This is a genomic window from Caulobacter radicis, assembly GCF_003094615.1.
Lineage (GTDB): Bacteria > Pseudomonadota > Alphaproteobacteria > Caulobacterales > Caulobacteraceae > Caulobacter > Caulobacter radicis.
Genome location: NZ_QDKO01000019.1, coordinates 1 through 56,098, shown reverse-complemented (window position 1 = coordinate 56,098; position 56,098 = coordinate 1). Strand labels below are relative to the sequence as shown.

Genomic DNA, 56,098 nt, shown 5'->3' with positions numbered 1-56,098 from the left:
GCCCGCGCCCGCCGGCGCCGAACGCCCGACCTCGAGGAAGGCGAAAGCTACTACGTCTCGATGACCGACATGATGGTGGGGGTGATCTTCATCTTCATCATCATGCTGAGCTATTTCGCCCTGCAATTTCGGCAGTCGACCAAGGCCCTGACCGAGGCCAGGCATCCGGAGACCGCCGCGCTGCTGCAGACGGCCACGGCCCTGACGCCCCGCGACGTCACCGTCGAGATCGACGAGAAGGCCCGCGTGCTGTGCGTGCCCGAGACGGTGATCGGCGGCGCCGGAAGCGATCGCCGCTGCTTCTCCTACGCGCCGCCGACCAAGACCTCGGGCCTGGCCATCGCCGCCTCCGACGCCCAGAAGACGCTGATGGGCTTCCTCGACGCCGATCTGCGCGACGCCGGCGCGCCCCTGGTGGGCGACAGCTCGGGCGGCGCCCTGTCGTTCTCGGCCGATGTGCTGTTCGAGCCCGGCTCGTCGACCCTGTCGGCGGGGGGCCGCAAGATCGCGGGCGAGGTCGCCGCCTCGCTGGCCAGGCGCCTGCCGTGCCTTTCCTATGGCGGCGCGACGTCGACCACCTGCCCCGAAGGCGAGGCCAAGCTGGCCCTGGTCAACGTGATCAGCCAGACCAATCTCGACGCCTTCACCGCCGAGGGCCAGAAGGCCGCGGCCCTGTCATTGGCGCGCTCGGCGGCCTTCCACCAGGCCCTGACCGCCGCCCAGCCGGTGCTCGGCGCCCTGCGCAACGCCCCGGCCGGCCAGCCCGGTTCGCAGCCCCTGCTGCGGGTGGCCAGCGTCGGCCAGTCGCAGGAAGGCGCCTCGCGCGTCGGCGAGGGCCAGACGGTGAGCATCCAGTTCCAGATGGCCCAGTAGGCGAGCCCGCGCGGTTGGCGCGCGGGTCTCGTCGGCCTATATGCCGCGCGTTGCGTTTCGCGCCGGCCGGCGCCTCGCGCGTCCACGGCCGAAGAAAGAGCGCGTCATGCCCAGGGACATCCAGCAGACCACACAGCAGCAGGCCTCGCCGCACGCCGGCATGGGCTTCGCCCAGTTCGTCGCCCTGATCGCGGCGATGATGGCCACCAACGCCCTGGCCATCGACTCCATGCTGCCGGCCCTGCCGCAGATCAGCGCCAGCCTCGGCCTTACCGCCGACAACCAGCGCCAATGGGTGATCACCGCCTATCTGCTGGGCTTCGGCGCGGCCCAGATCGCCTATGGCTCGCTGGCCGACCGCTACGGGCGCAAGCCGGTGCTGCTGGCGGGCCTGGCCCTCTACGTGCTCTTCAGCCTGGCCTGCGCGCTGACCACCTCGTTCGAGATGCTGCTGGTCGCCCGGGCCCTGACCGGGGTCGGCGCGGCGGCGACGCGGGTGCTGGCCGTCTCCATCGTCCGCGACTGCTATTCGGGCCGCCGCATGGCCCAGGTCATGTCGCTGTCGTTCATCGTCTTCCTGGCCGTGCCGATCGTCGCCCCGTCGATCGGCCAGGCCATCGTGCTGGTCGCCCCCTGGCGCTGGATCTTCGGCGTCATGGCCGTGTTCGGCGCCGCCGTGATCGCCTGGACCGCCCTGAAGCTGCCCGAGACCCTGCACCCCGAAGACCGCACCCCGATCTCGCCCGGCGCGATCCTGGGCGCGTTCCGCACGGCCCTGACCGACCGGGTGGCCATGGGCTACACCATCGCCGCCACCCTGGTGCTGGCGGGCCTCTTCGGCTTCATCAACTCGGCCCAGCAGGTGTTCGTCGACGCCCTGGGCGCGGGCGAGTGGTTCACCCTGATCTTCGCCGGCATAGCCGGCGGCATCGCCCTGGCCTCGCTGGTCAACGCCCGCATCGTCGAGCGCCTGGGCATGCGCAAGGTCTCGCACGCCGCCCTGCTGGGCTTCATCGCCTTCGCCGGCGTGCACGCCGTCGTCGCCCACACCCAGCACGAAACGGTGTGGACCTTCGCCCTGCTGCAAGGCGGCATGATGTTCTGCTTTGGCCTCGTCATGTCGAATTTCGGAGCCATCGCCATGGAGCCGCTGGGCCACATCGCCGGCGCGGCCGCTTCGCTGCAGGGCTTCGTGACCACCATCGGCGGGGCCCTGGGCGGCTTCCTGATCGGGCAGCTGTTCGACGGCACCGTCGGCCCGCTGACCCTGGGCTTCTTCGGCTTCGGCCTGGCCGGCCTGATCGCCGTGCTGGTCACCGAGAAGGGCAGGCTGTTCCAGACCGGCCAAGGCGGCGGCGCGCCGGACATGGCCCACTAGGGCCATCCCGGCGCGATCGCTGGATCAATGCTCGCGCCCTGCCCGCCAGAAGGTCTGCAGCAGCGGCTCGACCATGTAGTCCAACGCCGTGCGACGCCGCAGCGGCACGATCACCTCAACGGGCAGACCCGGCTGGATGCCCGCCTGGGCGCCGCGAATGGCCGTGATCTTGGCCATCTCCTGGGCGGGCACTTCCACCTCGGCGCGGAAGTAGCGCGCCTCGGTCTTCTCGTCGGTGAAACTGTCGGCCGACAGCTTGGTCAGCACCCCCTTCAGGATCGGCAGGTTCCGCTCGTGCAGCGAAGTGAAGCGCACCTGCGTCTCTTGCCCGGCGCGCAGGTCGTCGGCGTCGGCCGGCGAAATCTGGGCCTGGATGAGCAGTTCCCGGTCTTGCGGCACGATCTCCATCAGGGTCTGGCCCGGCGCGATCACCCCGCCGACGGTGAAGACCGTCAATCCGACCACCTTGCCGCCCGCCGGAGCGCGGATCACGGTTCGCGCCAGCTGTTCGCGGACGGCGATCCACTTGGGCTGGAGGTCGTCGAGGCGAACCTGGACGTCCCGCAGCTGGCCGGCCACTTCCTCGGCGCGCTGCCTGTTCAGCGAGATGATCTGTAGCCGCGTTTCCCCCACGGCTTCATGCGAGCGGGCGATCTGCGCGCGGTGGGCGCCGTTCTCGCCCTCCAGCGAGGCCTCGGCGCGCTTCAGGGCCAGCAGGCGCGTCTTGGGCGCATAGCCCTTGTCGGCCAGTTCCTTGACGCCCTGATACTCCTCCTGGATCAGCCCCTGCTGGTCGACATTGGCCTTCAACTGCCGTTCGGCCCCGCCGGCCTGCTCGGACAGTTGGAGCACGCGCTGGCCCAAGACCCCGCGCTGGGTGTCCAGCGCCTGTCGACGCGTCCGGAACTGAAGCTGCTGCAACTTCATGGCCTCGCCCGCCAGCAGGCGATCGCCCGCCGATAGCGAAGCGAACTCGGGCGGCGCGGCGAAGGAGGCCCGGTCGTCACGCTCGGCCACGAGGCGCGCGCGCTGGGCCAGCAGGGTCAGGACCTCGCCCGCCAGGCCACGCTCGGCGGCCTTGATCTCGCTGCCGGAAATCTCGACCAGAGGCTGGCCGCGGCCGACCAGCTGGCCTTCCTGCACCTTGAGCGCCGTGATCACGCCGCCCTCGCGGTGTTGCACGGCCTGGCGATTGCCGGCCACGACGATGGATCCCGGCGCGTAGGCGCCGGCGTCGAGCGGCGTCAGCGCGGCCCAGCCCAGGAAGCCGACGAAGAACAGGCCGGCGATCACATAGCCCAGGGTGATCGTCCGCCTCGGATCGTCGGACATGACGCGGGGCGAACGGGCGGGCACGGTCAGCGAGCGGCTCATGGCTTGACCACCTTGGGCTTGGGAGCGGCGGTCGCGGCGTTGAGGGCGGCGATCACCTTGTCGCGCGCGCCCATCCGTTCGATCTGGCCGTCGCGCAGGACCGCCAGCCGGTCGGCGACGCCCAGGATGCCGCTGCGATGGGCGATGATCATGATCGCGCAGCCGCGACGGCGCGCATCGACCAGGGCGTTGGCCAGCGCGGTCTCGCCGTCGGCGTCGAGCGCTGAGTTGGGCTCGTCGAGAACCAGCACCGGCGGCGCGCCGTAGAGCGCGCGGGCCAGGGCGATGCGCTGGGCCTGACCGGCCGAGAGGCCGCGCCCGCCGACACCCAGCTCGGTGTCATAGCCGTGCGGCAGCCGCAGGATGAGTTCGTGCGCCCCGGCGGCCTTGGCCGCATTGACGGTCTCGGCGTCGATCAGGGCCGCATCGTCCCCGATCCAGCCGGCGAAGCGCGAGATGTTGTCGCGCACGGAACCGGCCATCAGCGACGGATCCTGGGGCAGATAGCCGATGAAGCGGCCCAGGCGATCGGGCTCCCAATCGGCATAGTTGGCCTGATCGATGCGCGCGGTCCCCGCATCCGGGGTCAGGGCGCCGGCGGCGACCCTGGCCAAGGTGGTCTTGCCCGCGCCGCTGGGGCCCAGGACGCCAAGAATCTCGCCCGGCACGAGGCGCAGGGAGGCGCCGCGCAGCAGCAGCTGGCCTTCGCGCCCCCGGACGACGATCTGTTCGAGCCGCACGTCGCCGTCGGGAACCGGCAGGGCGGTGCCGGCGGGACGATCGCCGGAAGCATCCAGCAGGGAGATGATGTTCGAGAACGAATTGCGGGCCTGGCTGACGAGGCCCCAGGCGCCGACGATCTGCTCGACGGGCTGCAAGGCCCGGCTGATCAACACCGAGGACGCGATGATCGCGCCGGCCGAGATCTGCCGCTCGACAGCCAGCCAGGCGCCGAGCGCGAGAGCCAGGGACTGCAAGGTCAGGCGCGCGAACTTGATGGCGGCCGAATAGGCGCCGCCCGCCATCTGGGTCCGCGCGGCCATGTCGAGGCCCGCGGCGCGCTGGTCCAGCTGGCGCGCCTCCATGGCCCGCTCCATGCCCAGGGATCGCACGACCTCGGCGTTGCGGGCGGCGGCGTCCTGGGCGGCATAGGCGGCGGCCTGCGCCTCCAGGGAGGCCTTGGAGGAAACCCGCGTGGCGCGCTCGTTCAGGACCGCCAGAAACAACAGGACGACCGCGCCCGCCAGGGCCATGCCGCCGATCGCGGGATGAAGCGCGAAGGCGATGATGAGGTAGATCGGGATCCAAGGCGCATCGAGGACGGCCAGGGCCGTGGGTCCCGACAGCGCCTGGCGCAGAAGGTCAAAGTCCCGCATGCCCTGGGCGGACCCGGCGCGGGTGACGATCAGTCGCCGGAGGATGACCGGCGCCAACAGGCGGTCGAGCCGCAGGCCCGCCAGGGTCATCAGCCGGGCGCGGATCATGTCGAGCCCCGCCAGGGTGGCGAGGGCGAGGATCACCGCTATCGTCAGATAGAACAGGGTCAGCAGGCCGCCGGTGGGCACGACGCGGTCGTAGACCTGCAACATGAACAAGGTGGGCGTCAGGTAGAGCAGGTTGAGCAGGGCGCTGAACACCGCCGTGGCCACGAAATGCGAACGGCAGGCCTTCAGGACCTCGGCGACCGGACCAGACAAGGTTTTCACGATCTGCTCCACATGCGCCCACGCGGGGCGAACCATCGCTCCCATGGCCGAACAACGCCTTAGCGGAGCGTGAGCCACGCACAAGGGGGCATCGCCGCCCGACGTTTTCGAAGGTCGTGCGCCGCAGGGCGCCGCCTTCAGTCCAGCATCCGTTCCAAGGTGATCAAATCGTCGGCCTCGCGCGACGGCTTGTCCCAGCGGATGCGGTTGATCCGCGGAAAGCGCATGGCCACGCCCGACTTGTGCCGCGTCGAGCGCTGCAGGCCCTCGAACGCCACCTCGAAGACAAGACCGAACTCCAGGTCCGCCCGCACCGAGCGCACCGGCCCGAACCGCTCAATGGTGTTGTCGCGGACGAACTTGTCGATCTGCTTCAACTCCTCGTCCGTGAAGCCGAAATAGGCCTTGCCCACCGGGGTCAGCTTGCGATCGCCGGTCTCATCCTCGCGCCAGACGCCGAAGGTGTAGTCGGAATAGAAGCTCGACCGCTTGCCGTGGCCGCGCTGGGCGTACATCAGCACCGCGTCGACCAGATGGGGATCGCGCTTCCACTTGAACCACGGCCCCTTGGGGCGGCCCGGCTCGTAGGCGCTGTCCCAGCGCTTGAGCATCAGCCCTTCGGCGATGGCCGGGTCGCCGGACGGAGGTTCGGCCCGCAGGGCGGCCAGCGCCTCCCAGGTCTCGAACGGCTGGAGCGGCGACAGGTCGATGCGCGTCGTCGACAGTCGCTCCACGAAAGCCTCCAGCCGCTCGCGTCGCCGGACGAAGGGCAACCCCCGCAGATCCTCCTCCCCATCGAGCAACAGGTCGTAGGCGCGAATCCCGGCCGGGTAGGCCCCCATCAGCCTGGCGTCGACGGTCTTGCGGTTCAGCCGCTGTTGCAGATCACCGAAGCTGGCGATCGCGCCATCGCGCATGACCAGCAGTTCGCCGTCCAGCGCGCCCTCGAAATCGAGCGCCTCCAGCACGTCGGGAAAGGTCGCCGAGATGTCGTCGCCGGTGCGGGTGTAGAGCCGCCGCTCGCCGCGCTCGCTGACCGCCTGCACGCGGATGCCGTCCCACTTCCATTCGGCGGCGTAGTCGGCGGGATCGAGCTTTGCGAAATCCACCGCCTCGTCGATGGCCTGGGCCAGCATGACGGGCCGGAAGCGGCCCGGCGCATCCGGCGAAGGCCGATCGGACCGCCCCTCCAGCCAGGCGAAGAGGTCGCCATAGGGCGGCTCGATCGCGTGCCAGACCTCCTCGATCTCGCCGATCGGCGCGCCGCCCAGATTGGCGCAGGCCTGCTTGGCCAGCCGCGAGGACACCCCCACCCGCAGCCCGCCGGTCATCAGCTTCAAGAGCGCCCAGCGGCCGTCGGCGTCCAGGGCGTCGAGCCAGCCCTCGATCAGCGCTTGCGCCTGCGTCCGCGAGGTCGCCTTCAGCGCCTCGACCACTTCCGACAGTTCCGGCTCGCGATTGGCGCCGGGCCTTGCCGGCCAGACCAGGGCGACGGTCTCGGCTAGGTCCCCGACATAGTCGTAGGACCAGGCGAACAACTGGGCGTCCATTCGCGCCTCGACCGCCTTCCTGATGAAGGCCGGCTTGGCGGCGTCGAACGACAGGGCCCCGGTCAGGGCCGCCAGGGCGTAGCCGCGGTCAGGATCGGGCGTGCCCCGCAGGAAGCCCTCGATCAGGGTCAGCTTGGCGTTGCGCGAGGCCGTCAGCGACAGGCGGTCGAGAAGATGGGCGAAGGCGCGCACTACTCGCCGTCCTCTTCGTCATAGCCCACCAGGCGCAGGGCGCGGGCGGGGATGCCTTCCAGCTCGCACCACCGCTCCAGGGCCTCCTCGCGACCGTGGGTGATCCACACCTCGCCGGGGCGCAGCTCGGCCAGGGTGTCGGTCAGCTCGTCCCAGTCGGCGTGGTCGGAGATGATCAGCGGCAGCTCGACCCCACGCTGGCGGGCCCGCGCCCGCACCCGCATCCAGCCGCTGGCGAAGCAGTCGACGGGATCGGGAAACCGGCGGCTCCAGCGATCGGCCAGGGCCGAGGGCGGGGCGACGATGATCGAGCCGGCGAAGTCGCCCGCCTTGCCGCGCTCGGTGGTCGCCGGCTCCAGGGGCCCCAGATCGACGCCATGGGCTTCATAGAGGCGGTTCAGCCGCTCCATCGCCCCGTGCACGTGGATCGTCCGGTCCCAGCCGGCCTCGCGCAGCAGCCTGACCACCCGCTGGGCCTTGCCCAGGGCGTAGGCGCCGACGATGTGGGCGCGCTCGGGGAACTGCGCCACCGACTTCAGGAGGGCGGCGATCTCGCCCTTGTCGTCGGGATGGCGAAACACCGGCAGGCCGAAGGTCGCCTCGGTGACGAAGACGTCGCAGGGTACGGGCTCGAACCGCGCGCAGGTGGGATCGCGGCGGCGCTTGTAGTCGCCGGAGACGACGATGGTCAGGCCCTTCCAGCGCACCACCGCCTGGGCCGAGCCCAGCACGTGGCCGGCCGGGACAAGGCTCACCTCGACGCCGTTGTGGGTGAAGCTCTCGCCGTAGGGAACCGCCTGGCGCTGGCCGGTGAAATCCTCGCCATAGCGTTCGGCCATGATCGCCAGGGTCTGCGGCGTCGCCGCCACCATGCCGTGGCCGGCGCGGGCGTGATCGGAATGGCCATGGGTGATCACCGCCCGGTCCACGGGACGGACCGGGTCGATGTAGAAGTCGCCGGGCGGGCAGTAGAGCCCTCCGGGCTTCGGACAGAGAAGATCCTGGGGCTTGATCACGGCTGGATAAGACAACGCGCGATCCTGTAAGCCTATCCCTCCAAGACTAGAGAGCGGCATGAGCGAGACGGATATCGGCGAACAGCACCGCCTCATCGCCAAGGCGATGAACGAGGGCAGCCCCCAGGCCAAGGCCCTGGGCTTTTCCACCCTGGAGATCGGCGACGGCGTCGCCATCCTCAAGGCGCCCTACCGCACCGAACTGGTCGGCGACCCGGAAACGGGCGTCATCGCCGGCGGCGTGGTCACCACCCTGCTCGACCACGCTTCGGGGCAGGCGGTGCACGCGGCCATGACCAGCTGGACCTCGATCGCCACGCTGGACCTGCGTATCGACTACATGCGGCCGGCCGAGCCGGGAAAGGACATCCTGGCCCGGGCCCACTGCTACAAGCTGACCCGCTCGGTCGCCTTCGTCCGCGCCGTGGCCTACGAGACCGACCCCGAAGACCCGATCGCCGCCGCCCAGGCCGCGTTCATGCTGGATTCCAGCGCCGGCAAGAGGGCGGGCGCCAACCTCAAGCCGCCAGGCTCCAGCAAGCCGGGCGAAAGCAAGAAGGAGGGCGGCCAATGAGCGAAGCCCAGGATCGCCTGGTCGCCGTGCTCGGCGCCATTCCCTACGCCCGCTTCATCGGCATGAAGGCCGAGCTGGCCGGCGACGAGATGACCGCCATCCTGCCGTTCTCGCCCGAGATCGTCGGCAATCCGATGCTGCCGGCCATCCACGGCGGCGTGCTGGGCGCCTTCATGGAGATGACGGCCCTGGCCCAGCTGTCGATCGCCGAGACCCTGAAGCGCCAGCCGCGCACCATCGACGTCTCCATCGAGTACCTGCGCTCGGGCCGACCGCTGACCACCTACGCCCGCGCCCAGATCAAGAAGGTCGGCCGCCGCATCGCCAACGTCCATGTCGAGGCCTGGCAGGAGCAGCGCGCGGCCCCGATCGCGGCCCTGCGCGGCCACTTCCTGCTGACCGGGGCCGAGGATTGATCCTCCCCCGGTTGCGGCGGCGCGGCGCAAGGCGCGCCCGCCGCCCGACCGGCAGACTGGGCAATAATTTTCGCTGATAGTGCGAACATCGCCAACATTAATCCAATGTAATGCGCATTACAGGTCTGATAGTTTCTTAAAATGGCGTCATGACGCAAAGGTAACGGGTGTTCGTCCCTGGCCCCGCCTATACCTCTTTTCACCGGACGCGGACGTCGCGCCGGGCCAACAACTCAGGGACTAGACCAATGACCTTCTCGAACAACGCTTTCGCTTCGCTCGCCAGCCTGGTGCTCGCCGTGCTTCCCCTCGTCGTCATCGCCGGCTTCATCTCGCCGAGCTTCTAAGTGAACGCCGCGTAGCTCCGCCGGCCCGATCCCGGCGGAGCATGGCGCCTGGCGAAATCATTCACCAAAGAATAGATCGGAAAGAATTCGAAACTTACTTGTTTCGGTAGATATCAGAACGTTGCCTTTGCAGCGAACTTGCAGCGATATCGTCGATTTCCGACCCTATAATCGCTCCAATATCGTCATCAAACATTGAATTACGATCTCTAAAAATCCCGCTTCCGCAGGATTTTACTTCGCATATCGGCGGAGTTGTTGCGGACAAGGGGATATTCTTAGAGATGAACAGAACCAAGCTGGCCTGCCTGGCCACGACGGCGCTGTTCGGCGGCCTGCTTTCGGCCGCCGGCGCCTACGCCCAATCGACCGCCACCACCGAACTCGACACCGTCGTCGTCACCGCCGCTTCGAGCCCCAAGACGATGGACGGGACCATGGTCGCCGAGACGGCGCCGAAGGGTAAGTATACGGTCACCAACGAGTTCCTGAACCGTCAGGCCGACGGCCAGACCGTGCTTCAGTCGCTGAACCTGGTGCCGGGCCTGGTGTTCACCAACAGCGACCCCTACGGCTCGTCGGGCGGCAGCATCCGCCTGCACGGCCAGGACGGCGCCCACATCGGCTTCCTGGTCGACGGCGTGCCGCTGAACGACGGCGGCAACTACGCCATCTATTCCAACCAGCAGGTCGACGCCGAGCTGATCCAGCAGGCCAACGTCAACACCGGCTCGACCGACGCCGACTCCGTCACCGCCTCCTCGACCGCCGGCGTGATCAACTACACCACCCTGCGCGCCACCAAGGACTTCGGCGTGGTCGCCAAGGCCGGCGTCGGCACCGACAACTTCCGCCGCGCCTTCGCCCTGCTGCAGACCGGCGAGTTCGGCCCGCTGGGCACGCGCGCCTGGATCGCCGGGAGCTGGCAGAAGTACGACAAGTTCAAGGGTCCGGGCACGCTCGAGAAGAAGCAGGTCAACGCCCGCATCGAGCAGGACCTGGCCAAGCCAGGCGACTTCCTGGCGCTGAACTTCAACTACAATGAAAACCGCAACAGCAGCTACTACGCGCCCTACCTGACCAACGCCGACGCCTCGGTGGCCGGCGACGTGGCGACCTACGGCGAGGACTACGACTTCAGCACCACGCCGGGCACGTCGAGCTACTACGGCCTGCGCATCAACCCGTCGAACACCGGCACCATCCGCGGCCAGTCGCGCTTCACCCTGCTGCCGAACCTGAAGCTGACGGTCGATCCGTCGTTCAACTACACCCTGGCCAACGGCGGCGGCTCGACCAGCCTGTCGGAAACCTCGATCCAGCTGAAGAACAGCGCCGGCGTGGGCGTCGACCTCAACGGCGACGGCGACACGGGCGACACCGTGCTGGTCTATTCGCCCAGCAACACCAACACCCGCCGCTGGGGCCTGAACACCTCGCTGATCTGGGACGTGGCCGATCACCACCGCGTGCGCTTCGCCTACGCCTGGGACGAGGCCCACACCCGCCAGACCGGCGAATACAGCACCCTCAACAGCAACGGCGACCCGACCGACGTGTTCAGCGGCAAGGACGGCTACGGCGTGGCCGTCCAGACCGCCGCCGGCGACATCGCCCAGAAGCGCAACCGCAGCTCGGTGGCCACCTTCAACCAGTTCAGCGTCGAGTACCGCGGCGAGTTCCTGGACGAGAAGCTGGTCGCCAACATCGGCGTGCGCCTGCCCACGCTGGATCGCGAGCTGAACCAATACTGCTACTCGCGCGCCGGCTCGACCACCTACTACTGCTCGTCGATGACCCCGACGGCCACGGCCGCCAAGGCCGAGGGCGCGGTGGCCTCGGTCGTCACCGTCAACGGCGCGACCTATTTCTCGCCGTTCTCGGCCAAGAAGAGCTATGACGACGTGCTGCCGAACGTGGGCCTGTCGTACCGCATCGGCGCCAACCACTCGGTCTATGGCAGCTATTCGGAGCAGATGTCGGCCCCGAAGGTCGACAACCTCTACACCCTGACCAGCACCGGGGCCCTGGGCAATGTCGAGCCGGAAACCGGCCAGACTGTGGAGGTCGGCTACCGCTTCCGTACGCCGACCGTGATGGCCTCGGCCAGCGTCTACCACACCAACATCCAGAACCGGATCGTCACCACGGTCGACCAGAACGACGGCACCTACATCGACCGCAACGTCGGCGACGTCGAAATCCAGGGCTTCGACGCCCAGGCCCAGTGGCGCCTGGACGACAGCCTGACGATCTATGGCTCGATGGCCTACACCGACGCCAAGCTGCAGGACGACCTGGCCGTCAGCTACAGCTCGACGACGGGTCTGGCCACCTATGCCGACACCGCCGGCAAGCAGGTGGTGGAGACCCCCAAGTGGACCTTCGCCGGCCGCCTGACCTATGACATCGGCAAGTTCCAGATCGGCGTGCAGGGCAAGTTCATCGGCGAGCGGTACATGACCGACGTCAACGACCAGAAGCTGCCGCACTACACGGTGTGGGACGCCGACGTCCGCTACGACCTGGGCGGCGACGGCTGGAAGAAGTCGTACCTCCAGCTCAACGTCACCAACATCTTCGACAAGTTCTACTACGGCAACCTGTCGGGAACCCAGACCAGCGCCACCCCGGGCGATCCGGGCTACGCGCGCACCTACGCCTATGTGGGCGCGCCGCGCGCGGCGGTGCTCAGCCTGCGGACGGCCTTCTAGGGCCGCGTCTCAGATCGCGCGAGGAAGGGGCGGCTCGGCGACGGGCCGCCCCTTTTTCGTGGCCGCCAGAGCCGCCGCGGTGCGGTGCAGTATGGCGTGGCGGTCGGCCAGGCGGTCGATGTCGGGGTCGTAGCCGCCGCCGATCACGCCGACGACGGGAATCTCTCGCTCAAGGCACGCGCCCAGCACCCGCGCCTCGCGGGCGGCGATGCCGGCGTTGGTCAGGGACAGTCGCCCCAGCTTGTCGTCCGTATGCGGATCGACCCCGGCGTTGAAGAAGACGAGGTCGGGATCCACCCGCGCGATCAGGTCGGGGAGGATCGCGTCCAAACGGTCCAGGTAGGCGCCGTCGTCGGTCCCGTCCGGCAGTTCGACGTCGAGGTCGCCGGCGGCCTTGCGGTGCGGGAAGTTCTTTTCCGCGTGCATCGAGAAGGTGAAGACGCTGGGATCGTCCTCGAAGATCCGCGCCGTGCCGTCGCCCTGGTGGACATCGAGGTCGACGACCAGCACCTGGGAGACGCGCCCCTCGGCCTGGAGCAGCCGCGCGGCGACGGCCACGTCGTTGAACACGCAGAAACCCGCGCCGGAAGCCGCCTCGGCATGGTGGCTGCCCCCGGCGGTGTTGCAGGCGATCCCATGCTCCAGCGCCAGCCGCGCGGCCAGGATCGTGCCGCCGGTCGCCGCGCGGGCCCGGGTCGCGACGCTTTCGCTGTTGGGCATGCCGATGCGCCGCACGATGTCGGGCGGCAGCGACAGTTCGACCACGCCGCGCACATAGTCGTCGGCATGCGCCAGGCGCAGCACGTCGAGCGATGCGAACTCCGGCTTGTGGAAGCCCGCCGGCCCCGGCAGCCCTTCGGCCTCCAGAAGGCTGGCCAAGCGCGAGAACTTGTCCATCGGGAAGCGGTGCCCGGGCGGCATTTCGGCCCGGAAGGCGGGGTGATGGACGATAGGCGGCATGCTCCGAAGGATGGGAGCCGCGACCATGCGGCGCAAGGCTGACGTTATGGGCAGCCTTGCCCTGGCCGTCCGTGAAGCTTATCGCAGCGCACCATGCAGACGCCCGAGAACCTCGCCGAGATCCTGACCCTCGAACCGATCGAGGTGAACCTGTTCCGGGGCGTCAGCCCCAACGACGGCTTTCCGCGCATCTTCGGCGGGCTGGTCATCGCCCAGGCCCTGACGGCGGCCTACCAGACCGTCGGCGACCGGGTCTGCCACTCGCTGCACGCCTACTTCATCCGCCCCGGCGACGTGAACGCCCCGGTGCTCTACGAGGTCGAGCGGGCTCGCGACGGCGGCACCTTTACCACCCGCCGGGTGGCCGCCATCCAGCACGGCGAGCAGATCTTCAACCTGGCCGCCTCGTTCCAGACGCCGGAAGTGGGCCTGGAGCACCAGTTCGAGGCGCCCGACGTTCCCGCGCCCGAGACCCTGCCGACCGAGGCCGAGTACCTGCGCAGCCTGGGCGACCAGATCCATCCCAAGATGCTGGCCTTCATGGAGCGCCCGCGCCCCGTCGACCTGCGCTGGATCGATCCGCAGAACCCCGTGGCCCCGGTCAAGAAGTCGGGCGAGAAGCAGGTTTGGATGCGCGCCGTCGCCCCGCTGGGCGAGGACATCCGCATGCAGCAGGCCGCCCTGGCCTATGCGTCCGACATGGCCTTCATGGAAAGCGCCCTGCGCCCGCACGGCCTGATCTGGACGACGCCGGGCCTGCAGGCCGCCAGCCTCGACCACGCCATGTGGTTCCACCACCCCTTCGACTTCAACGACTGGACCCTGTTCTCGCAGGACAGCCCCAGCGCCTCGCAGGGCCGGGGCCTGGTGCGCGGCCAGATGTTCAGCCGCGACGGCAAGCTGGTGGCTTCGGTGGCGCAGGAATGCCTGATGCGGATCCGGAAGTAGGGCGCATCCCTACTCTCCCGCACTAAAGCCCGTCATCCCGGCCGAAGCGCAGCGAAGAGCCGGGACCCCGGGGCCGCCGCAATGCGCCGGCGAGCGTATGGGGCAGTGAACCAGAAAACAGCGCCCAGTCCCCTGGGTCCCGGGTCTACGGCCCGCTTCTCGGCCCTTCGCCCGGGATGACGACCAAGGTTCGTGGAGAAGGACGCGCGTCCCTCACCCCCGCCCTGTGACCGAGGCCAGCGCCTTGGCGATCTGGTGGACGTTGTAGGGCTTGCGCACGATCGGGGCGTCGAAGCCCATGGGCGCGGCCTTGTCGGCATATCCGGTGGCGAAGACGAACGGCCGGCCTTCCTTGCGCAGCACCTCGGCGACGGGCGCCACGGACTGGCCGTTGAGGTCGGCGTCGAGCACGGCCGCGTCGAAGCCCAGCTCCAGCATCGACAGGGCCTCGCCCAGTTCGGCCGCGCAGCCCACGACCTCGACGCCGCTGTCCTCCAGGCCCGCCTCCAGCTCCATGGCCAGCAGCAGCGAATCCTCGACGATCAGCACCTTGAGGCCGGCTATGGCCCCGGCGCGGAAATTGTCGTCGCCGCCGCCGATGGTCTCGACGATCCGCTCGGGCTCGGCCGGGACCGGTTCGGGTTCGGGAGCGTCGGCCAGGGCCGAGGCGGCGGCGTGGATCATCGCCGTGACGCCGCTGCGGCGGTAGTCGATCTTGGCCTCGCCGCCCAGCTCGCGCCCGACCACCTCCTCGACCAGGGTCGCGCCGAAACCGCGCGTGGTCGGCTCGCTGGTCAGCGGGCCGCCGGTCTCGAGCCACTCCAGGCTGAAGCCGCCGTCGGGCGAGCGCCGCCAGACGATCTCGACCCGCCCGGTCTCGGTCGACAGCGAGCCGTACTTCACGGCGTTGACCGCCAGTTCGTGCAGGGCCAGCGACAAGGCGGCCGCCGCGCGCGGGGTCAGGAACAGCTCCGGCCCGTCCCAGCGGGTCTGGTTGGGCGCCAGCCCGCCCAGCTCGGCGGCGGCGATGCGGCCCAGGGTGGCCCCGCGCCAGCGGGCGGCGCTGATCAGGTCGTGGGCCGAGCTCATCGACTTCAGCCGCGCGGCGAAGGTCTTGAGGAAGGAGTCCAGCGACGAGCTCTTGCGCGCCGACTGGGCCGCGACCGACTGCACCACCGCCAGCAGGTTCTTGATGCGGTGGTCGAGCTCGGCCACCAGGTTGTCGCGCCGCTCGTCGGCCTCGCGCTGGTCGGTGATGTCCTGCACCACGCCGATCAGCAGGTCGGGCTGGCCCTCGTCGTCCAGCACCATGACCCCGCAACCCCGGCTCCACTGCTCGTGGCCGTCGACGCCCTGGGCGCGGCGATACTCGACCTCGTAGCGGCCGGTCTCGCGCAGCTGGGCGCGCAGGTCCTCGCGGGTGATCTCGCGGTCTTCGGGATGGACGTAGGGCCAGACGGCCTTGCCTTCCTGCGCGGGCATCTCGCCGGCGGGAATGCCGCTGATCCGGGCCATACGCTCGCTGATCCGCAGGCGGTCGGTCTTGACGTGCCACTCGAACTCGCCGAGCCGCGCGGCCCCCAGGGCCAGGGCCAGGCGCTCGCCGTCCAGCAGGCGCTCGGCCGCCGCACGGGCCTGGTCGGCGCCGCGGATCAGCTCCTCGATGGCCAGGTCGGCCAGTTCGCCAAGCGTCTCCAGCAGACCGGGCTCGACCCCGGCGCGGGGCCGGTCGTCCTCGACGGCCAGCACGCCGACCACCAGGCCGCGCGGGTCGCGCAGCGGCGCGCAGGCGAAGAAGGCCGTCCCGGAAACGTCGGCATGCAGCGCCGAGCGGCTGCAGCGCAGCACGAGATCGGCCAGCGGCGCGTCGCGGGAGATGGAGTCGGCGGCATGCCCGATGCGGCCGGCCAGGCGGATGCGCTCGGGCTCGATCAGCATCAGGGCGGCGCGGGGCGCGTCGAACAGGCGCGCGGCCAGCCGCGTCAGGCGCGAAAGGCGCGGGTCGTCGGCGTCCTTCCACGCGCCGGCCAGAGCCGTCGCCGCCCGCACCCTGCGGGCCTCCTGGTCCGATGCTCGTTCTGCATCCGCGTCCGCCATGATTCGAACATAGACCGGCTTCTCGCGTGGCGCGAGCGGCGATCGGCTGCTCCAGCGCGATCTCCTGTGGTGAAGCTTTTCCGGTCGCGCTAAGGTGGGAACTGGCCGTGCGGGCTCCGCGTTGACGGGACGCAGCTTCAGCTGCACTTCCCGCAAAGCCTGCCGCGAACCGGAGACGAGACATGCCCGCGAACGCCTTGAACACCGCTCAGAAGGAAGCCGACAAGGCGACGGCCGCCGCTGGCGCGGCCGCCGAGCACGCCGAACGCTCCTTCGCCGAGGCCGCCAACGCCGCCAAGGCCAGCTTCGCCGACGCCGCCAAGCGCCTGGAAAAGAATCTGGTCGACAGCTTCGACACCCTGCGCGCCCAGAGCCGCACCTATACCGACACCGCCGGCCAGCAGCTGGAAGACGCCCAGAAGTACGTCTCCGAGCGCGTCCGCGAGCGTCCGATCACCGCCACCCTGGCCGGCCTCGGCGTCGGCGTCCTCCTGGGCCTCCTGCTCGCCGGCAGCCGCAGCCACAACAAGTGATCTTCGAAAAGACCCTGATGACGCTGGCAGCGGCCGCGGCGATCGCCGCGGCCGCTGCCGTGAGCGTGTTCGCCGCCGCCTTCGCGCTGTACGCGGTGCTGGCCCCGGTCCTCACCTCGGCCGGAGCGGCCGCGGTGGTGGCCGCCGTGGCCGCCTTCGTCGTCGCGGTGGCAGGGCTGATCGCCGCCAACCGGGCCGAGGCCAGCCGAGCGCGCCATACGCCGCCGCCGGAGGTCAACGGCTTCGCCGAGCGCATCGTCGACATCGTCAAGGATCGCCCGATCCTGTCGATCGGCGCGGCCCTGGCCGCCGGCGTCTTCGCGCTCAAGAACCCGACCTTTACCGCGGCCGTCGCCCAGGCCTTCATGGCCTCGAGACAACCGCCCAAGCGCTGAAGTTTTTTCGGCGCGAACGCCTAGCTTTCAACCGCCCCCGGCCCATCTTCCGGGGGCGTTTCGCCATGGAGTGACCATGTTCAAGCTGCCCGACCTGCCCTACGCCTACGAGGCGTTGCAGCCGACCATTTCGGCCAACACCCTCCACTTCCACCACGACAAGCACCACGCCGCGTACGTCAACGCGCTGAACGGCCTGCTGCCGGAAGACGATGCCCGCTCGCTGGAAGCGGTCATCGCCGACGCCGGCCCGGGCAAGGTGTTCAACAACGCCGCCCAGGCCTGGAACCACGCCTTCTTCTGGGAATGCATGGCTCCGGCCAGCGCCGGCCCGGGGCAAGCCCTGGCCAAGGCCATCGACGAAACCTTCGGCGGCCTGGCCGGCCTGAAGGAAAAGTTCGTCGCCGAAGGCGTCGGCCACTTCGGTTCGGGCTGGGCCTGGCTGGTCGCCGAAGGCGACAAGCTGTCGCTCATCTCGACCCACGACGCCGACGGCGCCATGACCAAGCCGGGCGTGACCCCGCTGCTGGTCTGCGACGTGTGGGAGCACGCCTACTACCTCGACCACCAGAACAACCGTAAGGGCTTCCTGGAAGCCTGGTTCGACGCCCTGCCCAACTGGGCCTTCGCCGACGCCCAGTACGCCGCGGCGCAGGGCCAGGGCGAAGCCTGGACCTACCCGGTCTAAGCAACCGACCGAGGGCCGACCTCGAGAAGGGCGGGATCGCAAGGTCCCGCCCTTCTTGCGTTCAGGGGTCCTGCGTCTTGCAGTTGGGTCGCCGGTTCACCGCCCAGGTGCGCCAGACGACGAATCCCGTGCGCTCGAAGGCCATGGCGGTGATGCGCATCTCGGCCTCGTCGGCCTCGATGATGTTGAAGCTGGGCGGCACGCCGCGCTCGCGCACCGACAACGTGCCCGAGCCCACCGCCTGGGTGCAGCCGCCCGCATAGGGATAGGCGTGCACGAACGGCGCGTGGATGTGGCCGGTCAGCACGAGATCGGCGCCGGCGTTGGCGAAGGCGAGAGCCGCGGCCTGCCCGCCCCGCACCCTGGCGGTCATCGGTCCGCCCATCATCTCGATCAGCGGATGGTGGCAGACCACCACCTTCAGCCTGCCGGACGGCTCGGCCGCCAGCCGCCTGGCCACCGCCCTGGTCTGCGACCGCGACACCGCGCCCTTCGACCAGTTCCAGCGGATCTGCGCTCCACGCGCCGAGTTGAGGGTGAACACCGCCGCCCGCTCGTCGCGGAAGGCAAGGCCGTCGGGCTCGCCGAAGCGCGCCTCGTAGCGCCGCCAGGGCATGAACAATCGCTCGAAGACCTCCACCGGCCCCTTGAACGGACTGTCGTGATTGCCCGGCGCCAGCAGCTGGGGACGCGGCAGGCGCGCGAACCAGGCGCGGGCGGCGTCGAACTCGACATCGGCGCCGTCCTTGGTCAGGTCGCCGGCGCCGATGACGAGGTCCGGGCGCGCGGCGTGGATGCACTCCACCGCCGCCTCGACCGCCTCCGGATGCTCGCCGCCGAAGTGGATGTCGGAGACCTGGACCATCTTGAAGACGGATCCGGTCACGGCGCCCCGTCCTTCAGGGCCAGGGCGCGGAAGGCCTTGGGGCGGAAGCGGATCGAGACGTGGTCGTCCAGCCGCACCGGCTCGCCGTCGAGGATGGCGGGGATTCTCCCTCCGGCCCAGGCCTTGCCCACCCGGCAGCGGCCGACGCTGACCGACGGGTCGTCGCGCCAGGCGCCGGTGACGGTCTTCACCCCCAGGCGGAAGATGTCGACGGCGTTGGTGGGGTCGAGAGCGGCGGCCTCCAGCGCCCGCTCGTCGGCGTCCAGCGCCGTCGAGACCAGCGGGCACATCAGGGTCAGGGCCTCGGTCTTCTCCTTGGGCCGGCCGTCCAGCACGTAGCGCAGGCGGCTGGAGAAGGCCCGGCGCAGGGCGCGCTGGGCGCGCATCAGGGCCAGGTCCGCGCGCCCCTGGCGGGCGGCCTCGCGCGCCTCGGCCCACAGGGCCGGGCTGCCCAGGATGGCGGCGACGAAGAACAGGCGTCCGGCAACCTCGCCGCCGGAGATCATCCGCTCCTCGCCATGGGTCAGGCAGGCCTTCAGCGCCTCGGGCCAGGCCCGCTCGCCGTAGAGGGCGCGCGGCAGCATGTTCATGGTGCCGCCGGGCAACGGGGCGATCAGCGGGCCGTCCGGCCCGGCCATCTCCGCGGCGGCCCGCGCGGTGCCGTCGCCGGCCAGCACGAACAGCGCGTCGGGCTTTCGCGACAAGGCCGCGGAGAGGCAGGGCTCGAGCTCGCCGCCGGCCGGGGCGTGCACGGTCGCCTCGACGCCGTGTTCGGCCAGGATCGCCTCGGCCCTCTCGGGGCCGTCGCGTCCCACCGATCCCGAGGCGGTGTTGGCGACCAGTTCGACGCGCATAAAAACTCCCGTCGGCGCGGCCGAAAGCGGCCCCCGTGCGGAGCAAACGGCGGCGCTTGGCCGGGGTTCCCGGCGCCCCGCCCCGGAACTTCCGCCGCTCATGCTCCGTTTGAGTGACCGGGACACGCTCGAACGGAGAGCCAAGATGAAGACCACAGTGATCGCCGTGGCGGCCGCCGGCTTGCTGGCCACCGCCTGTACGGCCACAGGCAACACCGAACGCAACGCCGCCGGCGGCGCGGCCCTCGGCGCCCTCGCCGGCGCCGTGATCGGCAACAATGTCGGCGCGGGCGACGCAGGGACCGGGGCGGCCATCGGCGCGGCCATCGGCGGCACCGCGGGCGCCATCAAGGGCTGCCGCGAGGACGGCGGCTGCGGCGCGACCAACGTGAATCGTCGCCAGTACTATGACGAGCGCGCTGGACGGTATTACTACTACGACTCGCGCAGCGGTCGTTATTTCTGGGAAGACGGCAGCCCCCGCTAAGGCGGCCCCGTCCAAGCAGGATCTCGAAGGCGGTCGGCGCGCGTCGGCCGCCTTTGGCATGTCCGGAGGGGCCCGTGTCCGCAAGGACGACACAGTGGGTGCAACAAGAGGGCGACGGATGAGCAAGGCGGGCGTTTGGATCGCTATGGCGGCGATCGGAGTTGCGGCGGCCGGTTGCGCGAGCAGCCCCTGGCCGAAGTCACGGGCGCAGATCGAGGCCGTTCCGGCCGCCTGCGAGGACTTCTCGGTGTCGATCTATTTCGAGCGCGATTCCGCGGCCGTGACCCGCGAGGCGCGGCAGGTGCTGCGCGGCGCGGCCGACCTGGCCAAGGGCTGCACGGCCAAGAACGTCCATGTCGTGGGCCTGGCCGACGCCGTCGGGGCGCCCGACGCCAACCTGGCGCTGTCGGAAAAGCGCGCCGCGGCCGTGACCGGGGCGCTGGCCCGGGTCGGCTTCCGGCAGGTGTCGTTCGAGGTGACCGCGGCCGGCGACGCCGGGGCGATCACCCGCGACGGCGAGGCGCGCCCCCTGCGCCGCCGGGCCGACGTGCGCATCGACCTGGAAGGACCGGCCAAGCCCCAGTCCTGAGCCGCACATACAGAAAAGGCGGGCCGGTGATCCGATCCGCCTTGAGGCTCTACAGAAAGGGGGTTGCGGAGACGGCAGGCTGACTATCGCCAGCCTCAAGTCGGGGGGGCGTCGCCGCCTCCGCAGACATAGAACGACCTCCCCCGGTCCGCGTTCCCGATCTTTCGAAAAATTTTTCGCCTGACCGGCGAACCGCGTCGCCGGACATGCGCGAGGCGCCCGGAACGGCGCCGTGCGCGAAACGTTGTTCTCGTGATCCCGCGACGTCGCGGGGCGAATGGGGAGCGACGTGATGATCCGCGCCTATCAAGCCGCGCATGGCGGACTGGTCTTCGAAACCCAGCGTCGCCGCAGGCAAGCCCGGAGTTCACGCCTGCTCGCCGTGGTGGCGGTGCTGGGCATGGCGCTGGCGGTCGGGACCGTCCAGCATTTCGCCGCCGCCCAGCTCGACGCCGGCCGCACGGCTCCGGCCGGGTGGAACGACGCGAAATAGGAGGCGCCCATGGCGACCGACATCAACACCGAACATTCGCCGACCCTGAAGGCCACTTCCGCCCGCCAGGGCCGCTGGGGCCGCCACATCTTCTGGGTGCTGGTGATCTCGATCGTGCTGGCCGCCATCGCCCTGTTCGGCAGCTGGGGCATGCGCTCGGGCGAGCTGGCCTCGGTCGAAGGCAACAGGGGCGCCAACACCCCCGCCGAAGCCCAGCAGGGCACGACCGAACTGACCTCGCCCAAGCAGGCCCCGCAGGAACAGACCGCGCCGGCCCACTAGCCGCGCGGAAATGGGGAAGGGCCCGTCAGAGGCCCGACGGAAACGCACCAAAGAGAAGGCCCCGGCGATCGCTCGCCGGGGCCTTCGTCGTTCGAGGTCCGATCCGGCCGTCAGGCGGCCTGGCGCGTCCGGCGCGGGTGGAAGAACAGCGCCTGGCCGATCGCCGCCTTCACCGTTTCCGGCTGGAAGGGCTTGGTGATCAGGAAGGTCGGTTCCGGGCGCTCGCCGGTCAGCAGACGCTCGGGGAAGGCGGTGATGAAGATCACCGGCACGTCGAGACGCGCCAGGATGTCCTTGACCGCATCGATGCCCGACGAGCCGTCGGCCAGCTGGATGTCGGCCAGAACCAGACCCGGGGTCTTGCGGGCGACGGCGTCGACCGCCTCGCCGCGGGTGGCGGCGATGTCGATCACGTCGTGGCCGAGTTCACGCACCAGCGCCTCGATGTCGGCGGCGATGACCGGCTCATCCTCGATGATCAGCACCTCGGTCGCCAGTTCCGCGTCGATCTCGGCCTGGGCGTCGGCGATCAGCCGCTCGACCTCGCCAAAGTCGCAATCGAGGATCTGGGCCGCTTCGGTCGGCGTGAAGCCTTCCAGGGCGGTCAGCAGGAACGCCTGGCGAGAGCGCGGGGCGATCCGCAGCAGACGCTGCGAGGCGTCGTCCGAGATATCGTCGCGGCGCGCTTCCAGCTGGGCGCCCGAAGACAGCCAGATGGCGTGGAAGACGCGATAGAGCGCCACGCGCGGCGAAAGCGCCGCGTCGAGCGAGCGCTCGCCGGCGGCCAGCGCCTCCAGCGCCACCCGCACATAGTGGTCGCCGGTCGTCTGGTCCCCGGTCAGGGCGCGGGCGTAGCGGCGAACGTAAGGCAGGTGCGGCGCCAGTCGGGCAAGAAGACTCATGACCCCTCCCGTAGAGTGTCTTCGAAACAAAAAAGGCCTTCTGTCACGGCAAAGCTATGCCGTTCAGTCGAGTGCATAACGTGCCCTGCGCGAGGGCGGTTCCGCACCGATCCGAATTTTGGCAGTCTATGCTCAAGCTTATGGAACCCGATGCGGAATGTGGCGTTGACCTCCAGCATTTACACATTCGGCCGCAGGGGGCGGACGCTGCGCACAACCGGCGTCGAGGACATGATCGAACACGTACCCATGGAAGATCAACGCAAGGGAGCCGCCTCGCTCGACGAGGCGCGGCTTCGGCAGCAGGCCATCGGCGTCAAGCTTCGGCAGATGTTCGACGAGGTGGTCAACGAGCCCGTCCCGGACGAATTCCTCGACATCCTGCGCAAGGCTGACAAGCCTTCGGGAGAGCGTTGAGCATGAGCGAAGCGCAAGTCGGCCGATCGCCCATCGATCCGGCCCGTGACGGGATCTTCAAGAAAGAACTCGTCACCCTCATCCCGCACCTGCGGGCCTTCGCGCGCACCCTCACCGGTGACCCGACGGCCGCGGACGACCTGGCCCAGGACGCCATGATGAAGGCCTGGGACGCGCGCGCCAGCTTCCAGCTGGGCACGAACATGAAGGCCTGGACCTTCATGATCCTGCGCAACCAGTTCTATTCGGAGAAGCGTCGCTCCTGGCGCCAGAGCCAGCTCGACCAGGAAGCCGCCGAACGGACCCTGGTGGCGGTGGACGATCCGGAAGCCCCCGTGGCCCTGGACGAGCTGCGCATGAGCCTGGCCATGCTGCCGCCCGAACAGCGCGAAGCGCTGATCCTGGTCGGGGCCGGCGGCTTCGCCTACGAGGAAGCGGCCGACATCTGCGGCTGCGCGGTCGGCACGGTGAAAAGCCGCGTCAGCCGGGCGCGCCGCGCCTTGCAGGCCATCCTCGAGTCGGGCGGCTATGACCGCGATGGCGGCGCCGCGGGCGACGCGATGCACGCCATCCTGGCCGATGCGGAGCGCCTGAGCACCCAGCGGTGAAGCGCGTGTACGGCCGCGCGGCGGAGGTCGTCGGCACCATCCGGATCCGGCTCGGTCTGACGCTGGTGGTCTTCCTGCTGCCGGTGCTCATCATCGGCGTGGTGCAGTCCTACCTGGCGTTCCGGTCCGACGGCGACTCCCGGCGGCAGAGCCTCGAGCTCGCCGCCGGCCACAGCGCCGCCACGGCCCGGGCCCGCATCGAGGCGGCCGGCGTGCTGCTCCAGACCCTGGGCCCCGGCTCGGTCGGCCTGGAGTGCGCCCGGCGGCTCGACGCGGTGAAATCGCGCCTGCCCGGCTACGCCAACCTGATCCGTTTCGACGCCTACGGCCGCGTGGCCTGCGCCGCCGGCACCACGCCGCGCGATCCCGAACGCGCCCAGCGCCCCTGGTTCCTCGATCTGGCGGCCGGCGCCCACCTGGCGGTCGCGCCGGCGCCGGGGGCTGTCTATGCGGGCGAACCCTCGGTGCTGACCGCCGTCCGGGCCGAGGACGCCGCCGGCGTGTTCGACGGGGCCATGGCCGCCGTCCTGACCCTGTCCAGCCTCAAGCCCCAGACCGCGAACCGCTTCCTGCCCGACGGCGCCGAAATCGGCCTGGCCGACGCGCGCGGCGCCATCTTCTCGGCCACCGCCCCCAACGCTTTCGGCCCCTCGAACACGCACCTGCGCGAAGAGAGCGAGGCCGGCCAGAAGACGATCCTGTGGTCAGGCAAGGACGCGCAGGGGCGCCACCGCCTGTTCTCGGCCGCTCCGCTCGTCGAGGACGACGTCTTCGTGGTGCTGTCGGCGCCCGCTCCCGGCCTGATCTCGTGGGCGACCCTCAGCCCGATCTCGCGCCTGCTGCTGCCGCTGCTGGCCTTCGCCCTGGCGCTCGCGGGGGTGTTCTGGACCACCGAGCGCGAGGTGATCCGCTGGATCGTCTATCTGCGCCGGGTGGCGGCGATCTACGCCAAGGGCCGCTTCACCGTCCGCCCCGTCCAGGCCTCCGAACGCGCCCCGCCGGAAATCCGCGAACTGGCCAAGACCCTCGACGACATGGCCGCCGGCATCGTCCAGCGCGACGCCTCGCTGCGCGACAGCCTGGCCGAGAAGGACTCGCTGATGCGCGAGATCCATCACCGGGTGAAGAACAACCTGCAGATCATCACCTCGCTGCTGAACATGCAGCAGCGCGCCCTGACCGATCCGGCGGCGCGCACGGCGATGAACGACACCCGCCAGCGCATCACGGCCCTGGCCCAGATCTATCGCGCCCTCTACCAGGGCCCCGACCTCAAGCGCGTCGACCTGAGACCGTTCCTCGAGGAACTGACCGCCCTGCTGCTGGCCGGCGACATCAACGGCCAGGGCTCGGTGCGCACCGAGGTCCACGCCGATCCGCTGGTCATCGATCCGGACCGCCTGGCGCCGCTGGCCCTGTTCGCCGTCGAGGCTATCACCAACGCCCAGAAGCACGCCCTCTCCGAGCGCGGCGGCGTGCTGACCGTCGACTTCTTCGTGCGCGGCGAAGAAGCCGAGCTGGCCATCGGCGACGACGGCCCCGGCGCCCCGGCCGGCCCCGGCGAGGGGGTGGGCCGCACCCTGATGACCGCCTTCGCCCGCCAGCTGCGCGGCCAGGTGAAGTTCGACGCCAGCCCGATGGGCGGCCTCCTTGTGCGGTTGGTGTTTCCGACCCCCCAGGCCCTGCCGCCGCCCCAGCATCAGGCCGGAACCTAGGCCTCTCGGCCACGTTTGCTCTGGGCAATCCACGACGCCCGTCAGGGCGAACCCCGGAGAACTCTCATGCGCAAGTTCGTCATCCTGGCCGCTCTCGCCGCCAGCCTCAGCGTCGCCGCCTGCAACACCGTCGAAGGCGCCGGCAAGGACGTCTCGTCGGCCGGCAAGGCCGTCACCGACACCGCCCGCGACGCCAAGAACTAGGACGGGCCTCCCAGCCCCGACCGCAGGGCCCGCTCCGACCAGGGGCGGGCCTTTTGCCGTCTAGGATCGACCTGTTGCGAGGATGGCGCCGAACCGGCGCCGCCGCGTCTCGGACGCGCATCAAGCGTTGCAGGCCTGACAAGAACGTCCCGCTTTTCCTGTCGCCGGCGAGATAAGCCAGACAATCGGGCCGCCGATCCTGGCGGCCATGACGATCCCGGTCGCCCATCCCGATCCCGCCCTCCCCCCGGTCTTCGTGCACAGCGGCTGGCGCTGCTCGAGCACCTATGTCTGGAGCCGCTTTCGAGCCCTGCCCGGCGTACGCGCCTATTACGAGCCCTGGCACGAGCAGCTGGCGACCCTGACGCCTGAACGCATCGCCCGCGAGACCCCGCGCGCCAGCGGACTGCGCCACCCGGGGGACGACGTTCCCTATCTCGCCGAATTCGCCGACCTGCTGGCGCCGGGCGGCGGCGTCGCCGGCTACCAGCCGCGCTTCGCCCTCGACGACTACTTCCTGCCGGCCGGCGCCCAGGACGCCGCCCAGACCGCCTATGTCGCCGGCTTGGTCAGTCACGCCCAGGCCGGCGGCCAGACGCCGGTGCTGGCCTGCTGCCGGACGCTGGGCCGCATCGACTGGCTGCGCCGGCGGTTCGGCGGCTTTCACGTGGTGCTGATCCGCGATCCACTCCAGCAGTGGCTGTCGTTCCACTCGCTGCGCAAACGGCCGCGTCCGACCTATTTCGAGCTCTGCCAGTACGTCCTGCTGTCGGAAGCCGCCGAGGCGCAGCCTCTGGCCCGGCAGCTGGGCCTGCCGACGCCCAAGGCCGGCGCGCTGGCCCAGCGCATCGCCGCCGTCCGTCGGCGGCTGAAGCGGGCCCCGTCGCGGACCTCGTTCACCGCTTTTCTCGCGATCTACCTGCTGTCCTACCTCAAGGCCTTGCCGCAGGCCGACCTGGTCATCGACGTCGACCGCCTGGGCCAGGACCCCGACTACGCGACAAGGATCGGCGAAGCCCTGCGGGCCGGTTGCGGCCTGGCGCCCGACTTCTCCGACTGCCGCACGCCGGCCGCCCACGACGCGGTTCCGGCCGCGCCCTACCGACGGATCTCGCGACAGGTGATCGACGCCCTCGACGCGCGGGCGGCGCTGGCCGCGCCGGGTCCGGCCGCCCTGCTGTTCGCCAAGCTGTCCAAGGCGATGGCAGACGCGCCCGAGCCGCCGGCCTCGATGCGACGGAGGCTGGCCGGCTGGATCTCGGAAACGCTGGAAACCCTGGTACCGCGCCGTCGGCGTCGGGCGAGGATCTAGGCGGCCGCGGCGCGGAACGCCGGATCACGGGCGAACAGGCCCGGGCGTCCCGGCAGGGGATGCAGGGCGTCGGTGACGCCCGCCAGGCTCTCGCCCTCGCCCAGCACCAGCAGGCCGTCCTCGGTCAGGCGCGAGGCCATGCTCTCGATGATCCGCGCGCGCACCGACGGGTCGAGGCCCGGCAGCACGTTGCGCAGCACGATGAGGTCGAAGAGCCCCATGGCCGACAGGTCCGACACCAGGTTGATCCGCCGCCAACGCACGGCCTGGCGGATGCGCGGCGAGATCGCCCAGGTCTCGTCCTGGTTCTCGAAGTGCTTGATCAGCAGCCGGATCGGCAGGCCGCGCTGGACCTCGAATTGGGTGTAGAGCCCGCTCTGGGCCTTCTCCAGGCAGCGTTCGGACAGGTCGGAGGCGAAGAACTCGAACCTCACGCCCGGCTCCAGGCCCCGCGCCTCGTCGGCGGCGATGGCCAGCGAATAGATCTCCTGGCCGGTCGAGCAGGCCGCGCTCCACACCCGCACCGAGCCGTCCTTGCGGCGGCGCGACAGTTCCGGCATCGCCACGTCGCGCAGGAAGGCGAAGGTGTCGCGGTCGCGGAAAAAGGCGGTCTCGTTGACCGTCAGGGCCTCGACCACCGCCCAGATCAATCGCTCCTCGCGCTTGGCGCGCAGGGCCGCCATCAGGGCCTCGATCGACGGATAGCCTTCGCGACGGGCCAGCGGCGCCAGACGGCTCTCGACGACGTAGTGCTTGTCGGTCTCGACCTTCAGGCCGGCGCGGGCGCGGCCCAGCGCCGCCAGCAGGTCCATGTCCTCGGGGATCATAGCAGGCCCGCCTCGGCGAACTTGGCGGCGATGATCTCGCCGTCGAAGGGCTTCATGATGTACTCGTCGGCGCCGTGCTCGAGCGCCAGCCGAATGTTGTCGACCCTGTTCTCGACCGTGCAGAACACCACGACCGGCGTGTCGCCGCCCGGTTCCTGGCGCAGACGCTGCAGGAATTCCAGGCCGTTCATCACCGGCATGTTCCAGTCGAGCAGGACGGCGTCGGGCATGGCCGCGCGACACCAGGCCAGCGCCTCCATGCCGTCGGCGGCCTCGGCGATCTCGAAGCCGATGTCCTCCAACGCACGGCGGGCCACCTTGCGGATCACCCGGCTGTCGTCGACGACGAGGCAGGTCTTCACGGCGCGCTCCAAATCGGCGAGCGCGTCAGGCGAAAGTGTGTGCGGTTTCGCCGACTGACGCGCTTCAAATCCTAGACGAACAGGATTGGCCGATCCGGGTTAAGGAGCGGTGACGGCGCGCAAAAACGTACGGTTCAGTCGAGCGCCGGCGTCCAGGCGGCGATGCTGACGCGTTCCTCGGCGACCTCGACGCCGATCTGGCCGCCGGCGGCGCGGACCACCGAGAACAGATAGGCCGCCTGCACCCACGGACCGCCCAGGCCCTCGCCCAGCGGCTCGCCCTTGAGGCCGGCCAGGACTTCGGGACGCAGGCGCGCGCGCGGGCCGACCGCGTCGGCGGTGATCGCCGTGCGGCCGTCGGCGACGACGGCGCGCAGGGTGGCCGCGCCGCCGGCCGGCAGGGCGCTGGCGGCGATCTGGGCGATGTTGAGCAGGGCGCGCGAGGCGGCCTTGTTCAGCGGCTGCGGCGCGATGTCCCAGGTCAGGTTCGGGCGCACGTGGGCGAAGACGCCCTGCTGGGCCAGCCGCTCCAGCTCGCGGGAGTCGAAGGACTCGGCGGAGGCCGAGGCGCCGAAGGCCACGCGGGTGAATTGCAGGAGGTCGGCCAGCTTGCGGGCCGAGCTGCTGATCAGGCTCATGGCGTCGTCACGCATGTCCTGGGCGCTGGGATCCTCCAGCAGGTCAAGGCCCGAGACGATGGCGCTGGCCGGGCTGATGAAGTCGTGACACAGGCGCGCGGCCACCAGGGCGGCGAAATCCGGACCGTTGACGTCCAGCGAAGCGGCGGGCGCGGGCGAGGCGGGGGCGGCGGTGTCGGTCATGGGCGCGATCTTTGGCGTGATTTGGGGCTTTGGCAAACGTCGCCGCGAAATCGGGTTCAACCAGGCCGCGCACAGATCGGCGCCGGACGGCGCCGAAAACCGCTCACACTTTGGCGCGCCAGGCACTATCAGGGAGCCGTGATGGATCCGTTTCTCGAACCTGGCGTGCTGGTGCGCCATCCGGGCCAGCCCGACTGGGGCCTTGGCCAGGTGCAGTCCGTGACCGGCCATCGCGTCACCGTGAATTTCGAAGAGGCCGGCAAGCAGACGATCGACGCCCGCGTCGTGAGACTGGTCTTCGTCGGCGACGACCCCCGAGGACAAGCATGAGCTCCGCCCCCCTTCCGGCCGACATCGGTCGCGATCTGGCCAGGATCGTCGAGGCCGCCGCCGAGGTGATCCTGCCGTTCTGGCGGACCGAGCTCGACGTCGTGCGCAAGGCCGACGAGAGCCCGGTGACCGAGGCCGACAGGGCCGGCGAAAAGGTGATCCTGGCCCTGCTGGCCGAGCGCTACCCCGACATCCCCGCCATCTCCGAAGAGCACGCCTGCGAGTACGGCACGCCCGACCAGATCGGCCCGCGCTTCTTCCTGGTCGACCCGGTCGACGGCACCAAGGCCTTCGTGCGCGGCGATCCCAACTTCACCGTCAACATCGGCCTGATCGACAACGGCGCGCCGGTCGCCGGCGCCGTCTGCGCCCCCGCCACCGGCGAGGTCTGGTTCACGGCCGACGGCGGGGTGGTCAAGCGCGAGGGGCCCAGCGGCGCCGAGACGCCGGTGCGGGCGCGCGCCTGGCCCGAAGGACAGGCCCTGGCCCTGGTCAGCCACACCATGAAGGAAGACAAGGCCACCGCCCTGGCCGACCAGTACGGCTTTTCCCTGCGCGCGCCGATGGACTCGTCGATCAAGCTGGCCCGCATCGCCGAGGGCGCGGCCGACATCTATCCGCGCCACGGGCCGACCATGGAGTGGGACACCGCCGCCGGTCACGCCCTGATCGTCGCCGCCGGCGGCCGCTTCACTACCCCGGAAGGCGAGCCCTTCATCTACGGCAAGGCCGACCAGGGCTTCCGGAACGGCTGGTTCGTCGCCCGCGGCGCCTGATACAGGCGCGATACGTTGCATAATGGTCACGGTTGTCGCGTGCAGCGGCGACCGTGCTCCTCCTGCGACTGATTATTATTGCACCCCGGCAATTGCGAAAATAAGAACGCCTCGCAATTTCAGGACAGGGGCCGCGGATCCTCCCCCGCGACCCGAGCTGGGGTCTCTCGACAAGATGCATAAGCCTTCCTCGCCCGCCGCCGGCGTTCGCAGCCAAGCTCGCCGCGCCCTGGGCGCCGCCGCCGTCGCCGGCGTAGCCGGTCTCGCCCTGGCGCCCGCCGCCTTCGCCGCCGACGCCGACGCGCCGGTCGCCACGGCCCCTGGCGCGGCCGACGTGCAGGAAGTCTCCGGCGTCGCCGTCGACGCCCGCAAGGCCACCGACATGCAGTCGGGCAAGTACACCGCCCCGCTGGTCGACACGCCGCGCTCGATCACGGTGATCTCCAGCCAGATCATCGAACAGACCGCCGCCACCTCGCTGCAGGACATCCTGCGCACCTCGCCGGGCATCACCTTCGGCGCCGGCGAAGGCGGCCAGCCCCTGGCCGACCGTCCGTTCATCCGCGGCCAGTCCTCGGGCAACAACATCTTCGTCGACGGCATCCGCGACACCGGCGGCCAGACCCGCGAAGTCTTCAACCTGGAACAGGTCGAGGTCATCAAGGGTCCGGACTCGGTCTACAGCGGCCGTGGCTCGGGCGGCGGCAGCATCAACCTGTCGAGCAAGTCGCCCAAGACCAGCACCTTCCTGCGTGGTTCGGCCGCCATCGGCACCGACAACTATTACCGCGGCACCGCCGACGGTAACTACGCCTTCGGCGAGAACGCCGCCTTCCGCCTGAACCTGATGGTCACCGAGGGCGACACGCCCGGGCGCGACAGCGTCGACTTCAAGCGCTGGGGCATCGCGCCGTCGCTGGCCTTCGGCATCGACACGGCGACCCAGCTGACCTTCAGCTACTATCACCTGGATACCGACCAGGATCCCGACTACGGCATCCCGCTGGCCAGCAAGCGCACCTGGGGCGTGGCCGGCACCGACAGCCGCACCCGTCCGACCAGCGGCATTCTCGACGTCTCGCGCGACGCCTACTACGGCCTCGACCGCGACTGGATGAAGACCAAGGCCGACATCGCCACGGTCGCCGTCCGTCACGAGATCAACGACAACTTCTCGGTCCGCCAGGCCTTCCGCTATGGCAAGACGCTGAACGACTACTTCGTCACCAACCCCGGCGACGGCGGCGCGGCCCAGTTCGTGGCCGGCGAGTGGTGGATGAAGCGCGGCACCAAGTCGCGCTGGAACGAGACCACGACCATCTCCTTCGTCAGCGACGTCAGCGGCAAGTTCAACCTGGGCTCCGTGGAGAACAGCTTCAACGCCGGCTTCGAGCTCGGCCGCGAGCAGAACGACAACGCCAGCTACACCTTCTACACCGCCAGCGGTTCGAGCTGCCCGGTCGGCTTTACCGGCGCCGGCACCGGCGACTGCACGCGTCTCTACGCGCCGAACCCCAGCGACGCCTGGAGCGGCACGATCAACCGCGGCCCGGCTTCGCAGTCGAAGACCAAGACCGCGGCGATCTACGCCTTCGACACGCTCAAGCTGACCGAGAAGCTGCTGCTGAACGTCGGCGTCCGCTACGACGACTATTCGACCCAGGGCTATAACGCCGCCTCGACCAACACCAACGGCGTGATCACCTCGGTCACCTACACCAACGCGCCCAAGACCAGCTGGGACTTCGTCAACTACCAGATCGGCCTGAACTACAAGCCGACCGCCTCGAGCAGCATCTACGGCTCCTACGCCACCTCCTCGACCCCGCCGACCATCGCGGCGGGCGACCAGAACGGTTCGGGCGGCATGGGCTCGGGCAGCCTGTCGACCACCGTCCTCGATCCGGAAGACACCACCAGCTACGAGCTGGGCGCGAAGTGGAACCTGTTCGGCGACCAGCTGGCCCTGTCGGGCGCGCTGTTCCGCACCGAGCGCAAGAACGCCCAGATCCTGGTCGGCCCGGCGGCCACCGACTTCGCCCAGGTCGGCGAGACCCGCGTTCAGGGCGTCGAGCTCGGCGTATCCGGCAAGATCACGCCCAAGTGGCAGGTGTTCGGCGGCTACACCTACATGGACAGCGAGCTGGTTCGCGGCGCGGTCACCATCACCACCGTCAACGGCACGCCTACCGTGACGCCGCACCTCAACACCGGCGACCCGCTGGCCAACACGCCGAAGAACACCTTCAGCCTGTTCACGACCTATCGCGTGCTGCGTCCGCTGACGATCGGCGGCGGCGCCTACTACGTGTCGAAGACCTTCGGCGGCAACCAGGGCGGGGCCGGCGGCGGCGCCAACGGCATCTACATCCCGTCCTACACCCGCTACGACGCCTTCGCCTCGTACCAGATCAACGACAAGGTCGACCTGCAGCTGAACGTCCAGAACCTGACGGACGAGCGCTACATCCTGCGCACCAACGGCGTGCACCACGCCGACCCGGCGCCGGCCCGCCAGACCATGCTGACGCTGAACGTCCGCTACTGATCCCTTCGCTCCGGCGAACGATCACATGAAGACCCCGCCCGGAGCGATCCGGGCGGGGTTTTTCTTTGCGGGCGGCGGCCGACGCGATTTTCGCCCCGCCTGACGCGACCAGCGCGAGATTTCTCGCGCACAACGCGCCGACGCCAACCTTAAGTTTACCCTTGGTCGCGACAATCCGCCTCACCTTCCGCCGGGAGCTGGGATGTCCTCGCCGCCCTCGCCAGACACGCCGCCCGCGCCTCTGAGCCAGGCCGAGAGCGCGCAATGGTTCTTCGAGAACGCCCATGACCTGTTCGCGGTCGTGGCCGAAGGGCGTTTCGCCACCGTCAATCCCGCCTGGACCCGCCTGACCGGCTGGACCGCCGCCGACCTCATCGGCCAGTCGCCCCTGAAGTTCGTCGATCCCGCCGACCACCAGGAACTGCTGGAATCCGGCAAGGTGATCCAGGGCATGGGCGGGGCGGTGATGCGCGTGCGCATGATCTGCAAGGACGACCGCCGCGTCTGGCTCGAGGCCCATGCGCGCCTGGGCCCCGCCGGCGAGATCGTCGGCACCCTGCGCGACGTCTCGGCCGAGGTCGCCCGCAAGGCCGAGCAGGCCGTTTCCCGGCGCACCCGCGAGATGCTGGCCTCGGCCGCCGGCGTCGGCGTCTGGAGCTTCGACCCCGTCGCCGACCGCATCGAGTGGTCGAGCGACATTCTCAGCCTGACCGGCCTGCGCCCCGAGGAAGTGTCGACCCCCGAGGCCTTCTACGCCCGGCTCGACGAACCCGAGCGCGGCCGCGTGCGCGCCACCTTCGCCCGCGCCGTGCGCACCGGCCAGGGCGGCACGATCGAGCACCACATGCGCGGGGCCACCGGCCAGAAGTTCGCCTTCCGCGCCACCTTCCAGACCGAACCGCGCCCTGGCGGCGTGTTCGCCCTGCGCGGCATCTCGCAGAACATCACCGAGGTGGCCCGCGACCGCGACCTGGCCCGCTGGGGCGAGGAGAAGGCCCGCAAGCTGGTCGAGGGCGCGCCCTTCGCCGTGGCCCTCTACGACCGCGAACTGCGCCTGACCGTGGTCAGCCCGCGCTTCCTCGACATCTTCCAGGCCACCGAGGCCGAGGTCATCGGCAAGTCGCTGCACGAACTGACCTATGGCGTGCGCAAGCGCTTCGTCGCCGCCGTCGAGCGGGCCCTGACCGGCCATACGGTCGTCCGCCGCGAGGACAGCCTGACCGACGGCCATGGCCGCGAGCATCGCCTGCGCTGGGAGGCCCGCCCCTGGCGCGACGCCACCGGCGCCATCGCCGGCGTCATCACCTACATGGACGACGTCACCGCCCTGACCGAGGCCCGCCGCGAGGCCCGCGCCAACGCCCGGCGGCTGAAGACCGCCCTGGGCGCGGCCCAGGCCGGCGTCTACGAGATCGACCACGCCGAGAAGACCTTCTGGGGCTCGCCGGAGTTCCACCGGATCCTGGGCCAGCGGATCACCTTCGACGACGTGCGCCAGGCGATCTGGCCGATGATCCGCTCGGAGGACGTGGCGGCGGTCTACGCCGCCGGGGCCGTCGGCCGCTGGGGCGAGCGCGCCTTCGACGCCCGGGTGGTGCGCCCCAACGGCGAGGAGCGCTGGATCCGCCTGTTCCACGAGATCCGCCGCGACGCCGCGGGACGGGTCAGCAAGGCCTACGGCCTGGTGCTCGACATCGACGAGCAGAAGCGCGCCGAATTGGCCCTGGTGGAGGCCGAGCGCGCCGCCCAGGCCGCCAACGAGGCCAAGGCCCAGTTCCTGGCCAATATGAGCCACGAGATCCGCACGCCCATGAACGGGGTTCTGGGGGTGATCCACCTGCTCAAGCGGCAGGGCCTGTCGGCCGAAGCCGACCACCTGCTGGGCGAGGCCCTGGCCTGCGGCCGCATGCTGTCGACCCTGCTGGACGACATCATCGACTTCTCGCGCATCGAGGCCGGCCGCCTGGACGTGGCTCCTGAGCCGATCGACCCGGCCGACCTGGCGCACAGCGTCGCGCGCCTGCTGCGCGCCCAGGCCGAGCACAAGGGCCTGGCCCTGGTGGTCGACGCCCCCGATCACGGCGTCGTGCTGGCCGACCCCACCCGCCTGCGCCAGGCCCTGTTCAACCTGGTGGGCAACGCCGTGAAGTTCACCCTGTCGGGCTCGGTCTCGCTGCGCCTGCGCCGGGCGGAGGGGGACAAGCTGGTGTTCGAGGTCTCCGACACCGGCGTGGGCATCCCGCAGGAAGCCCAGCAGCGACTGTTCCAGCGCTTCCAGCAGGCCGACGCCAGCACCACCCGGCGGTTCGGCGGCTCGGGCCTGGGCCTGGCCATCACCCGGCGCCTGGCCCAGATGATGGGCGGCGAGGTCGAGTTCAGCTCGATCGAGGGTGAGGGCTCGATCTTCAGCCTGTCGATCAGCGCCCCGCCGGTGCAGACCGCGCCACGCGACGAAGCCGCCGGCGACAAGATGCTGGAGGGCCTCAAGGTCCTGGTCGTCGAGGACAATCCCACTAACCGCATGGTCGCCCGCCGGATCCTTGAAATGCTCGGCGCCGACGTCGAGACGGCCGAGGACGGGCTGTCCGGGGTCGAGGCGGCGATGCGCGGCTTCGACCTGATCCTGATGGACGTGCAGATGCCCGGCGTCGACGGCCTGGAGGCCGCCCGCCGCATCCGCGCCCTGCCCGGCCCGATCGGCGCCACCCCGATCGTGGCCCTGACCGCCAACGTCCTGGCCCACCAGCGGGCCACCTATCTGGCCGCGGGCATGAACGGCGTGGCGGCCAAGCCGATCTCGCCCACCGCCCTCCTGGCTGAGATCGTCCGGGTGGCCGAGACCGCCGGCGCCGCCGAGACCGCCGCCGCCTGACCAGCCCGCACGATCGGCGGCCCTTTTCAGCGACCGGCGTTACGGTCTAATCCTCCTGCCAACCAGGGGGATCCGCATGACGGACACGACAGCCGGCGCCACGCAGAAGAAGGGCGCGTCGATGCGCACGGTGGTGGCGGCCTCGTCGGCCGGCACGGCCTTCGAGTGGTACGACTTCTTCATCTTCGGCAGCCTGGCCCAGGTCATTTCCAAGACCTTCTTCACCGGCCTGTCCGACACCGCCGGCTACGTGGCGGCCCTGGCCCTGTTCGGGGTCGGCTTCGCCTTCCGGCCGCTGGGCGCCCTGGTGTTCGGCAAGATCGGCGATCAGGCCGGCCGCAAGGGCGCGTTCCTGGCCACGGTGCTCTTGATGGGCGGCGCCACCTTCGCCATCGCCCTGCTGCCCACCTTCCAGCAGGCGGGGATCATCGCCCCGATCCTGCTGATCATCCTGCGCTGCGTGCAGGGCTTCGCGCTGGGCGGCGAGTACGGCGGTGCGGCGATCTACGTGGCCGAGCACTCGCCGCCAGGCCAGCGCGGCCGGGCCACCTCTTGGGTGCAGAGCTCGGCGTCGCTGGGCCTGTTCGCGGCGCTGCTGGTCATCCTGGCGACCCGCTGGCTGCTGGGCGCCCTGGTCGGCCCGGACGCCTTCGACGCCTGGGGCTGGCGCATTCCCTTCGCCGTCTCGATCGGCCTGCTGGCGGTCTCGGTCTGGATGCGCCTGAAGCTCAGCGAAAGCCCGACCTTCGCCAAGATGAAGCAGGAGGGCGCGGCGTCCAAGGCGCCCTACGCCGAGGCCTTCGGCCAGTGGAAGAACCTCAAGCTGGTGCTGCTGGCGTTCTTCGCCGTCATGTCGGCCCAGGGCGCGGTCTGGTACACGACCTTCTTCTACATCCAGACCTTCATGGAGAAGTTCCTCAAGGTCTCGCCCGGCACGATCAACGCCCTGATGATGGCCGCAGCGGCGGTCAGCGCGGTGCTCTACGTCGTGTTCGGCGCCCTGTCGGACAGGATCGGCCGCAAGCCGGTGATGCTGGGCGGCATGGCGCTGGCCCTGGCCTTCTACTTCCCAGGCTTCCACCTGCTGGAGCGCGCCGCCAATCCGGCCCTGGCCGAGGCCTCGGCCCGCGCGCCGGTCAGCGTCACCGCCGATCCCGCGGACTGCGCCCTGCAATTTGATCCCATCGGCAAGGCCGCCTTCGTCTCGTCCTGCGACATCGCCAAGGGCGCCTTGGCCAACGCCGGCGTCTCCTACGCCAACCACGCCGGCCCGGCCGGTTCGCAGGCGATCGTCCAGTTGGGCGAGACGCGCATCGTCTCGAAGAGCGCCACGGGCCTGCCGGCCGCCGAAGCCAAGGCGGTGAAGACCGCCGGCGAGGCCGCCATCAAGGCGGCCCTGGCCAAGGCCGGCTATCCGACCACCGCCGATCCCGAACGGATGAACCTCTGGGGCGTGTTCGGCGTCCTCTTGGTGTTCGTGGTCGGGGCCACCGCCCTCTACGGCCCCCTGGCCGCGGCCCTGGTCGAGCTCTTCCCCACGCGGGTGCGCTACACGGCCCTGTCGCTGCCCTATCACATCGGCACCGGCTGGATCGGCGGATTCGTGCCGTTCAGCGCCTTCGCCATCGTGGCGGCGGTGGGGGATATCTACGCCGGGCTCTGGTACCCGGTCCTCTTCACCCTGATCAGCGTGCTGGTCACGCTGTTCCTGCTGCCGGAGACGAAGGACCGGTCGCTGGATTGATCATGAGAACCTCTCCCGTGGGGAGAGGGAGGGGCCCGCGCCGCAGGCGTGGGAGGGTGAGGGCGTACGCCGTCGGCGGTCCCGTCACTCAGATGAAGTGCGAAATCGGAAAGGGTGAAACCCCTCACCCTCCCAGGCTACGCCTGGGCCCCGCCCTCTCCCTCTGGGAGAGGGGGATTTCTAGTGATCCGCCGCTCTCGCCAGCTTCCAGCGGATCTTGGCGCCCTTCTCGGCGCGGACCTGGCTTTTCAGCACGATCACCCCGGCCTGGCGGGCGTGGCCATGGTCGAAGTGCGGGGCGGCCAGGACGGCGACGTCGGGCGCGTCGTTGCGCAGCCACCAGCCGACGTTTGACGGCCCCTTGATCAGCACGCTCTTGCCGTCGCGCGCCAGCGAGGCGCGGGCGTTGGGGTGCAGGTGGAAGCTGATCTTGAACGGGTGATAGCGGCGCGGGCCGTCGGCCTTGGCCTCGGCCATCGGGATCAGGCTGTCCTCGCCGCGCAGCTCGTCGGCGGCCAAATCCAGGAACAGGCGGCGGGCGTGCTTGAGGCCCAGCCGTCGCCAGCCGTCGTGGACGATGTCGAGCCAGACGCCCTGCTCGCCGTCATGGCGGCGAGACTCGACGCTGGTCGCGCCGTCGACCAGCCAGGGGCCGAGCGCCGCGGCCCGGAAGCCCGACAGCGGCCGCCCGGCCGATCCCTCGCCCACCGACACCGTCGAGGCCGCGTCGGACAGGCGGAAGGCCTGGGCGTTGGCCGCCTCGGGGCTCCAGCCGCTGGAGGTGATCAGCCGGTCCTTGCCGCAGACGATCTCCAGCGCCGCCGGCTGGGCGCAGGCCGCCCGGCTGAGCGCGCCGATCGGCGGCGCGCCGGCGTCGGCCAGCACCTGGATCGCGCCGCCCTGCATCTTCTGGAAGCCGGCGTGCGGCATGTCCATCGGCGGCCGGGGGCCGTGATCGTCATGAGCCAGGGCGGCGGCGATGCGGGTCGGTTCGACCGTCTCGCCGCCATGGAAAGCCGCCAGCTTGCCGTCGGCCAGGGTGAAGAAGCGCAGGCCCGAAGACAGCCGGTCGATGGCCCGGCTGACCCCTTCGGGCGTCGGCCGGCCCCGCTGGCCCAGGGCGTCGTCGAGGGTGAGCAGGTCGAACAAAAGCTCCAGTCCCGCCTCGGGCGAACGCGAGGCGTGTCCGCCATCGGCCAGGACGATGGCGTCGATCTCGCGGGCGACGCGGCGCAGGCCCTCGGCCATCAGCCGGTCGGCGGCCTTGCCCACCAGGGCGGCGCCGGCCACGGCGACCACGATCGCCCGCTCCAGGGCGCGGTCGGGGGCGTCCGAAGCCTTCATCAGCTGGCGGGCGCCGCGGGCGATGTCCAGCGCCAGGGCGGCGCTCTCGGCGTCGGAGGCGCCGGGCGACAGGGTCTTGGCGGCGCAGGCCAGGTGAAAGGTGCGGCGCTCCAGGCACTCGCCCGACCACGAGAAGGCGTTCCAGGTTCCGAACACCCGCCGCCAGTCCTGGATCAGGCGCAGGGCCCGGCGCGCGCCTTCGGGGCCATGGACCAGCAGGCCCGGCAGCCAGTCGAAGCGATGCAGCGCCACGGCGAAGGCCCGCGAGGGGCTGGGGGTGTCGAAGGGGTCGCCCTCGGCCCCGACCTTCAGGCTCTCGTCGTGCAGGGTCAGCACGCCGTCCAGCAACTGGCGGCCGCGCTGGGCGTCGACGGGACGGGGGTCATGCGGCCGGCCCGACAGACCCACGGGGCGCGGCGCGGTGATCACGGCGCGATGGGGCGGCGAGCCGAACCACTCACGCTCGACAGCCGCGCGGGCCGAAGCGGCGATCGACCGCGACAACACGACTCCGCGCCGCAGGGGACGCCCGGCGGGCCTGGAGGCGGAGGGCGAGGCGGGCGCGCCGTTCATGCGGTGGCGTCAGTCCCCTTTGAGCGCGCGGATGTTGGCGGCGTAGGCGTCCGGGCCGCCCTTGAACACCGCCGAGCCGGCCACCAGGGCCGTGGCGCCGGCGGCGACGCATTGCGGCGCGGTGACCGGGGTCACGCCGCCGTCGACTTCCAGGATGATGTCCAACCCTTGCGCATCGATCAGCTTGCGCAGGGCTTCCACCTTGCGCAGCTGGCCCGGGATGAAGCTCTGGCCGCCAAAGCCGGGGTTCACCGACATGACCAGCACCAGGTCGACGTCCTCGAGGATCCATTCGACGTGGTCGAGGCTGGTCGAGGGGTTGAACACCACCCCGGCCTTGGCGCCCAGCTGGCGGATGCGCTTGAGCGAGCGGTGCAGGTGCGGGCCGGCTTCCGGGTGGATGCTGATGATGTCGGCGCCGGCCTCGCGGAAGGCTTCCAGATAGGGATCGGCCGGGCTGATCATCAGGTGCACGTCGAACGGGATCTTGGCGTGCGGCCGGATGGCTTTGACGATGTCGGGACCGAGCGTGATGTTCGGCACGAAGTGGCCGTCCATGACGTCGACATGCACCCAGTCGGCGCCGGCCGCCTCGATGGCGGCCACTTCGGCGCCCAACTTGGCGAAGTCGGAGGCGAGGATCGACGGGGCGATGATCGGCGCGGTCATAGTATCCCTGAATTACCGGTCAAAGGCTCAAGCTACAAGCGAGTGAAAGCCGGGTTTGGCTCCCGCGCTCTACTTCGCCTTCACGAAACGGGCCGCGAAGAAGCCGTCCTGGCCGCCCTCGCGGTGATGGGGCAGCAGGCGCAGGGTCCCGCGGGCGGTCAGGCTGGCCTCCGGCGCGCCGCCTTCGCCGGCCGCGATCGGCGCCAGCGAGAACTCCGGGTGGCGGGCGAGGAAGGCCTCGACCTGGGCCTCGCCCTCCTCCGGCTCCAGCGAGCAGACGCAGTAGACGAGGCGGCCGCCGGGCGCGGTGCGCTGGGCGGCGCTGTCCAGCAGGGCCGACTGCACGGTCGCCAGGCTGGCCACGTCGCCAGGGCGCGCGGCCCACAGCACGTCGGGGTGGCGGCGGAAGGTGCCAGTGGCCGAGCACGGGGCGTCCAGCAGCACGGCGTCGAAGGTGCGCTCGTCGGTCCAGGCCGAGGCGTCGGCGGCCACGACCTCGGCTTCCAGGCTCATGCGGGCGAGGTTCTCGCCCACGCGCTTGAGGCGGGCGGCCGAGCGGTCGACGGCCACCACCCTGGCGCCGGCGGCGGCCAGCTGCAGGGTCTTGCCGCCGGGGGCGGCGCAGAGGTCGACGGCGGTCTCGCCGGACTTGACGTCCAGCAGGCGCGCGGGAATGGCGGCGGCGGCGTCCTGCACCCACCAGCTCCCGGCCTCGAAGTCGGGCCAGCCGGCCACGTCGCCGCGTCGACGGGTGCGCAGGGTGTCGCCCGGCAGGATCTCGGCCTCCAGGGCCTCGGCGAGCGGCGCCAGATCGGTCCCCGGCTTGACGGACAGGTCGGTCGCCGGCTCCTCGGCCACCACGGCGGCCAGGGCCCGGGCGTCGTCCTGGCCCCAGGCGCTGACCCAGCGGGCGAACAGCCACGGCGGCACCAGCGCGGCGGGGTCATCGGCCGGCGCGCCGTCGCGAAGCAGCCCGCGCAGCACCGCGTTGACCAGGCCCTTGAACGGACGGCTGGCCTTGTTGGCGCCGGCCAGCTCGACGCTGGTGGCCACGGCCGCGAAGGCGGGCACGTCGAGGAAGAAGGCCTGGGTCGCGCCCAGGCGCAGCAGGTTGCGCACGCGCGGCGGCGGCTCCTTGCTGAGCTTGGCGGCGAGAGCCCGGTCGACGGGTCCCAGACGGCGCAGGGCGGCCATGGCCAAGGCGCGCGCGAAGGCGCGCTCACGCGGCTCCAGGGCGCGGAAAGCGTTGGTCGTCGCGGCCTCGTCGAGGCCGCCGCGGCGCGAAAGAGCCGCGTCGAGTAGGGCGAGGGCCGCTTCCCGTGCGGGAAGGCCGTCGTTCAATTCCTGAGTCACCGCCCCGCCGTGCCCCGCAATGAGCGCGAGCGCAAGCCCCTAGAGCCTTTTAGCTTCAGGCGAAATCGCCTGAAGCGTCCAAAAAGGCTCTATTTTTCGGGAGTTGGAGCGCGTCAGGCGACGAAACCGCCCACACTTTCGCCTGACGCGCTCCGGATGCTCCTTCCACGCTTGCGTGCTATGAAACACCATGTCCGACGATCTTTCTTCCCCGTTTTCCGAGGTTCAGGACCCTGAACTGGCCCGCCTGGGCGCCGCGCCCGGCAAGGATCTGAGCCCCGCCGCCCGCCGAGCCCTGGAAGAGGCCGCCGCCCGCCGCGAGGCCGAGGCGGCCGCCGCCCTGCCCGCCGAGAAGGGCGGCCGCGACGGCCCCGAGCCCACCCGCTTCGGCGACTGGGAGCGCAAGGGCGTGGCGGTGGATTTCTGAGCCGACGCTCAGGAACCTCCCCCTGTGGGGGAGGTGATCGCGAAGCGATCGGTGGGGGGGCGTAACTGCCGAGCCTGCCAACGCAGCGGCGGCTGAGAACTTCCCCCCACCGGCCTTCGGCCGCCTCCCCCATAAGGGGAGGTTCCGTGCTCAGGCCTTCGGCTTGCGCGGCGCGGCCGGCTTCTTGGCCGGAGCCTTGGGGGCCGCAGCAGCCTTCGGCGCCGGCGCGGGCTTTTCAGCGGCCGGTACAACCGCGGCCACGGCCGGCTTGGCCAGCAGGTCGCGGATCTCGGTCAGCAGCTTTTCTTCCGGCGTCGGGGCGGCTGGCGCCTCGGGGGCCGGTTCGGCGGCGTCGGCGCGGCGGATCTGGTTGACCAGCTTGACCAGCAGGAACACCACGGCCGCGACGATGAAGAACTGGATCAGGGTGTTGATGAAGGCGCCGTACTGGATCGCGACCTTCTCGATCGCCTCGGTGGCCGGATCCTCGACCCGCAGCACCCATTCCAGCTTGGAGAAGTCGAGGCCGCCGGTCAGCAGGCCGATCGGCGGCATGATCACCTGATCGACCAGGCTCTTGACGATGCCGTTGAAGGCCGCGCCGATGATGACGCCGACGGCCAGGTCGATGACGTTGCCGCGGGCGATGAACTCGCGGAATTCCTTGACGATGCTCATGCGCTAAACCCCTCGTGGCTAACCGGAACGCCGAAAGGCTGAGCCGGTTCGCTTCCAGGGGCAAGAGAGTCGGCTAGGCGACTACTCTGCGTTCAGGCGGGCGCGCAGTTCCTTGCCGCTCTTGAAGAACGGCACGTGCTTGGCGCGGACGTCGACGGTTTCCCCCGTGCGCGGATTGCGACCGGCGCGAGCAGGACGCGAGCGCACCGACAGGGCCCCGAAGCCGCGCAGTTCGACGCGACCACCGGCCTCGAGCGCGTTGATCATCCGTTCGAGGATGACGCCGACCACGCGCTCGACGTCCTTCTGCGTCAGGTGCGGGTTTTCGTTCGCGAGCCTGGCGATGAGTTCGGACTTGATCATCGGTATCCCCTGCGCCGAGGGAGCGGCGCGCCGCGACCTTTGCCCAAGCAGGCCGCAATCTTCAAGGAAAAGGTTGCGGGCCGTCCCTCAAAGACCCTTCGGCGCCCTGACGATCTCCACGTCGTAGGCGGCCTTGCGAATGGCGGCGTTGGCGGCCTCGACCTGGGCGAACGGCAGCTCGCGCGCTTCACTGCGGCTGACCGTCTCGAAGCGGGCGACGCCGTCGGTCACCTTGGCCGACTTGGTCACGCGGTAGCCGGTGGCGGCGTCCTCGCCGTTGACGCCCTTGACGGTGAAGCCCTCGCCCTTGCCCGGCAGCACCACCTCCATCGTCGTCCGGGCGTAGGACGGGTAGCGCAGGACGAAGGGCGCGTCGGCGTTGGGGCCCGGCTCGCGACGCGGGAAGGTCGTTCCGCGGCCCTCGCCCCCGCCCAGCTTCAGTTCGCGCACGCCAAGGTCGTCGTTCAGCCGCCACTCCGGCGTGCCGGTCCCGCTCATCACGACCTTCAGCTCGCCATCCTCGGCCTTCTTCCAGTCGACGGTCTCCAGCGTGATCCAGCTGGAGGTCTTGGAAATGCTCTGCTTGAGGGCCCGCTCGACGTCGGCCTTGGGCGCGGTTTCCAGCGAACGGCTGAAGGCCCGGGCCGCGTCGCCGCGCATCAGCATCTCGACCCGCACCGACGCGGGCTTGTCGAGGCCGGCCGAGGCGTCGATGTGCAGCCTGGTCTCGGTCAGGGCCTGGCTCAGCGGCGGCTGCTCGATCGGTTCCAGGCCCGCCCCCTTGGCGCGCACCGGCAGGGCCCAGCGGAAGCCCGGCGGACGCAGCTGGTCGAGGCTCCCCTTGTCGCCCGAACGCGTGCCGTCCAGCCAGTAGCTCTTTCCGTCGACGCGGGCGCGCACGATGATGTGGTTGAACTGGCCGGCGGCGGCGACCCGCTCGTCCATGCCGTCGCCGCTGGTGGTCGAGACGATGGCCGGCTCGGCCTCGACGCCCAGGCCGCGCAGCAGGGCCAGCAGCAGCACCGTCTTGCCCTTGCAGTCGCCGAAGCGCCGCGCCCAGGTCTCGTCGGCCGGCGCGGGACGATAGCCGCCGTCGCCCATGCTGAGCGCCAGGTAGCGGGTCTTGTCCTCGACCAGTTGCAGGGCGGCGAAGGCGCGCGCCTTGGGATCCTTGGTCAGGGCGGCGATGCGGGCGATCTCGGCCCGCACCGGCGAATCCGGCGCCAGCTGCGCGGCCTTGTCGTAGAGCGGGTACATGCGCCGGGAGATCTCGGCCCAGTCGGCATAGGTCGAGGCCTGCAGCTCGCCCACCCGCAGGAAGCGCAGCGGCGCGCCGGCCGGGGCCTTGGGGGCCTCAGCGTCGGTCAGGTCGACGCTCAGGTGGGTGAAGCCGCCCGCCTTGGCGACCGTCGGCTGCGGGAAGCCGGTCGTGGTCTTCCAGATCACCGGATTGTCCTGCGGCCACTCGATGCGCACGCGGTAGCGGCCGATCTTGTCGCCCCAGCCCATGCGCTCGAACGTCTGGCCGCGGTTGTCGAGCAGCGGCTCGGTGCGGTGGACGGTATAGGCCCAGTCGACCACGTCGCCGACCTGCAGGTCCTTGATCTGGACGCTGGCGGTCAGGCGGCCGTCGAGCATGGCGCGCTCAAGGTTGGTCTCGCGGCGGATGACCAGAACGTCCTTGCCGCCCTGCAACAGGTCGATGACCTGGTCGCCGCGGCGGATGGCCAGGGTGTGCAGGGTGACCGTCTCGGCGGTCGGGTTCCACGACACCGCGCGCGAGCCGGAGCCCGACAGGCCCTCGGTCTTCACGATGCGGACGACGCGGCGGTTGTAGAAGGTCCCGCCCGTGCGCTCGAGCCGGGTCTGGCTGTCGTCGAGCAGCACCTGGGTGGCGGGGGTCTCGGGTCCGGGCTGGAGGGCGGGAATGGCCGCGACGTCCACCCAGGCGGCGGGCGCGGCGTAGACCGGCTTGTCGGCCGCGGCGGCGTGGCCCGCCCACATGGCGGCCATGGCGGCGGCCGGAAGCACCAGCGCGGAAGACTTGAACATGGGGCGCCCCTGCCAACTACTCAGACAAGCGGGACCATACAATCCCAGGGCGCAGGGCCAAGAGTACGCGCAAAAGAAAAACGGCGGTCGGATTGCTCCGACCGCCGCCTGTCTTCAGCTTAAACCCGTGAGGGAGAAAGCTTAGTCCTTCGTGGCGCGCTCGCGCAGAGCGGCGCCCAGGATGTCGCCCAGCGAAGCGCCGGAGTCCGACGAGCCGAACTGCTCGATGGCTTCCTTTTCTTCTGCCATTTCCAGCGACTTGATCGACAGCGAGACGCGGCGAGCAGCCTTGTCCACGTTGGTGATCTGAGCGTCGACGCGGTCACCCACGGCGAAGCGCTCGGGGCGCTGTTCCTGACGATCGCGCGACAGGTCCGACTTGCGGATGAAGGCGGTCATCGGGGCGTCGTCTTCACCGAAGCGGACTTCGATGCCGCCCGAGGTGACTTCCGTGACGGTGACGGTCACGGTCTGGTTCTTGCGGAAGGTGTCGCCCGACATCGGGTCGCCAGCCAGCTGCTTGATGCCCAGCGAGATGCGTTCCTTCTCGATGTCGACATCGAGAACCTTCGCCTTGACGACATCGCCCTTCTTGTAGCGAGCCATGGCTTCTTCGCCGGCGACGCTCCAGTCGATGTCCGACAGGTGCACCATGCCGTCGATGTCGTTGTCGAGGCCGATGAACAGACCGAATTCGGTCGCGTTCTTGACTTCGCCTTCGACGGTCGAACCGATCGGGTGAGCCTCGACAAAGGCTTCCCACGGGTTGGCCAGGGCTTGCTTCAGGCCCAGCGAGACGCGGCGCTTGGACGGATCGACGTCCAGGACCACGACGTCGACTTCCTGCGAGGTCGACACGATCTTGCCGGGGTGGACGTTCTTCTTGGTCCACGACATTTCCGACACGTGCACCAGGCCTTCAACGCCGGCTTCCAGCTCCACGAAGGCGCCGTAGTCGGTGATGTTGGTGATGCGGCCGGTGAACTTGGCGCCGACCGGGTACTTGGCTTCAACGCCGTCCCACGGATCCGACTGCAGCTGCTTCATGCCGAGCGAGATGCGCTGGGTGTCCGGGTTGATCTTGACGATCTGGACCTTCACGGTGTCGCCCACGGCGAGCACTTGGCTCGGGTGGTTGACGCGCTTCCAGCTCATGTCGGTGACGTGCAGCAGGCCGTCGATGCCGCCCAGGTCGACGAACGCACCGTAGTCGGTGATGTTCTTGACGACGCCTTCGCGGATTTCACCCTCTTGCAGCTGCGACACCAGTTCGGTGCGCTGCTCGGCGCGGGCTTCTTCCAGGATGGCGCGACGCGAGACGACGATGTTGCCGCGCGGACGGTCCATCTTCAGGATGGCGAAGGGCTGTTCCTTGCCCATCAGCGGGCCGACGTCGCGCACCGGACGGATGTCGACTTGCGAGCCCGGCAGGAAGGCCGAGGCGCCGCCGAGGTCGACGGTGAAGCCACCCTTCACGCGGCCGACGATCGCGCCCATGACGGGTTCGTTCTTGGCGTAGACGCCTTCCAGGCGGGTCCAGGCTTCTTCGCGCTTGGCCTTTTCGCGGCTGATCACCGCTTCGCCCATGGCGTTTTCGAGGCGCTCGAGGAAGACTTCGACGGTGTCGCCGACCTTGATGGTCGCCTTGCCGGCTTCGTCGACGCCGAATTCCTTCAGCTGGACGCGGCCTTCGGTCTTCAGACCGACGTCGATGATCGCGAAGTCCTTCTCGATCCCAACGACCTTGCCCTTGACCACGGAGCCTTCCGCGAAGTCGCGGCCGCCCATGGAGTCGTTGAGGAGCGCTTCGAAATCGTCGCGCGTGGGGTTGAAGCTCATATCGTCAGCCATGCTGATCTAAGATCTCTGGGTTGTGGGAAGCCCTGCGATGAGCGCCGTCGGGTGACGGTTCTCGGGATTCCGGGTGAAGTGGATTTTGATGCGATCCGGCGCTTCCAAAGCGGCGGCGAGGCGGGCGTTAGATTAGCCCTTGGAGTTTCCTCACCGGGCGCGCGCCGTCTCGACGATGCGGAGAGCCGCATCGAAGGCCTGGGATATAGTCATTTCCGACGTATCAAGCAAGATAGCGTCCACAGCCTGGGCCATGGGCGCGTCCTTGCGGCCGCCGTCGCGCTCGTCACGTTTGCGGATATCGGCCAGGATCTCGTCGAAGGTGACGCTCTCGCCCTGCCCGGTCAGTTGCTTCCAGCGACGATCGGCCCGAACCTCGGCGCTGGCGGTGACATAGAGCTTGGCCGGCGCCTCGGGGGCGATGACCGTGCCGATGTCGCGCCCGTCGAGCACCGCGCCGCCCTGCTGGCTGGCGAAGGCGCGCTGCAGGTCGAACAGGGCCGAACGCACGCCCGGATGCACGGCCACGCGGCTGGCCGCCTCGCCGGCGGCGCGGGTGCGCACCTCCGGCTTTTCCAGTTCCGACAGGTCGAGGCCCCGGGCCGAGGCCTCGGCCGCGGCCGCGTCGTCCAGGTCCCCGCCGGCGTCCAGCAGGCGCACGCCCACGGCCCGGTAGAGCAAGCCGGTGTCCAGCATCGGCAGGCCGTAATGAGCCGCCAGGCGCGAGGCGATGGTGCCCTTGCCCGAGGCGGCCGGGCCGTCGACGGCGATCACGAAACCCATGGATCAGGCCTCGGCGATCGAGCCGCCCAGGCCCGTCATCAGCGACACGAAGCCGGGGAAGCTGGTGGCGATCATGCCCGGCTCGTCGATCTCGACCGGCTCCTCGGCGGCCAGGCCCAGGATCAGGTGGCTCATGGCGATGCGGTGATCGCCGTGGGTGATCACCTTGCCGCCGCCGCGCACCGGATGGTTGCCGCCCTGCGTGCCGACCACGGTCATGCCCTCGGGCTCTTCCTCGACCGTGACGCCGCAGGCCGTCAGGCCCGCCGCCGTCAGGGCGATCCGGTCGCTTTCCTTGACCCGCATCTCGCCGATGCCGCGCATGACGGTCGGACCGTCGGCGAAGGCGGCCGCGACGGCCAGGATCGGATATTCGTCGATCATCGCCGGCGCACGCTCGGGCGGCACGACGACGCCCTTCAACTGCGAATGGCGGGCGGTGATGTCGCCGACCTCTTCACCGCTCTCGACCCGAACGTTCGAGATGGTCAGGTCCGCGCCCATTTCCTGCAAGGTCGTGAAGAGGCCGGTGCGCAGCACATTGAGCATCACGCCCTCGACCGTCACTTCCGAGCCGGGGACGATCAGGGCCGCGACCAGCGGGAAGGCGGCCGACGACGGATCGCCCGGCACCTGCACGTGCGTGCCCTTCAGCTTCTGGCCTTCCGGCAGGCGCACGTGGCGCACGCCGTTCTTGTCCTCGACCAGCACCTCGGCCCCGAAGGCGCGGAGCATGCGCTCGGTGTGGTCGCGGGTGGCTTCCGGCTCGATCACCTCGACGCCGCCCTCGGCGTGCAGGCCGGCCAGCAGCACGGCCGACTTCACCTGGGCCGAGGCCATGGGCAGGGTGTAGACGAGGCCGCGCAGGCTGCCGCCCTTCAGGGTCAGCGGCAGGCGGCCCTTGTCACGGCCGTACCAGGTGGCGCCCATGCGGGCCAGCGGATCGAGCACGCGGCCCATCGGACGGCCGCGCAGGCTGGCGTCGCCGGTGAAGGTGGCGCACATGGCGAAACCCGCCGCCGCGCCCATGATCAGGCGCACGCCGGTGCCGGCGTTGCCGCAGTCGATGACGTCCGAAGGTTCGGAGAAGCCGCCCTTGCCCTCGACGCGCCAGCGGCCGACGCCTTCCTTTTCGACGCGCGCGCCGAAGGCCTGCATGGCCCGCGCGGTCGCCAGGACGTCGTCGCCTTCCAGCAGCCCCTCGATGGTGGTGGTGCCGCTCGCAAGCGCGCCCAGGATCATCGAACGGTGCGAAATGGACTTGTCGCCAGGCGCCCGAACCGTACCGCGAAGGCTCCCGCCCGGGGCGCTCTTCAATCCAGCCGTGGTCATGCCGAAACCGGCTCCTTGCAACATAGGTGTTTCGCGAAGGGGTTTGCTTTTGACAGCGGCCTCCCGTCATGGCAAGTCAGCCGCCGCTTTTCCCATCAGGATCAAAGGGTCGCCGCCTTGGCTAATCCCGACTTGGGCGCAAAACAAATCTGCCCCAACTGCCAGTCGAAGTTCTACGACCTCAACCGTCGTCCGGCCGTTTGCCCCAAGTGCGGCGAACAGTTCGACCCGGAGGAGGCGCTGAAGTCCCGCCGCGTGCGCGCCCGCGCCATTACGCCGGACTACGACGCCGAGGACGAAAAGGAAGCCCCCGCTCCCAAGGAGCAGGACGGCTACGAGGACGAGGTCGACGAGACCCCGGAAATCGACGAGGCCGCCGAGGCCGACGTCGTCGAGACCGATGACGAGGACGGCGACCCGACCTCCGAACCGGCGCCGGGCGGTGACGACCTGGGCGTCGACTTCGCCGAGGACGAGGACCTGGCCGACGAAGACACCGACGACGTGCCCTTCCTCGAGGACGAGGACGAGGACGATCTCGGTGACGAGATCGAAGGCCTGCCGGGCGAAGAGGACGACGACCGGTAAGACGAATGCGCCGGGGTCGGAGCGATCCGACCCCGGCCTTTCGGGTTCTCCACAGCGTTTCGTCGCACCCCGAAAAAAAGTGCGTCGAGGGGCTTGATCCCGGAAACACCTCGGCATAGGTTCCGCGCCTCTTCGGGGGACAGCCACTCGGAACCGCCGGAGAGACTAAGGAATTCGACAGGAAGTCTTAGTGATTTCCTAGAGAGCCTTGGGGCTATAGCTCAGCTGGTAGAGCGCTTGAATGGCATTCAAGAGGTCAGCGGTTCGACTCCGCTTAGCTCCACCAAGACGGCCGCTTCCCTAAAGGGAGCGGCCGTTTCCATTTTGGAACTCGTCGAAGACTTGCCGGAAAACTTGCTCCCTGCCTGACGGAGGGGCTTGATCCCGGAAAAACCTCGACATAGTTTCCGCGCCTCCCCGGGCGACCATCCGGGGAAACCAAGGCTCTCGTTTACGAGGGGCCTCGGGGCTATAGCTCAGCTGGTAGAGCGCTTGAATGGCATTCAAGAGGTCAGCGGTTCGACTCCGCTTAGCTCCACCAAAACGGCCGCTTCCCTAAAGGGAGCGGCCGTTTCCATGTCTGGACCCTCCCCCTTCAGGGGGAGGTGTCGACGAAGCCGACGGAGGGGGATGTGGCTCGTGAGCCAGCAACCGCCTCCACAGCAGCAGAAACTTCCCCCTCCGGCCCTCTGGGCCACCTCCCCCTTCAGGGGGAGGATCGCTATTCCCCGATCAACCCGGCCAGCCGGCGCACGCCCTCCTCGATCTGCTCGGGGGGCAGCAGGGAGTAGCTGAGGCGCAGGGTGTTGGCGGCGGGCGACTCGGCGAAGAACGGGGCGCCGGGCACGAAGGCGACGCGGGCCTCGACCAGGGCGCGCTCCAGCAGGGCCTTGCCGTCGATTCCCTCCGGCAGGGTCAACCACACGAACATGCCGCCCTCGGGCGAGATCCAGGAGACGCCGGCGGGCATATGCCGCTCCAGCGCCGCCAGCATCGCCCGGGCCTGGCCGCCATAGACGGCCCGCAGGTTGCCCAGGTGCTGGTCGTAGCCCTCGGAGACCACGCGGTGGGCGACCATCTGGTTGATGGTCGAGACATGCAGGTCGCCGCCCTGCTTGAGCAGCACGAGCTTCTCGATCGCCGCCTTCGGGCCGCAGATCCAGCCGATCCGCAGGGCCGGCGACAGGGTCTTGGACAGCGTGCCGCAGAACAGGGTGCGCGCCGCCTCGATCGAACCCTTGCGGGCGATGTCCAGCGCCAGCAGCGAGGGGATGGCCTCGCCGCCGAAGCGCAGCTCGCGATAGGCGCCGTCCTCGACCAGCGGGAAGTCTACGGCGTCGGCCAGGTCCAGCAGGGCCTCGCGCTCGGCCAGGGTGAGGCTGACGCCGGTGGGATTGGCGAAGTCGGGCACGAAGTAGCCCAGGCGGGGCTTGCGGGCCTCCACGGCCTTCTGGGCGGCCGGATCACCGGCCAGGGCGCCGTCGGGCAGGTCGAGATAGGCCGGCTGGTAGGCGTTGAAGGCCTGCAGCGCGCCCAGATAGGTCGGCCGGGCCACCATGACCGGGGCGCCGGGGTCCAGGAACAGCTTGCCCAGCAGGTCGAGCGCCTGCTGCGAGCCGGCGGTCAGCAGCACGTTCCCGGGCTCGCACGGCATGCCGTCGCGGGTCATGCGCTCGGCGATCCAGCGGCGCAGCGGCCCGTGCCCCTCGCTGACGGTGTATTGCAGGGCCTGGGCGGCCTGGGCGCCGTCGCCCAGGATCTCGGCATAGGCCTGGCGGATCGGTCCGGCCGGGAACAGGGCCGGGTCGGGGATGCCGCCGGCGAAGGACAGGATGTCGGGCTGCTCGAGCAGCTTCAGCAGTTCGCGGATCTCGCTGGCGCGGATGCCGGCCATGCGCGCGGAGAAGCGCGCGGCCCAGTCTTGCGGGGCCAAGTCTTGGGTGTCGATGGTCATGAGGTCTTCTTCGTCGAGACTGTCGTGCGGCGGCCGTGGCCGCCGGTCTTCTGAGTTCGACGGCGGCCTGGCCGTCCGTCGCCTGGGCGCAGATGAGCGCCACGCCTGATCCCTAGCGGTCAGGCGCTGCGTACGAGTCCGTTCGTGCCCAGGGAGCGGCGGCGCTGGAAGCGCCGGGTCCCGCGTTCGCTCGCGATCATGGGCGCGACCCTAGCGGCGCCGGCCGTGTAAGGAAACCCGGCTTTTCCTGAAGAGGCCGGCAGCAGGCCTCAGCGCGGGCCGTTGAGGCTGTCGGTCCAGTCCTCGTTCGGGTCGGGCGGGCCGTCGGTGGGCAGGCGCCACTCCCCGCGATAGGAGAAGTCCAGCGTGCCGCACAGCCGGGCCTGGCCCGGGGCCTTGGGATCGTCGCCAAAGGCCTGGATGCGCAGGTCGTGGCGCAGGGCGATGCGGCTGAAGCTCAGCCACAGGCGCTTGGAGCCCGGGCAGAAGGCGCGAACATAGATCTTGCCCTGCTCGGCCGTTGCATCGACCTCGTAGAGAGCCGCGTCGGCGTCGACCCCCGACATGGAGGCCAGGCCGCCCTTGCCCAGGTCCTTCTGGCTGCCCTTGCGCAGCAGGGCCTGGGCCGGCACGCCGGTGGCCAGCACCTTGATCGGCCGGGCGCCCAGCAGGCCCTGCTCGAACAGCACCGTCACCCCCGCCCCCGTCAGCCGCCGGGCGTCGGGCGAGATCGGGTCGTAGGAGAACATCCGCCGTTCGGCCGCGGCCGGGCCCGCCAGGGCGCTCAGCAGCGCCGTGGCGGCGAGCAACAGGGGCAGTCCAGGCTTCATCGCTTGAGCTGCAGGTTCACGGCCTGGGCGTCGAAGCCCGACAGCCGCCAGCTTCCACCCTCGCGAGTGAAGGTCAGCATGCAGGGGCCGTCCTTCTTGGCGGCGCAGACGCGGCCGTCGCCGGTGGGCCGCAGGGCCGAGGCGATGGCGATGCGGCCCGGGATCGGCTTGTCGGGCGTGTAGCCGTAGTAGTTGGCCGCGGCGCGGAACACCTCGGGGCGGATCAGGGCCGCGCCGGCGACGTCGGCGGCCGGGCCGGCCAAGGCGATCATCGCCGCCTGCCAGCCGCCCTTCAGGCCCGAGCGGCGGGCTTCGTCGACCAGGCGGGCCTCGACCGCGCCGGTCAGGGCCCGGTGGTCGACCAGGCTGTCGAAGGTCGCCCGGTCGTTGTTGCGGATCGACGTCAGCAGGGCGTGCACGTCGCCGGCGGCGTCGTAGCGATCGGCGGTGGCGCAGGCGCTCAGGGAGGCGGCGACCGCGGTCAGGGCGAGAAGGGCTCGAATGCGCATGGACAACGGCTAGCGCTCAATTCCGGCGAATTCCAGTCCCCTATGACCTGGCCGTCAGCCCCGGCTGAGCGTCACCTCCTCGCGGTCGGCGATGTTGCGCACGCGCCGGTTCCTGCCGCCGACCAGTGGCTCCTCAACCCGCAGGGCGAAGTCATAGACCCCGGAGACCTCGTAGCCGCCTTCGATGTCGTAGGTCGCCGCGGTCGCGCGCTCGGGCGTCAGGCGATCGATCGCGGCGCGCCAATCGGCCTTGAACGTCGCCGACAGGGCTTCGAGCGATACCTCCAGCCGGGTGTCGTTGGGCACCTCGATCTCCAGGCTGAGCTGGCCCCGGACGGTCACGGCGGCGCTGGTGTCGGCGCCCAGGACCAGCCCCGACGGCGCGGCGACCCATTTCGGCTCCAGCCCCGAGCCCGCCTGCAGGCGCTCGCGCCGGAAGCTGGCGATCTTGTCGACGCCGATGCTCCCCCCCAGGGCGGCCAGGCGCACCAGGGCCGAATGCGATCCGGCCGCCGCGCGCCAGCGATGCTGCGACACGCCCGACCCCGCCAGTTCGACGGTAAAGACGCGGGGGCCGCGAGAGCCCCGGTTGTCCAGGGTATGGACCGTGCCGCGCAGGTCCCCGCCCGCCGCCAGGGACCGCTGGCGATAGGCGATGCGCGGGTGGCCGAAGCTGGGCCGATAGGGCGTGAACCGCCACTCCTGGTGGGCGCGGTTGTGACGGTCGTATTCGTAGACCCGCACCTGGCTGCGCGCGTCATAGGGACCGTTGCCGGAAATCTCGAGCAGTTGGTCCCCCGGCCTCGCGACGATCGGGGTGGTCTCCAGGTGAGGATCTAGGTTCCAGTCGAAACCCCTGTCGTTCTCGTCGAACATCACCACGCGCACCGGCGCCCGGCCCTGCACCTCGGTGAAGTGGAGGCCTCCGCCCACGCCGCCGCCGGGATGGCTCAGCGCGACGGCCTCCAGCCGGAACCGCCCGTCCTTGCCGGTCCGTCGCCACAGCTGGTTGTCGCCGTAGCCGGCCGGCGCGATCCCGACGCGGCAGTCCATCGTGTCCCAATGGGCCTCCGCCCCCAGGCCGTCCGACCCCGCCGCGGTCAGCGCCCAGGGCGTGGGCCAGTCGCGGCTGGCGGCCGACAGGATGACGTAGAGCAGCGGCGCCTCGGCCATGGATGGATCCCCCGGGGGCGCGCGACCGCGCCGTCGGCGACAACCTAGGGCGGCGCGGGCGGGCGTCCATCCATCGGGGACTCATTTTGGGGAGCGCGCATGTGAAAAGGGCGCGGACCTTTCGATCCGCGCCCTTCGCATTTCGGTGACCGAAGTCGCCGGCCCTTAATCGAGCTGGCGCTTGATCTCCTCGACGGTGAAGCACTCGATGGTGTCGCCGACCTTGATGTCCTGGAAGCCCGCGAACATCATGCCGCACTCCTGACCGACGGGGACTTCGTTGACCTCGTCCTTGAAGCGCTTGAGCGTCTGCAGGGTGCCCAGTTCGAGCACGACGATGTCCTGACGGATGATCCGGACCTTCGCGCCCTTGCGGACCACGCCTTCGGTGACCTTACAGCCGGCGACCTTGCCGATCTTGGTGATGTCGAAGGCCTGCAGGACTTCGGCGTTGCCAAGGAAGGTTTCGCGCTGGATCGGGGCCAGCATGCCCGAGAGCACGCCTTTGATGTCGTCCAGCAGGTCGTAGATGATCGCGTAGTAGCGGATCTCGACACCTTCGCGTTCGGCCAGGGCCCGCGCCTGGGCCGAGGCCCGGACGTTGAAGCCGATGACCGGCGCGCCGGCGCCCTTGGCCAGCATGACGTCGCTTTCGCTGATCGCGCCGGCGCCCGACAGGATGATCCGCGCGCGGACCTCGTCGGTGGCCATCTTGTCCAGCGAACCGATGATCGCCTCGGCCGAACCTTGCACGTCGGCCTTGATGATCAGCGGAAGCTCTTTCAGCTTCTTGTCCTGCAGCTTGGCCATCATGTCGGCCATCGAAGCGCCGGCGCCCACCGGGGCCAGCGACTTCTCGCGCTTCAGGCGGATGCGGTACTCGGTCAGCTCGCGGGCGCGGGCTTCGTTCTCGACCACGGCGAAGGCTTCGCCCGGCGAGGGAACGCCGTCGAGGCCCAGGATCTCGACCGGAGTGGCCGGACCGGCTTCGGTCAGCTGCTCGTTGCGCTCGTTCAGCAGGGCGCGAACCCGGCCGAACTGGGCGCCGGCGACGACGATGTCGCCGCGCTTGAGCGTGCCGCGGTTGACCAGGACGGTCGAGACGGCGCCGCGACCCTTGTCCAGCTTGGCCTCGATCACCACGCCGTCGGCGGTGCGGTCGGGGTTGGCCTTCAGGTCGAGCACTTCGGCCTGCAGCAGGATGGCGTCGAGCAGGTCGTCCAGGCCGGTGCGGGCCTTGGCCGAGACCTCGATGATCTGGGTGTCGCCACCCAGGCTCTCGACGACGATCTCGTGCTGCAGCAGCTCGTTGACCACGCGGGTCGGATCCGAGCCCGGCTTGTCCATCTTGTTGACGGCCACGATGATCGGCACTTCGGCCGCCTTGGCGTGCTTGATGGCCTCGATCGTCTGCGGCATCACGCCGTCGTCGCCGGCCACCACCAGCACGACGATGTCGGTGATGTTGGCGCCGCGGGCGCGCATCGCCGAGAAGGCGGCGTGACCCGGGGTGTCGAGGAACGTGACGCGCTGGCCGTCCTTCAGGCGAACCTGATAGGCGCCGATATGCTGGGTGATGCCGCCGTGTTCGCCGGCGGCGACGTCGGTCGAACGCAGGGCGTCCAGCAGGCTGGTCTTGCCGTGGTCGACGTGACCCATGATCGTCACGACCGGAGGACGAGCCTCCAGGTGATCGTCGAGGTCCTCGGCGCCGATGAAGCCTTCTTCGACGTCGGCTTCCGACACGCGGCGCACGGTGTGACCGAATTCGGTCGCCACCAGCTCGGCGGTGTCGTTGTCGATGACGTCGTTGATCTTCAGCATCACGCCCTGACGCATCAGGAACTTGATGATCTCGACGCCGCGCACGGCCATCCGGTTGGACAGTTCCTGCACGGTGATGACGTCGGGGATCACAACCTCGCGGGCGACGCGCGCCTGCTCGACCGCGCCGCCACGGCGCTTTTCCTTCTCGCGTTCGCGGGCCCGGCGAACCGAGGCCAGCGAGCGCATGCGGTCGGCGGACTCACCGTCGCCGGCCACGGCCTGGATGGTCAGGCGGCCTTCGCGGCGCTGCGGAGCGCCCTTGGCGCGCGACACGGCCTTGTTCGGCGCGTTGTTGGCCTTGCGGCGATCGTCGTCCTCGTCCGGACGGCGATCGGTCAGGCCGCCGCCGGGCCGCGGGGCCGAGCGGGTGGCGCGTTGGATTTCCGGCGTGGCCGGAGCCGAGGCGGGAACGCCCGGACGCGGACCGCGCGGACCGCCGGGACCGCCAGGGCCACGGGCGCCGCCGGGCGCCGGACGCGGCGCCAGGGCCGAGTAGCGGACAGTCTGCTGCGGACGGTCGCCTTGCGGACGATCACCCTGCGGGCGGTCGCCGCCCGAGCGGTAACCACCGCCGCCGGCGCCGCCTTCCGGACGCGGGCCGCGCGGACGGTCGCCGTCCGGACGCGGAGCGCGCTGGTTGTACGGACCGTCCTGACGGGGCGCACGCTGGTTGTACGGTCCGTCCTGGCGCGGAGCGCGCTGGTTGAACGGACGGTCGCCTTGCGGACGGTCGCCCTGGGGACGATCGCCTTGCGGGCGGTCGCCGCCCGGCGTCGGCCGGTAGGTCGTGGTCGTCGGACGGTCGTCACGGCGCTCACGGCTGGGTTCATAGGTGCGGGTCTGGCCCGGCGTGCTGGCGCGAGCCGGAGCCTCGGCGCGAGGCGCCTCGACACGCGGTGCGGCCGGAGCCGGAGCCGGAGCCGGCGTCGGCGCGGGCGCGACCGGAGCAGCGGCGGCCGGGGTCGGCGCGGCCGGAGCCGGCTTGGCGGCTGCGGCTTCAGC

At 70.1% G+C, this 56,098-nt stretch carries 51 protein-coding genes, 2 tRNA genes and 2 pseudogenes (1 of these 55 cut by a window edge); 29 read left to right on the top strand and 26 right to left on the bottom strand.

The window, feature by feature from the left end; translation table 11 throughout:
* On the top strand, positions 1-873 hold the 3' portion of the coding sequence (locus tag DDF62_RS11140) for a hypothetical protein (RefSeq protein ID WP_116489177.1). It extends 12 nt beyond the left edge of the window; only the last 873 of its 885 coding nucleotides appear in the window; its start codon lies beyond the left edge, outside the window; it ends in the stop codon at positions 871-873.
* A gap of 160 nt (positions 874-1,033) precedes the next feature.
* Complete coding sequence (locus tag DDF62_RS11135) at positions 1,034-2,251, top strand: multidrug effflux MFS transporter (protein WP_116489276.1); 1,218 nt, start codon at positions 1,034-1,036, stop codon at positions 2,249-2,251.
* Between the two features lie 24 nt (positions 2,252-2,275).
* On the opposite strand, the gene DDF62_RS11130 is transcribed toward DDF62_RS11135, so the two are convergent.
* The 4 genes from DDF62_RS11130 to DDF62_RS11115 form a co-directional block, all read right to left on the bottom strand.
* Positions 2,276-3,625 carry an HlyD family type I secretion periplasmic adaptor subunit gene (locus DDF62_RS11130; RefSeq protein ID WP_116489176.1) on the bottom strand — a complete coding sequence of 450 codons (1,350 nt, stop codon included), beginning with the start codon at positions 3,623-3,625 and terminating at the stop codon, positions 2,276-2,278.
* Positions 3,622-5,331, bottom strand: coding sequence for a type I secretion system permease/ATPase (locus DDF62_RS11125; protein ID WP_244286793.1), 1,710 nt, complete (start codon positions 5,329-5,331; stop codon positions 3,622-3,624). Before DDF62_RS11125 ends, DDF62_RS11130 begins: the two co-directional genes overlap by 4 nt.
* A 137-nt stretch (positions 5,332-5,468) precedes the next feature.
* On the bottom strand, positions 5,469-7,073 hold the full coding sequence (locus DDF62_RS11120) for a cisplatin damage response ATP-dependent DNA ligase (protein WP_116489174.1): 1,605 nt from the start codon (positions 7,071-7,073) through the stop codon (positions 5,469-5,471).
* The gene (locus DDF62_RS11115) at positions 7,073-8,104 is read right to left on the bottom strand and encodes a ligase-associated DNA damage response exonuclease (protein ID WP_116489173.1); all 1,032 of its coding nucleotides are present in this window, start codon (positions 8,102-8,104) and stop codon (positions 7,073-7,075) included. Before DDF62_RS11115 ends, DDF62_RS11120 begins: the two co-directional genes overlap by 1 nt.
* Before the next feature lie 43 nt (positions 8,105-8,147).
* Here DDF62_RS11115 and DDF62_RS11110 point away from each other — a divergent pair, with 43 nt between their 5' ends.
* From DDF62_RS11110 to DDF62_RS11100, 4 genes are all read left to right on the top strand, one after another.
* Positions 8,148-8,663 (top strand): PaaI family thioesterase, encoded by a 516-nt coding sequence (locus tag DDF62_RS11110; RefSeq protein ID WP_116489172.1) that lies wholly within the window; start codon positions 8,148-8,150, stop codon positions 8,661-8,663.
* Positions 8,660-9,079 (top strand): PaaI family thioesterase, encoded by a 420-nt coding sequence (locus DDF62_RS11105; RefSeq protein WP_058347561.1) that lies wholly within the window; start codon positions 8,660-8,662, stop codon positions 9,077-9,079. The genes DDF62_RS11110 and DDF62_RS11105 overlap by 4 nt, the downstream gene beginning before the upstream one ends.
* A gap of 248 nt (positions 9,080-9,327) precedes the next feature.
* Complete coding sequence (locus DDF62_RS26180; RefSeq protein ID WP_243410648.1) at positions 9,328-9,426, top strand: hypothetical protein; 99 nt, start codon at positions 9,328-9,330, stop codon at positions 9,424-9,426.
* A gap of 284 nt (positions 9,427-9,710) precedes the next feature.
* Positions 9,711-12,140: a TonB-dependent receptor gene (locus DDF62_RS11100; RefSeq protein WP_116489171.1), complete on the top strand. Its 2,430-nt coding sequence runs from the start codon at positions 9,711-9,713 to the stop codon at positions 12,138-12,140.
* 9 nt (positions 12,141-12,149) lie between these two features.
* On the opposite strand, the gene DDF62_RS11095 is transcribed toward DDF62_RS11100, so the two are convergent.
* Positions 12,150-13,100, bottom strand: a complete 951-nt coding sequence (locus DDF62_RS11095) for a histone deacetylase family protein (protein WP_425267042.1) — start codon at positions 13,098-13,100, stop codon at positions 12,150-12,152.
* Between the two features lie 93 nt (positions 13,101-13,193).
* Here DDF62_RS11095 and DDF62_RS11090 point away from each other — a divergent pair, with 93 nt between their 5' ends.
* Positions 13,194-14,048, top strand: a complete 855-nt coding sequence (locus tag DDF62_RS11090) for an acyl-CoA thioesterase (RefSeq protein WP_101711155.1) — start codon at positions 13,194-13,196, stop codon at positions 14,046-14,048.
* 18 nt (positions 14,049-14,066) lie between these two features.
* Positions 14,067-14,228: pseudogene (locus DDF62_RS26650) on the top strand (hypothetical protein); the annotation flags it as partial.
* Positions 14,229-14,261: 33 nt separating this feature from the next.
* Here DDF62_RS26650 and DDF62_RS11085 read toward each other — a convergent pair.
* Positions 14,262-16,097 (bottom strand): HWE histidine kinase domain-containing protein, encoded by a 1,836-nt coding sequence (locus DDF62_RS11085; RefSeq protein ID WP_341871570.1) that lies wholly within the window; start codon positions 16,095-16,097, stop codon positions 14,262-14,264.
* A gap of 230 nt (positions 16,098-16,327) precedes the next feature.
* On the opposite strand from DDF62_RS11085, the gene DDF62_RS11080 reads away from it, so the two are divergent.
* The 3 genes from DDF62_RS11080 (at position 16,328) to DDF62_RS11070 (ending at position 17,761) form a co-directional block, all read left to right on the top strand.
* Entirely contained in the window at positions 16,328-16,678 is a 351-nt protein-coding gene (locus DDF62_RS11080) for a hypothetical protein (RefSeq protein ID WP_116489168.1), read from the top strand.
* A gap of 17 nt (positions 16,679-16,695) precedes the next feature.
* The gene (locus DDF62_RS11075) at positions 16,696-17,073 is read left to right on the top strand and encodes a hypothetical protein (protein WP_244286792.1); all 378 of its coding nucleotides are present in this window, start codon (positions 16,696-16,698) and stop codon (positions 17,071-17,073) included.
* Positions 17,074-17,149: 76 nt separating this feature from the next.
* The gene (locus tag DDF62_RS11070; RefSeq protein ID WP_116489166.1) at positions 17,150-17,761 is read left to right on the top strand and encodes a superoxide dismutase; all 612 of its coding nucleotides are present in this window, start codon (positions 17,150-17,152) and stop codon (positions 17,759-17,761) included.
* Between the two features lie 61 nt (positions 17,762-17,822).
* On the opposite strand, the gene DDF62_RS11065 is transcribed toward DDF62_RS11070, so the two are convergent.
* Complete coding sequence (locus tag DDF62_RS11065; RefSeq protein ID WP_341871569.1) at positions 17,823-18,647, bottom strand: metallophosphoesterase family protein; 825 nt, start codon at positions 18,645-18,647, stop codon at positions 17,823-17,825.
* Positions 18,644-19,501 carry a diacylglycerol/lipid kinase family protein gene (locus DDF62_RS11060; protein WP_116489165.1) on the bottom strand — a complete coding sequence of 286 codons (858 nt, stop codon included), beginning with the start codon at positions 19,499-19,501 and terminating at the stop codon, positions 18,644-18,646. Before DDF62_RS11060 ends, DDF62_RS11065 begins: the two co-directional genes overlap by 4 nt.
* Positions 19,502-19,646: 145 nt before the next feature.
* Between DDF62_RS11060 and DDF62_RS11055 the strand changes: the two genes are divergently transcribed.
* From DDF62_RS11055 to DDF62_RS11040, 4 genes are all read left to right on the top strand, one after another.
* Positions 19,647-19,988 carry a YMGG-like glycine zipper-containing protein gene (locus DDF62_RS11055; RefSeq protein WP_058348995.1) on the top strand — a complete coding sequence of 114 codons (342 nt, stop codon included), beginning with the start codon at positions 19,647-19,649 and terminating at the stop codon, positions 19,986-19,988.
* A 118-nt stretch (positions 19,989-20,106) separates the two neighbouring features.
* Positions 20,107-20,577, top strand: coding sequence for an OmpA family protein (locus tag DDF62_RS11050; RefSeq protein WP_116489164.1), 471 nt, complete (start codon positions 20,107-20,109; stop codon positions 20,575-20,577).
* Between the two features lie 292 nt (positions 20,578-20,869).
* Positions 20,870-21,070, top strand: a complete 201-nt coding sequence (locus tag DDF62_RS11045; RefSeq protein ID WP_116489163.1) for a hypothetical protein — start codon at positions 20,870-20,872, stop codon at positions 21,068-21,070.
* 9 nt (positions 21,071-21,079) lie between these two features.
* Complete coding sequence (locus DDF62_RS11040; RefSeq protein ID WP_116489162.1) at positions 21,080-21,352, top strand: hypothetical protein; 273 nt, start codon at positions 21,080-21,082, stop codon at positions 21,350-21,352.
* A 110-nt stretch (positions 21,353-21,462) separates the two neighbouring features.
* Here the strand turns inward: DDF62_RS11040 and phyR are convergent, their stop codons facing one another.
* Positions 21,463-22,254, bottom strand: a complete 792-nt coding sequence (gene phyR, locus DDF62_RS11035) for an anti-anti sigma factor/receiver protein PhyR (protein WP_116489161.1) — start codon at positions 22,252-22,254, stop codon at positions 21,463-21,465.
* A 231-nt stretch (positions 22,255-22,485) separates the two neighbouring features.
* Here phyR and nepR point away from each other — a divergent pair, with 231 nt between their 5' ends.
* The 5 genes from nepR (at position 22,486) to DDF62_RS11010 (ending at position 26,510) form a co-directional block, all read left to right on the top strand.
* On the top strand, positions 22,486-22,671 hold the full coding sequence (nepR, locus tag DDF62_RS11030; RefSeq protein ID WP_101720661.1) for an anti-sigma T factor NepR: 186 nt from the start codon (positions 22,486-22,488) through the stop codon (positions 22,669-22,671).
* A 2-nt stretch (positions 22,672-22,673) separates the two neighbouring features.
* Positions 22,674-23,279 (top strand): sigma-70 family RNA polymerase sigma factor, encoded by a 606-nt coding sequence (locus DDF62_RS11025; protein WP_101720508.1) that lies wholly within the window; start codon positions 22,674-22,676, stop codon positions 23,277-23,279.
* On the top strand, positions 23,276-24,994 hold the full coding sequence (gene phyK / locus DDF62_RS11020; protein WP_116489160.1) for a sensor histidine kinase PhyK: 1,719 nt from the start codon (positions 23,276-23,278) through the stop codon (positions 24,992-24,994). The genes DDF62_RS11025 and phyK overlap by 4 nt, the downstream gene beginning before the upstream one ends.
* A 66-nt stretch (positions 24,995-25,060) precedes the next feature.
* The gene (locus DDF62_RS11015; protein ID WP_116489159.1) at positions 25,061-25,198 is read left to right on the top strand and encodes an entericidin A/B family lipoprotein; all 138 of its coding nucleotides are present in this window, start codon (positions 25,061-25,063) and stop codon (positions 25,196-25,198) included.
* A 208-nt stretch (positions 25,199-25,406) separates the two neighbouring features.
* Positions 25,407-26,510: a hypothetical protein gene (locus DDF62_RS11010; protein ID WP_116489158.1), complete on the top strand. Its 1,104-nt coding sequence runs from the start codon at positions 25,407-25,409 to the stop codon at positions 26,508-26,510.
* Here DDF62_RS11010 and DDF62_RS11005 read toward each other — a convergent pair.
* From DDF62_RS11005 to chpT, 3 genes are all read right to left on the bottom strand, one after another.
* Positions 26,507-27,337, bottom strand: coding sequence for a CheR family methyltransferase (locus DDF62_RS11005; RefSeq protein WP_116489157.1), 831 nt, complete (start codon positions 27,335-27,337; stop codon positions 26,507-26,509). The two genes, DDF62_RS11010 and DDF62_RS11005, sit on opposite strands and share 4 nt — an antisense overlap.
* Entirely contained in the window at positions 27,334-27,711 is a 378-nt protein-coding gene (locus DDF62_RS11000; RefSeq protein WP_165832233.1) for a response regulator, read from the bottom strand. The genes DDF62_RS11005 and DDF62_RS11000 overlap by 4 nt, the downstream gene beginning before the upstream one ends.
* A gap of 122 nt (positions 27,712-27,833) precedes the next feature.
* Complete coding sequence (gene chpT, locus DDF62_RS10995; protein WP_244286791.1) at positions 27,834-28,520, bottom strand: histidine phosphotransferase ChpT; 687 nt, start codon at positions 28,518-28,520, stop codon at positions 27,834-27,836.
* Positions 28,521-28,658: 138 nt separating this feature from the next.
* Between chpT and DDF62_RS10990 the strand changes: the two genes are divergently transcribed.
* The 5 genes from DDF62_RS10990 to DDF62_RS10970 all read left to right on the top strand — a co-directional run bounded on the left by DDF62_RS10990 (position 28,659) and on the right by DDF62_RS10970 (position 36,790).
* Positions 28,659-28,850 carry a DUF3553 domain-containing protein gene (locus tag DDF62_RS10990; protein WP_101711171.1) on the top strand — a complete coding sequence of 64 codons (192 nt, stop codon included), beginning with the start codon at positions 28,659-28,661 and terminating at the stop codon, positions 28,848-28,850.
* A complete protein-coding gene (cysQ, locus tag DDF62_RS10985; protein ID WP_116489155.1) occupies positions 28,847-29,626 on the top strand; it encodes a 3'(2'),5'-bisphosphate nucleotidase CysQ in 780 nt (259 codons plus the stop codon). Before DDF62_RS10990 ends, cysQ begins: the two co-directional genes overlap by 4 nt.
* Positions 29,627-29,801: 175 nt before the next feature.
* Entirely contained in the window at positions 29,802-32,174 is a 2,373-nt protein-coding gene (locus DDF62_RS10980; protein ID WP_116489154.1) for a TonB-dependent receptor, read from the top strand.
* Between the two features lie 202 nt (positions 32,175-32,376).
* Positions 32,377-35,046 (top strand): PAS domain S-box protein, encoded by a 2,670-nt coding sequence (locus tag DDF62_RS10975; RefSeq protein ID WP_116489153.1) that lies wholly within the window; start codon positions 32,377-32,379, stop codon positions 35,044-35,046.
* A 76-nt stretch (positions 35,047-35,122) separates the two neighbouring features.
* Complete coding sequence (locus DDF62_RS10970; RefSeq protein ID WP_116489152.1) at positions 35,123-36,790, top strand: MFS transporter; 1,668 nt, start codon at positions 35,123-35,125, stop codon at positions 36,788-36,790.
* Between the two features lie 180 nt (positions 36,791-36,970).
* Here DDF62_RS10970 and DDF62_RS10965 read toward each other — a convergent pair whose 3' ends face one another.
* From DDF62_RS10965 to DDF62_RS10955, 3 genes are all read right to left on the bottom strand, one after another.
* Positions 36,971-38,707 carry a heparinase II/III family protein gene (locus DDF62_RS10965; protein WP_116489151.1) on the bottom strand — a complete coding sequence of 579 codons (1,737 nt, stop codon included), beginning with the start codon at positions 38,705-38,707 and terminating at the stop codon, positions 36,971-36,973.
* A 9-nt stretch (positions 38,708-38,716) separates the two neighbouring features.
* Entirely contained in the window at positions 38,717-39,376 is a 660-nt protein-coding gene (gene rpe, locus DDF62_RS10960; protein ID WP_058348977.1) for a ribulose-phosphate 3-epimerase, read from the bottom strand.
* Between the two features lie 69 nt (positions 39,377-39,445).
* The gene (locus DDF62_RS10955) at positions 39,446-40,729 is read right to left on the bottom strand and encodes an RsmB/NOP family class I SAM-dependent RNA methyltransferase (RefSeq protein ID WP_116489150.1); all 1,284 of its coding nucleotides are present in this window, start codon (positions 40,727-40,729) and stop codon (positions 39,446-39,448) included.
* A gap of 190 nt (positions 40,730-40,919) precedes the next feature.
* On the opposite strand from DDF62_RS10955, the gene DDF62_RS10950 reads away from it, so the two are divergent.
* Positions 40,920-41,156 carry a DUF1674 domain-containing protein gene (locus tag DDF62_RS10950; protein WP_116489149.1) on the top strand — a complete coding sequence of 79 codons (237 nt, stop codon included), beginning with the start codon at positions 40,920-40,922 and terminating at the stop codon, positions 41,154-41,156.
* 267 nt (positions 41,157-41,423) lie between these two features.
* Here the strand turns inward: DDF62_RS10950 and mscL are convergent.
* The 6 genes and pseudogenes from mscL to aroA form a co-directional block, all read right to left on the bottom strand.
* Positions 41,424-41,834 (bottom strand): annotated as a pseudogene (mscL, locus tag DDF62_RS10945) (large-conductance mechanosensitive channel protein MscL); the annotation flags it as partial.
* An 81-nt stretch (positions 41,835-41,915) separates the two neighbouring features.
* A complete protein-coding gene (locus DDF62_RS10940) occupies positions 41,916-42,197 on the bottom strand; it encodes an integration host factor subunit beta (RefSeq protein ID WP_058348974.1) in 282 nt (93 codons plus the stop codon).
* Between the two features lie 87 nt (positions 42,198-42,284).
* On the bottom strand, positions 42,285-44,249 hold the full coding sequence (locus DDF62_RS10935) for a DUF3857 domain-containing protein (protein ID WP_116489147.1): 1,965 nt from the start codon (positions 44,247-44,249) through the stop codon (positions 42,285-42,287).
* Positions 44,250-44,390: 141 nt separating this feature from the next.
* A complete protein-coding gene (rpsA, locus tag DDF62_RS10930) occupies positions 44,391-46,100 on the bottom strand; it encodes a 30S ribosomal protein S1 (RefSeq protein WP_116489146.1) in 1,710 nt (569 codons plus the stop codon).
* A 150-nt stretch (positions 46,101-46,250) separates the two neighbouring features.
* On the bottom strand, positions 46,251-46,883 hold the full coding sequence (gene cmk, locus DDF62_RS10925; RefSeq protein ID WP_116489145.1) for a (d)CMP kinase: 633 nt from the start codon (positions 46,881-46,883) through the stop codon (positions 46,251-46,253).
* A 3-nt stretch (positions 46,884-46,886) separates the two neighbouring features.
* Positions 46,887-48,215, bottom strand: coding sequence for a 3-phosphoshikimate 1-carboxyvinyltransferase (aroA, locus tag DDF62_RS10920; RefSeq protein ID WP_116489144.1), 1,329 nt, complete (start codon positions 48,213-48,215; stop codon positions 46,887-46,889).
* Positions 48,216-48,332: 117 nt separating this feature from the next.
* Here aroA and DDF62_RS10915 point away from each other — a divergent pair, with 117 nt between their 5' ends.
* The 3 genes from DDF62_RS10915 to DDF62_RS10905 all read left to right on the top strand — a co-directional run bounded on the left by DDF62_RS10915 (position 48,333) and on the right by DDF62_RS10905 (position 49,344).
* The gene (locus DDF62_RS10915; RefSeq protein ID WP_116489143.1) at positions 48,333-48,803 is read left to right on the top strand and encodes a TIGR02300 family protein; all 471 of its coding nucleotides are present in this window, start codon (positions 48,333-48,335) and stop codon (positions 48,801-48,803) included.
* A gap of 210 nt (positions 48,804-49,013) precedes the next feature.
* Positions 49,014-49,089 (top strand) — tRNA-Ala (locus DDF62_RS10910).
* Positions 49,090-49,268: 179 nt separating this feature from the next.
* Positions 49,269-49,344: transfer RNA gene (locus tag DDF62_RS10905), tRNA-Ala, on the top strand.
* Between the two features lie 180 nt (positions 49,345-49,524).
* Here the strand turns inward: DDF62_RS10905 and DDF62_RS10900 are convergent.
* The 5 genes from DDF62_RS10900 to infB form a co-directional block, all read right to left on the bottom strand.
* Entirely contained in the window at positions 49,525-50,757 is a 1,233-nt protein-coding gene (locus tag DDF62_RS10900; protein WP_116489142.1) for an aminotransferase-like domain-containing protein, read from the bottom strand.
* Positions 50,758-51,026: 269 nt separating this feature from the next.
* The gene (locus DDF62_RS10895) at positions 51,027-51,587 is read right to left on the bottom strand and encodes a hypothetical protein (protein ID WP_116489141.1); all 561 of its coding nucleotides are present in this window, start codon (positions 51,585-51,587) and stop codon (positions 51,027-51,029) included.
* Positions 51,584-52,096 carry a DUF2939 domain-containing protein gene (locus DDF62_RS10890; RefSeq protein WP_116489140.1) on the bottom strand — a complete coding sequence of 171 codons (513 nt, stop codon included), beginning with the start codon at positions 52,094-52,096 and terminating at the stop codon, positions 51,584-51,586. The genes DDF62_RS10895 and DDF62_RS10890 overlap by 4 nt, the downstream gene beginning before the upstream one ends.
* A gap of 54 nt (positions 52,097-52,150) precedes the next feature.
* On the bottom strand, positions 52,151-53,269 hold the full coding sequence (locus DDF62_RS10885) for a hypothetical protein (RefSeq protein ID WP_116489139.1): 1,119 nt from the start codon (positions 53,267-53,269) through the stop codon (positions 52,151-52,153).
* Positions 53,270-53,434: 165 nt separating this feature from the next.
* The coding region (gene infB, locus DDF62_RS10880) for a translation initiation factor IF-2 (protein ID WP_116489138.1) at positions 53,435-56,098 on the bottom strand (2,664 nt) is incomplete at its 5' end.

Coding starts and splice junctions, on each gene's coding strand:
- rpsA (WP_116489146.1), bottom strand. CDS start 46,100: ATGGCTGACGATATGAGCTTCAACCCCACGCGCGACGATTTCGAAGCG.
- DDF62_RS11050 (WP_116489164.1), top strand. CDS start 20,107: ATGAGCAAGGCGGGCGTTTGGATCGCTATGGCGGCGATCGGAGTTGCG.
- DDF62_RS11100 (WP_116489171.1), top strand. CDS start 9,711: ATGAACAGAACCAAGCTGGCCTGCCTGGCCACGACGGCGCTGTTCGGC.
- DDF62_RS11135 (WP_116489276.1), top strand. CDS start 1,034: ATGGGCTTCGCCCAGTTCGTCGCCCTGATCGCGGCGATGATGGCCACC.
- DDF62_RS11080 (WP_116489168.1), top strand. CDS start 16,328: ATGCCCGCGAACGCCTTGAACACCGCTCAGAAGGAAGCCGACAAGGCG.
- DDF62_RS10940 (WP_058348974.1), bottom strand. CDS start 42,197: ATGATCAAGTCCGAACTCATCGCCAGGCTCGCGAACGAAAACCCGCAC.
- DDF62_RS11015 (WP_116489159.1), top strand. CDS start 25,061: ATGCGCAAGTTCGTCATCCTGGCCGCTCTCGCCGCCAGCCTCAGCGTC.
- DDF62_RS11055 (WP_058348995.1), top strand. CDS start 19,647: ATGAAGACCACAGTGATCGCCGTGGCGGCCGCCGGCTTGCTGGCCACC.
- DDF62_RS10885 (WP_116489139.1), bottom strand. CDS start 53,269: ATGGCCGAGGCGCCGCTGCTCTACGTCATCCTGTCGGCCGCCAGCCGC.
- nepR (WP_101720661.1), top strand. CDS start 22,486: ATGATCGAACACGTACCCATGGAAGATCAACGCAAGGGAGCCGCCTCG.
- DDF62_RS11130 (WP_116489176.1), bottom strand. CDS start 3,625: ATGAGCCGCTCGCTGACCGTGCCCGCCCGTTCGCCCCGCGTCATGTCC.
- cysQ (WP_116489155.1), top strand. CDS start 28,847: ATGAGCTCCGCCCCCCTTCCGGCCGACATCGGTCGCGATCTGGCCAGG.
- phyR (WP_116489161.1), bottom strand. CDS start 22,254: ATGAGTCTTCTTGCCCGACTGGCGCCGCACCTGCCTTACGTTCGCCGC.
- DDF62_RS10970 (WP_116489152.1), top strand. CDS start 35,123: ATGACGGACACGACAGCCGGCGCCACGCAGAAGAAGGGCGCGTCGATG.
- cmk (WP_116489145.1), bottom strand. CDS start 46,883: ATGGGTTTCGTGATCGCCGTCGACGGCCCGGCCGCCTCGGGCAAGGGC.
- DDF62_RS11095 (WP_425267042.1), bottom strand. CDS start 13,100: ATGCCGCCTATCGTCCATCACCCCGCCTTCCGGGCCGAAATGCCGCCC.
- DDF62_RS11040 (WP_116489162.1), top strand. CDS start 21,080: ATGGCGACCGACATCAACACCGAACATTCGCCGACCCTGAAGGCCACT.
- DDF62_RS10935 (WP_116489147.1), bottom strand. CDS start 44,249: ATGTTCAAGTCTTCCGCGCTGGTGCTTCCGGCCGCCGCCATGGCCGCC.
- DDF62_RS10895 (WP_116489141.1), bottom strand. CDS start 51,587: ATGAAGCCTGGACTGCCCCTGTTGCTCGCCGCCACGGCGCTGCTGAGC.
- DDF62_RS10950 (WP_116489149.1), top strand. CDS start 40,920: ATGTCCGACGATCTTTCTTCCCCGTTTTCCGAGGTTCAGGACCCTGAA.
- rpe (WP_058348977.1), bottom strand. CDS start 39,376: ATGACCGCGCCGATCATCGCCCCGTCGATCCTCGCCTCCGACTTCGCC.
- DDF62_RS11070 (WP_116489166.1), top strand. CDS start 17,150: ATGTTCAAGCTGCCCGACCTGCCCTACGCCTACGAGGCGTTGCAGCCG.
- DDF62_RS10890 (WP_116489140.1), bottom strand. CDS start 52,096: ATGCGCATTCGAGCCCTTCTCGCCCTGACCGCGGTCGCCGCCTCCCTG.
- DDF62_RS11005 (WP_116489157.1), bottom strand. CDS start 27,337: ATGATCCCCGAGGACATGGACCTGCTGGCGGCGCTGGGCCGCGCCCGC.
- DDF62_RS11060 (WP_116489165.1), bottom strand. CDS start 19,501: ATGCGCGTCGAACTGGTCGCCAACACCGCCTCGGGATCGGTGGGACGC.
- DDF62_RS10980 (WP_116489154.1), top strand. CDS start 29,802: ATGCATAAGCCTTCCTCGCCCGCCGCCGGCGTTCGCAGCCAAGCTCGC.
- DDF62_RS26180 (WP_243410648.1), top strand. CDS start 9,328: ATGACCTTCTCGAACAACGCTTTCGCTTCGCTCGCCAGCCTGGTGCTC.
- DDF62_RS11010 (WP_116489158.1), top strand. CDS start 25,407: ATGACGATCCCGGTCGCCCATCCCGATCCCGCCCTCCCCCCGGTCTTC.
- DDF62_RS11025 (WP_101720508.1), top strand. CDS start 22,674: ATGAGCGAAGCGCAAGTCGGCCGATCGCCCATCGATCCGGCCCGTGAC.
- DDF62_RS10965 (WP_116489151.1), bottom strand. CDS start 38,707: ATGAACGGCGCGCCCGCCTCGCCCTCCGCCTCCAGGCCCGCCGGGCGT.
- DDF62_RS10975 (WP_116489153.1), top strand. CDS start 32,377: ATGTCCTCGCCGCCCTCGCCAGACACGCCGCCCGCGCCTCTGAGCCAG.
- DDF62_RS11045 (WP_116489163.1), top strand. CDS start 20,870: ATGATCCGCGCCTATCAAGCCGCGCATGGCGGACTGGTCTTCGAAACC.
- DDF62_RS11110 (WP_116489172.1), top strand. CDS start 8,148: ATGAGCGAGACGGATATCGGCGAACAGCACCGCCTCATCGCCAAGGCG.
- DDF62_RS11075 (WP_244286792.1), top strand. CDS start 16,696: ATGACGCTGGCAGCGGCCGCGGCGATCGCCGCGGCCGCTGCCGTGAGC.
- chpT (WP_244286791.1), bottom strand. CDS start 28,520: ATGACCGACACCGCCGCCCCCGCCTCGCCCGCGCCCGCCGCTTCGCTG.
- DDF62_RS11105 (WP_058347561.1), top strand. CDS start 8,660: ATGAGCGAAGCCCAGGATCGCCTGGTCGCCGTGCTCGGCGCCATTCCC.
- DDF62_RS10900 (WP_116489142.1), bottom strand. CDS start 50,757: ATGACCATCGACACCCAAGACTTGGCCCCGCAAGACTGGGCCGCGCGC.
- DDF62_RS11090 (WP_101711155.1), top strand. CDS start 13,194: ATGCAGACGCCCGAGAACCTCGCCGAGATCCTGACCCTCGAACCGATC.
- aroA (WP_116489144.1), bottom strand. CDS start 48,215: ATGACCACGGCTGGATTGAAGAGCGCCCCGGGCGGGAGCCTTCGCGGT.